Source organism: Brevibacterium sanguinis (genome assembly GCF_003315415.1).
In the GTDB taxonomy this organism is placed as follows: domain Bacteria; phylum Actinomycetota; class Actinomycetes; order Actinomycetales; family Brevibacteriaceae; genus Brevibacterium; species Brevibacterium celere_A.
The window spans coordinates 1-57,671 of sequence record NZ_QNSB01000016.1 but is presented as its reverse complement, the minus strand read 5'-3'; the positions used below and the strand labels follow the sequence as shown (position 1 = coordinate 57,671).

General features: G+C 69.5%; 47 protein-coding genes and 1 tRNA gene (1 of these 48 running past the window's edge). 35 read left to right on the top strand and 13 right to left on the bottom strand.

Features of this window, described 5'->3' with window-relative positions; translation table 11 throughout:
* From DFO65_RS16440 to DFO65_RS16335, 22 genes are all read left to right on the top strand, one after another.
* Positions 1 to 691, top strand: partial view of an NAD kinase gene (locus DFO65_RS16440; protein WP_181778762.1) — the 3' portion only. The gene continues 275 nt to the left of window position 1, outside the view; the window shows 691 of its 966 coding nt (coding positions 276-966); its start codon lies beyond the left edge, outside the window; it ends in the stop codon at positions 689 to 691.
* Positions 688 to 2,391: a DNA repair protein RecN gene (gene recN, locus DFO65_RS16435; protein WP_113905534.1), complete on the top strand. Its 1,704-nt coding sequence runs from the start codon at positions 688 to 690 to the stop codon at positions 2,389 to 2,391. The genes DFO65_RS16440 and recN overlap by 4 nt, the downstream gene beginning before the upstream one ends.
* A 15-nt stretch (positions 2,392 to 2,406) precedes the next feature.
* The gene (gene steA, locus DFO65_RS16430) at positions 2,407 to 3,645 is read left to right on the top strand and encodes a putative cytokinetic ring protein SteA (protein ID WP_113905533.1); all 1,239 of its coding nucleotides are present in this window, start codon (positions 2,407 to 2,409) and stop codon (positions 3,643 to 3,645) included.
* Positions 3,638 to 4,588 (top strand): copper transporter, encoded by a 951-nt coding sequence (locus tag DFO65_RS16425; protein WP_113905532.1) that lies wholly within the window; start codon positions 3,638 to 3,640, stop codon positions 4,586 to 4,588. The genes steA and DFO65_RS16425 overlap by 8 nt, the downstream gene beginning before the upstream one ends.
* Position 4,589: 1 nt before the next feature.
* Positions 4,590 to 5,435, top strand: a complete 846-nt coding sequence (locus DFO65_RS16420; RefSeq protein WP_113905531.1) for a hypothetical protein — start codon at positions 4,590 to 4,592, stop codon at positions 5,433 to 5,435.
* Complete coding sequence (murJ, locus tag DFO65_RS16415; protein WP_113905530.1) at positions 5,432 to 7,207, top strand: murein biosynthesis integral membrane protein MurJ; 1,776 nt, start codon at positions 5,432 to 5,434, stop codon at positions 7,205 to 7,207. The genes DFO65_RS16420 and murJ overlap by 4 nt, the downstream gene beginning before the upstream one ends.
* Complete coding sequence (locus DFO65_RS16410; RefSeq protein WP_113905529.1) at positions 7,204 to 8,418, top strand: glycosyltransferase family 4 protein; 1,215 nt, start codon at positions 7,204 to 7,206, stop codon at positions 8,416 to 8,418. Before murJ ends, DFO65_RS16410 begins: the two co-directional genes overlap by 4 nt.
* Positions 8,419 to 8,439: 21 nt before the next feature.
* Positions 8,440 to 9,588, top strand: a complete 1,149-nt coding sequence (locus DFO65_RS16405) for a glycosyltransferase family protein (protein WP_113905528.1) — start codon at positions 8,440 to 8,442, stop codon at positions 9,586 to 9,588.
* Positions 9,585 to 11,264, top strand: coding sequence for a CTP synthase (gene pyrG, locus DFO65_RS16400; RefSeq protein ID WP_113905527.1), 1,680 nt, complete (start codon positions 9,585 to 9,587; stop codon positions 11,262 to 11,264). The genes DFO65_RS16405 and pyrG overlap by 4 nt, the downstream gene beginning before the upstream one ends.
* Before the next feature lie 10 nt (positions 11,265 to 11,274).
* Positions 11,275 to 11,970: an NUDIX domain-containing protein gene (locus DFO65_RS16395; protein ID WP_113905526.1), complete on the top strand. Its 696-nt coding sequence runs from the start codon at positions 11,275 to 11,277 to the stop codon at positions 11,968 to 11,970.
* Between the two features lie 6 nt (positions 11,971 to 11,976).
* Positions 11,977 to 12,930 (top strand): site-specific tyrosine recombinase XerD, encoded by a 954-nt coding sequence (xerD, locus tag DFO65_RS16390; RefSeq protein WP_113905525.1) that lies wholly within the window; start codon positions 11,977 to 11,979, stop codon positions 12,928 to 12,930.
* A gap of 45 nt (positions 12,931 to 12,975) precedes the next feature.
* The gene (locus DFO65_RS16385) at positions 12,976 to 13,833 is read left to right on the top strand and encodes a ParA family protein (RefSeq protein ID WP_113905524.1); all 858 of its coding nucleotides are present in this window, start codon (positions 12,976 to 12,978) and stop codon (positions 13,831 to 13,833) included.
* 32 nt (positions 13,834 to 13,865) lie between these two features.
* The gene (locus tag DFO65_RS16380) at positions 13,866 to 14,855 is read left to right on the top strand and encodes a segregation and condensation protein A (protein ID WP_245940839.1); all 990 of its coding nucleotides are present in this window, start codon (positions 13,866 to 13,868) and stop codon (positions 14,853 to 14,855) included.
* Positions 14,852 to 15,463, top strand: a complete 612-nt coding sequence (gene scpB, locus DFO65_RS16375) for an SMC-Scp complex subunit ScpB (protein WP_113905523.1) — start codon at positions 14,852 to 14,854, stop codon at positions 15,461 to 15,463. Before DFO65_RS16380 ends, scpB begins: the two co-directional genes overlap by 4 nt.
* 17 nt (positions 15,464 to 15,480) lie before the next feature.
* Positions 15,481 to 16,332 carry a pseudouridine synthase gene (locus tag DFO65_RS16370; protein ID WP_113905522.1) on the top strand — a complete coding sequence of 284 codons (852 nt, stop codon included), beginning with the start codon at positions 15,481 to 15,483 and terminating at the stop codon, positions 16,330 to 16,332.
* Entirely contained in the window at positions 16,329 to 17,432 is a 1,104-nt protein-coding gene (locus tag DFO65_RS16365) for a prephenate dehydrogenase (protein ID WP_113905521.1), read from the top strand. Before DFO65_RS16370 ends, DFO65_RS16365 begins: the two co-directional genes overlap by 4 nt.
* Positions 17,429 to 18,088, top strand: coding sequence for a (d)CMP kinase (gene cmk, locus DFO65_RS16360; RefSeq protein ID WP_113905520.1), 660 nt, complete (start codon positions 17,429 to 17,431; stop codon positions 18,086 to 18,088). The genes DFO65_RS16365 and cmk overlap by 4 nt, the downstream gene beginning before the upstream one ends.
* Positions 18,085 to 19,608 (top strand): ribosome biogenesis GTPase Der, encoded by a 1,524-nt coding sequence (der, locus tag DFO65_RS16355; protein WP_113905519.1) that lies wholly within the window; start codon positions 18,085 to 18,087, stop codon positions 19,606 to 19,608. The genes cmk and der overlap by 4 nt, the downstream gene beginning before the upstream one ends.
* Complete coding sequence (locus DFO65_RS16350) at positions 19,605 to 20,837, top strand: AI-2E family transporter (protein ID WP_113905518.1); 1,233 nt, start codon at positions 19,605 to 19,607, stop codon at positions 20,835 to 20,837. The genes der and DFO65_RS16350 overlap by 4 nt, the downstream gene beginning before the upstream one ends.
* An 82-nt stretch (positions 20,838 to 20,919) precedes the next feature.
* Entirely contained in the window at positions 20,920 to 21,546 is a 627-nt protein-coding gene (locus tag DFO65_RS16345; RefSeq protein ID WP_113905517.1) for an L-threonylcarbamoyladenylate synthase, read from the top strand.
* 304 nt (positions 21,547 to 21,850) lie between these two features.
* Entirely contained in the window at positions 21,851 to 22,594 is a 744-nt protein-coding gene (locus tag DFO65_RS16340; protein WP_113905516.1) for an SDR family oxidoreductase, read from the top strand.
* Positions 22,595 to 22,771: 177 nt separating this feature from the next.
* Entirely contained in the window at positions 22,772 to 23,971 is a 1,200-nt protein-coding gene (locus DFO65_RS16335) for an acetyl-CoA C-acyltransferase (protein WP_113905515.1), read from the top strand.
* Between the two features lie 90 nt (positions 23,972 to 24,061).
* Here the strand turns inward: DFO65_RS16335 and DFO65_RS16330 are convergent, their stop codons facing one another.
* Complete coding sequence (locus DFO65_RS16330) at positions 24,062 to 26,083, bottom strand: HNH endonuclease (protein ID WP_113905514.1); 2,022 nt, start codon at positions 26,081 to 26,083, stop codon at positions 24,062 to 24,064.
* Positions 26,084 to 26,404: 321 nt separating this feature from the next.
* Between DFO65_RS16330 and DFO65_RS16325 the strand changes: the two genes are divergently transcribed.
* The 3 genes from DFO65_RS16325 to DFO65_RS16315 all read left to right on the top strand — a co-directional run bounded on the left by DFO65_RS16325 (position 26,405) and on the right by DFO65_RS16315 (position 29,185).
* Positions 26,405 to 26,644 (top strand): hypothetical protein, encoded by a 240-nt coding sequence (locus tag DFO65_RS16325; protein WP_113905513.1) that lies wholly within the window; start codon positions 26,405 to 26,407, stop codon positions 26,642 to 26,644.
* 544 nt (positions 26,645 to 27,188) lie between these two features.
* Positions 27,189 to 28,505, top strand: a complete 1,317-nt coding sequence (locus DFO65_RS16320; RefSeq protein WP_113905512.1) for an MATE family efflux transporter — start codon at positions 27,189 to 27,191, stop codon at positions 28,503 to 28,505.
* Complete coding sequence (locus DFO65_RS16315; RefSeq protein ID WP_113905511.1) at positions 28,502 to 29,185, top strand: GNAT family N-acetyltransferase; 684 nt, start codon at positions 28,502 to 28,504, stop codon at positions 29,183 to 29,185. The genes DFO65_RS16320 and DFO65_RS16315 overlap by 4 nt, the downstream gene beginning before the upstream one ends.
* Before the next feature lie 40 nt (positions 29,186 to 29,225).
* Here the strand turns inward: DFO65_RS16315 and DFO65_RS16310 are convergent, their stop codons facing one another.
* Together DFO65_RS16310 and DFO65_RS16305 are read right to left on the bottom strand one after the other, a co-directional pair.
* Entirely contained in the window at positions 29,226 to 30,662 is a 1,437-nt protein-coding gene (locus tag DFO65_RS16310; protein ID WP_245940838.1) for a M1 family metallopeptidase, read from the bottom strand.
* Complete coding sequence (locus DFO65_RS16305; RefSeq protein WP_113905510.1) at positions 30,622 to 34,551, bottom strand: Pls/PosA family non-ribosomal peptide synthetase; 3,930 nt, start codon at positions 34,549 to 34,551, stop codon at positions 30,622 to 30,624. The genes DFO65_RS16310 and DFO65_RS16305 overlap by 41 nt, the downstream gene beginning before the upstream one ends.
* A 289-nt stretch (positions 34,552 to 34,840) precedes the next feature.
* Here DFO65_RS16305 and DFO65_RS16300 point away from each other — a divergent pair, with 289 nt between their 5' ends.
* Positions 34,841 to 36,055, top strand: coding sequence for a metal-dependent hydrolase family protein (locus tag DFO65_RS16300; RefSeq protein ID WP_113905509.1), 1,215 nt, complete (start codon positions 34,841 to 34,843; stop codon positions 36,053 to 36,055).
* Positions 36,056 to 36,240: 185 nt separating this feature from the next.
* Here DFO65_RS16300 and DFO65_RS16295 read toward each other — a convergent pair whose 3' ends face one another.
* A complete protein-coding gene (locus tag DFO65_RS16295; protein ID WP_113905508.1) occupies positions 36,241 to 37,425 on the bottom strand; it encodes a M20 metallopeptidase family protein in 1,185 nt (394 codons plus the stop codon).
* Positions 37,426 to 37,693: 268 nt separating this feature from the next.
* Between DFO65_RS16295 and DFO65_RS16290 the strand changes: the two genes are divergently transcribed.
* Positions 37,694 to 38,251, top strand: a complete 558-nt coding sequence (locus DFO65_RS16290) for a DedA family protein (protein WP_113905507.1) — start codon at positions 37,694 to 37,696, stop codon at positions 38,249 to 38,251.
* Positions 38,252 to 38,310: 59 nt separating this feature from the next.
* Here DFO65_RS16290 and DFO65_RS16285 read toward each other — a convergent pair whose 3' ends face one another.
* Positions 38,311 to 39,801 carry a sugar porter family MFS transporter gene (locus tag DFO65_RS16285; protein ID WP_113905506.1) on the bottom strand — a complete coding sequence of 497 codons (1,491 nt, stop codon included), beginning with the start codon at positions 39,799 to 39,801 and terminating at the stop codon, positions 38,311 to 38,313.
* Between the two features lie 164 nt (positions 39,802 to 39,965).
* On the opposite strand from DFO65_RS16285, the gene DFO65_RS16280 reads away from it, so the two are divergent.
* A complete protein-coding gene (locus tag DFO65_RS16280) occupies positions 39,966 to 41,357 on the top strand; it encodes a sodium:proton antiporter (RefSeq protein WP_113905505.1) in 1,392 nt (463 codons plus the stop codon).
* Positions 41,358 to 41,503: 146 nt separating this feature from the next.
* Here DFO65_RS16280 and DFO65_RS16275 read toward each other — a convergent pair.
* Positions 41,504 to 41,577, bottom strand: a tRNA-Pro gene (locus tag DFO65_RS16275).
* A 232-nt stretch (positions 41,578 to 41,809) separates the two neighbouring features.
* Between DFO65_RS16275 and gcvH the strand changes: the two genes are divergently transcribed.
* The 4 genes from gcvH to DFO65_RS16255 are packed head-to-tail and all read left to right on the top strand — an operon-like array spanning position 41,810 to position 45,014.
* Positions 41,810 to 42,214, top strand: a complete 405-nt coding sequence (gene gcvH, locus DFO65_RS16270; protein ID WP_113905504.1) for a glycine cleavage system protein GcvH — start codon at positions 41,810 to 41,812, stop codon at positions 42,212 to 42,214.
* A complete protein-coding gene (locus DFO65_RS17415; protein WP_113905503.1) occupies positions 42,214 to 43,116 on the top strand; it encodes an FHA domain-containing protein in 903 nt (300 codons plus the stop codon). The genes gcvH and DFO65_RS17415 overlap by 1 nt, the downstream gene beginning before the upstream one ends.
* 10 nt (positions 43,117 to 43,126) lie before the next feature.
* Positions 43,127 to 43,609, top strand: a complete 483-nt coding sequence (locus DFO65_RS16260) for a bifunctional nuclease family protein (protein ID WP_113905502.1) — start codon at positions 43,127 to 43,129, stop codon at positions 43,607 to 43,609.
* Positions 43,610 to 43,622: 13 nt separating this feature from the next.
* Positions 43,623 to 45,014 carry a class II 3-deoxy-7-phosphoheptulonate synthase gene (locus DFO65_RS16255; protein WP_113905501.1) on the top strand — a complete coding sequence of 464 codons (1,392 nt, stop codon included), beginning with the start codon at positions 43,623 to 43,625 and terminating at the stop codon, positions 45,012 to 45,014.
* A gap of 98 nt (positions 45,015 to 45,112) precedes the next feature.
* On the opposite strand, the gene DFO65_RS16250 is transcribed toward DFO65_RS16255, so the two are convergent.
* Entirely contained in the window at positions 45,113 to 47,137 is a 2,025-nt protein-coding gene (locus tag DFO65_RS16250; protein WP_113905500.1) for a protein kinase domain-containing protein, read from the bottom strand.
* Complete coding sequence (locus tag DFO65_RS16245) at positions 47,134 to 48,330, bottom strand: lytic transglycosylase (RefSeq protein ID WP_245940837.1); 1,197 nt, start codon at positions 48,328 to 48,330, stop codon at positions 47,134 to 47,136. The genes DFO65_RS16250 and DFO65_RS16245 overlap by 4 nt, the downstream gene beginning before the upstream one ends.
* 189 nt (positions 48,331 to 48,519) lie before the next feature.
* Between DFO65_RS16245 and DFO65_RS16240 the strand changes: the two genes are divergently transcribed.
* Entirely contained in the window at positions 48,520 to 48,870 is a 351-nt protein-coding gene (locus DFO65_RS16240) for an Rv2175c family DNA-binding protein (RefSeq protein ID WP_113905498.1), read from the top strand.
* A gap of 21 nt (positions 48,871 to 48,891) precedes the next feature.
* On the opposite strand, the gene DFO65_RS16235 is transcribed toward DFO65_RS16240, so the two are convergent.
* Both DFO65_RS16235 and DFO65_RS16230 read right to left on the bottom strand, forming a co-directional pair.
* Entirely contained in the window at positions 48,892 to 50,175 is a 1,284-nt protein-coding gene (locus DFO65_RS16235) for a polyprenyl synthetase family protein (protein ID WP_113905497.1), read from the bottom strand.
* A complete protein-coding gene (locus DFO65_RS16230) occupies positions 50,172 to 50,708 on the bottom strand; it encodes a hypothetical protein (RefSeq protein ID WP_245940836.1) in 537 nt (178 codons plus the stop codon). Before DFO65_RS16230 ends, DFO65_RS16235 begins: the two co-directional genes overlap by 4 nt.
* Positions 50,709 to 50,770: 62 nt before the next feature.
* Here DFO65_RS16230 and dinB point away from each other — a divergent pair, with 62 nt between their 5' ends.
* The gene (dinB, locus tag DFO65_RS16225; protein ID WP_113905495.1) at positions 50,771 to 52,009 is read left to right on the top strand and encodes a DNA polymerase IV; all 1,239 of its coding nucleotides are present in this window, start codon (positions 50,771 to 50,773) and stop codon (positions 52,007 to 52,009) included.
* A 154-nt stretch (positions 52,010 to 52,163) separates the two neighbouring features.
* Positions 52,164 to 52,574, top strand: a complete 411-nt coding sequence (locus DFO65_RS16220) for a DUF3040 domain-containing protein (protein WP_113905494.1) — start codon at positions 52,164 to 52,166, stop codon at positions 52,572 to 52,574.
* A 348-nt stretch (positions 52,575 to 52,922) separates the two neighbouring features.
* Here the strand turns inward: DFO65_RS16220 and DFO65_RS16215 are convergent, their stop codons facing one another.
* Genes DFO65_RS16215 through DFO65_RS16205 form a run of 3 tightly spaced genes read right to left on the bottom strand, consistent with a single transcriptional unit; the run spans position 52,923 to position 57,473 of the window.
* Positions 52,923 to 55,337, bottom strand: a complete 2,415-nt coding sequence (locus DFO65_RS16215) for a transglutaminase TgpA family protein (protein WP_113905493.1) — start codon at positions 55,335 to 55,337, stop codon at positions 52,923 to 52,925.
* Positions 55,334 to 56,482 (bottom strand): DUF58 domain-containing protein, encoded by a 1,149-nt coding sequence (locus DFO65_RS16210; protein ID WP_113905492.1) that lies wholly within the window; start codon positions 56,480 to 56,482, stop codon positions 55,334 to 55,336. The genes DFO65_RS16215 and DFO65_RS16210 overlap by 4 nt, the downstream gene beginning before the upstream one ends.
* Positions 56,483 to 56,486: 4 nt before the next feature.
* Entirely contained in the window at positions 56,487 to 57,473 is a 987-nt protein-coding gene (locus DFO65_RS16205; RefSeq protein WP_113905491.1) for an AAA family ATPase, read from the bottom strand.
* Between the last annotated feature and the right edge of the window lie 198 nt (positions 57,474 to 57,671).

The following is a 57,671-nucleotide window of genomic DNA, read 5'->3' as shown; positions in this document are numbered from 1 at the left end:
CGAACGCTTCCACGGCTCCGGGGTGCCCCTCATGGGCGTCAACCTCGGCCACGTCGGCTTCCTCGCCGAGAGCGAGCGGGAGGACCTCGCCGAGGCGGTCCACCGCGCCTCGAAGCGCGACTACGTCGTCGAGGAGCGCCTCGCGCTCGATGTCACCGTGTGGCACGAGGGCGAGGCCATCTACCACGCCTGGGCGCTCAACGAGGCGACCGTCGAGAAGACCTCGAAGTCGCGGATGATCGACGTCGTCCTGGGCGTCGACTCCCGGCCGGTGTCCGCGTTCGGCTGCGACGGGGTCATCCTCGCCACCCCGACCGGCTCGACCGCGTACTCGTTCTCCGCCGGCGGGCCGATCGTCTGGCCCGAGGTCGAGGCCCTCCTCCTCGTCCCGATCTCCGCCCACGCGCTGTTCACCGAGCCCCTCGTCGTCAACCCCAGCTCCCGCCTCGGCGTCGAGATCAGCACCACGAACCCGGACTTCTCCGCGGTCATGTGGTGCGACGGCCGGCGCGCGATCGAGCTCCCGGCCGGGGCGCGCATCGAGGCGAAGCGCTCCGAATCGCCCATCACCTTCGCCCGGCTCCACTCCGGGCCCTTCACCGACCGTCTCGTCGCCAAGTTCCGGCTGCCCGTCTCCGGGTGGCGCGGACCCGTCGACGATTCCCGGACGACCCCGAGGAGGACGACGTGATCTCCGAGCTGCGGATCTCCCACCTCGGCGTCATCGCCGAGGCCGAGGTCGAACTCTCCCCGGGCCTCACCGTCGTCACCGGTGAGACCGGCGCCGGGAAGACGATGTTCGTCTCCGCCCTGACCCTGCTCATGGGCCGCAAGGTCGGCTCCGGGGTCGTCCGCCGCGGCGCGGAGAAGGCTGAGGTCGAGGGCATCTTCTCCGAGATCTCCGAGAGCGTGCGCACCCGCATCGAGGAGGCGGGCGGCAGCGCCGACGACGAGGCGATCATCACCCGCACCGTCGCCGTCAAGGGCCGCGCCCGGGCGACGGCCGGCGGACGCACCGTCCCGATCTCCGTCCTCTCCGAGATCTCCGACGACCTCATCACCCTCCACGGCCAGTCCGAGCAGCTCGGACTCAAGAGCCCCGCCCAGCAGCGTCAGCTCCTCGACTCCGCCGGAGGAGCGGAGCTCGCCGAGGCGGCCGAGGACTACCGCGCCGCGTTCGACCGCTGGCGGGAGACGGTCGAGCGGGTGACGCGGATCAAGGACTCGACCGCCGCCCGGCGCGAGCGGATCCTGTGGCTGCGCGGCTGCCTCGAGGCCATCGACGAGGTCCGCCCCGTCCCCGGTGAGGACGAGGCTCTGCAGGCGCTGGCGGCGAAGCTCGGCGCCGCCGCCGAGATCACCCGCGCGGTCGGGCTCGCCCACGACCTCCTCGTCGGCACCGACCTCGACGACACGCCCGCCGCGGTCGACGGCGTCCACCAGGCCATCAGCATGCTCTCCGACGTCGAGTCCTCGGATGCCGAGCTGACCCGGATTCGGGAGGCGCTGGGGGATGCGGTGCTGCGGCTCAGCGACTCCGCGGCCGAGCTCAGCTCCTACCTCTCCGGCTTCGACGAGCTCGGGGAGACCTCACTCGAGGAGACGGAGGCGAGGCGCGCCGAACTCGGGTCGCTGGCCTCCTACGGGCAGAACGTCGCCGAGGTCCTCGACTTCGAGACCCGCGCGGCCCACGAACTCGCCGAACTCGAGGCCGAGGACCGTGACCTCGACCAGCTCGACGCCGAGCTCTCGGCCGCCGAGGAGGCGATGCGAACGGCGGCGGGCGCGCTCACCGAGGTGCGGCTGCGCACCGCCGAGAAGTTCTCGGCCGCCGTCAGCGCCGAGCTCGCGGCCCTGTCGATGCCCAAGGCCGAGGTGCGCTTCGAACTGACCGACCGTGAGCCCGCCCCGCACGGCTGCGACGACGTGCGTCTGCTCTTCGCCCCCCACGACTCCTCGACCGGTGACGACATCGGCAAGGTCGCCAGCGGTGGCGAGCTCTCCCGCGTCATGCTCGCGATCGAGGTCGTCCGCGCCGCCGGCGACCGGATCCCCACCTACGTCTTCGACGAGGTCGACTCCGGGGTCGGCGGCAAGGCGGCCGTCGAGATCGGACGCCGCCTCGCGAAGCTCGCCGAGCACGCGCAGGTCATCGTCGTCACCCACCTGCCGCAGGTCGCGGCATGGGCCGACACGCACGTGACGATCGTCAAGGACGACGACGCCGAGACCGTCAGCTCGGGCGTGCGCGAGCTGAGCGAGGACGAGCGGGTCGTCGAGCTCTCCCGCATGCTCGCCGGCATGGAGGAATCCGCCTCGGCGAAGGCCCATGCCGCGGAACTCCTCGACTCGGCCCGGCAGGTCAAGACGGGGGCGGCCACCGGTGCATGAGAGAATGGCCGCACCATGAAATCGCGTAGAACTCGGGAGACACCCACGGTCGTGCCGCGGGTCGGACCGGCCCCCGTCCGGCTCGATCGGCGGACGAAGGACCTGACGAAACGGCTGGGCGCCGGGGACATCGCCGTCATCAAGCACGCCGACATCGACCGGGTCTCCGCCGAGGCGCTCGTGGCCTGCCGGCCCGCCGCCGTCGTCAACGCGGACAAGTCGATCTCCGGCCGCTACCCCAACCTCGGCCCCGGGATCATCGTCGACGCCGGCATCCCGCTCATCGACGACGTCGGCGCGGAGATCTTCGAGACGCTGAGCGAAGAGGACGAGATCGTCGTCGAGGGCGATACCGTCCTCAAGGACGACGCCGAGGTCGCGACCGGGCTCCTCCAGACCGCCGAATCGATCGCCCGGGACATGCACGAGGCCGAGGCCGGGATGAACTCCGTGCTCGTCGACTTCGTCGACAACACGATCGAGTACATCCGCAAGGACTCCGACCTGCTCTCGGCCGAACTCGTCGTGCCCGAGGTGAGGACGAACTTCAAGGACCGCCACGCCCTCATCGTCGTCCGCGGCTACCACTACAAGGAGGACCTGGCGATGCTGGCCTCCTACATCCGCGAGTACCGGCCGATCCTCATCGGCGTCGACGGCGGTGCAGATGCGATCCTCGAGGCCGGGCACCGACCGGACATGATCGTCGGCGACATGGACTCGGTCTCCGACTCGGCGCTGACCTCGGGGGCTGAGATCGTCGTCCACGCCTACCGCGACGGCCACGCCCCGGGCACCGAACGCGTCCACTCCCTCGGCGTCGACTGCGTGGCGTTCCCCGCCTCGGGCACGAGCGAGGACATCGCGATGCTGCTCGCCAACGACAAGGGGGCCAGCCTCATCGTCGCCGTCGGCACCCACGACACGCTCATCGAGTTCCTCGACAAGGGCCGGAAGGGAATGGCGTCGACCTTCCTCACCCGGCTGCGCGTCGGCTCGAAGCTCATCGACGCCAAGGGCGTCTCCCTGCTCTACCGGCAGCGGATCTCCAGCCTCCAGCTGTCCGTGCTCATCCTCGCCGGCCTCGTCGCCCTCGGCGTCGCGCTGTTCGCGACCGCGGCCGGGCAGACGTTCCTCGGCCTCATCGGCGCCCAGCTCGACGGGGTGTTCGGGTGGATCGGCTCGCTCTTCGGCGCCGACCCCGCCATCAGCTCAGAATCAGCAGCCGCAAGCCAAGGATTGATCAGTGATTGACTTCCGCTACCACCTCGTCTCCCTCGTCTCGGTGTTCCTGGCGCTGGCGGTGGGAATCGTCCTCGGCGCCGGACCGCTCAAGGAGCCGATCGGGGCGTCCCTGCAGAGCCAGGTCGACGCCCTGCGCACCGATCGCGACGATCTGCGCACCCAGCTCGACGCGGCGGCCGGCAACATCGAGAAGCAGAACGAGTTCATCACCGCCGCGGCCCCCGAGCTCACCGGAGGGATCCTCGACGACACGACGATCAGCGTTGTCGCCGGACCGCAGGCCGACCCGCAGCAGGTCGAGGCGGTGGTCGATCGCATCACCGAGTCCGGCGGACAGGTCTCCGTCGACGTCTCCTTCGTCGACAACACGCTGACCCTGGAGGACTCCGCCGAGTTCCTCAAGACCCTGCGCACCCTGGTGCCGTCACTGCCCGAGGACGACGCCACCGCGATCCGCACCGCCCTCGTCATCGCCCTGACCGGCAAGGCCACGACCCTGCCCGAGGGACAGGAGCGCGACGACGCCGCCAAGCAGGCCGGAGCCCTCTTCGACGCGTTCGTCGACGCCGGACGGCTGCGCACCGACTCCGACCACGCGACGACCGAGCTGTTCCTCGTCGTCGACAACGAGAACTCCCAGCTCGCCGAGCAGGACGAACCGACCGCCGCGGCCAGCGAGGGCGAACCCAAGCGCACCGTCATCACCGACTTCGTCAACGCACTGACCGCGGAGTCGAAGTCCGTCGTCGTCGCCGGCGACGCCGGATCCGCGGCCAACGGGCTCGTCTCCGTCCTGCGCACCGAACGCTCCCGGGCCACCACCGTCGACGGGCTCGCCCTCGGCGCCGGACCGATCATCGCCGTCCGCGCGCTGGCCGCCGGCAACAGCGGCACCCACGGCCACTACGGCTTCGCCTCCGACGCCGAAGAGATCCTGCCAGGGAAGGAATGAGATGATCCGATCGCTCGTCAGCGCAGGAGTCGCCGGACTCGCGTCCTATGCGGCGACCAGGGCCGTGATGTCCTCGCGCCTGCGCCGCCAGGAGAAGGTGCTGAGGACCAACCACTCCGGCCGGGAGGTCTCCCTCGTCGAAGGACCGGCGCTCGCCGCCGGACTGCTCGCCGGCAGCGTCCTCATCGAGGACCCCCGGCAGCGCGGGGCGACCCTGCTCGCCACCGCCGTGGCCGGCGGCCTCGGGGGAGTCGACGACTTCCTCGAGTCCGGCAGCTCGAAGGGACTGCGCGGTCACCTCGGCGCCCTGGCCCGGGGGGAGATCACGACGGGAGCGCTCAAGGTCATCGGCATCCCCGTCGCCTCGGTCGCGGCCGCGGCGATCCTCGGCTCCGGTCAGGACCCCCGCGACGCCCGCTTCCCCGCGCTCACCGCCGCCGTCGACACCGTCGTCGCCGGGGGAGTCATCGCCGGGACCGCGAACCTCTTCAACCTCCTCGACCTGCGCCCGGGCCGCGCCCTCAAGGCCGGCTTCCTCACCCTCGCGCTCATGGAGCACGATCACGGCACCAGCTGGGTGCCCGCGGCGGGCATCGCCGGCTCCTCGGCCGGAGCGTGGACCGAGGACCTCGCGGGGGAGACGATGCTCGGTGACACGGGCGCCAACGCGCTCGGCGCGGCACTCGGCACGATGCTCGCCGCCGGCAGCGGCCCCCGCCACCGCGCCGCCATCCTCGCCGTCCTCGTCGCCCTCACCCTGCTCAGCGAGAAGGTGTCCTTCACGAGCGTCATCGAGGCCACACCCGGACTGCGCGAGCTCGACGCATTCGGGCGTGAACACGTGTGAGCAGACTGGTTCGGGTCTTCGCCTCCGCGGCGCTGCTCGTCTCGCTCATCACCCTCCTCACCCGGCTCGTCGGGTTCCTCCGGTGGCTCGTCTTCTCACCCACCGTGGGCGCGACAACGGTCGGAAACGCCTATCAGACGGCGAATCAGGTTCCCAACATCCTCTTCGAAGTCGTCGCCGGCGGTGCGCTTGCCGGGGCGGTGGTCCCCCTGCTCGCCATTCCGCTGTCCCGCGCGGACACCGAGACCGCCTCGCGGATCGCCTCAGCCTTGCTGACCTGGGCGATCTCCGTCACCCTTCCTCTCAGCGTCGTCCTCGCCGTCTTCGCCCGTCCGATCGCCGGGACTCTGCTCGGAGCCGGTGACCCGGGTCTCGAGCAGACGGCGATCTTCCTGCTGATGTTCTCCCCTCAGCTTGTCCTCTACGGGATCGGCGCAGTACTCACCGGGGTCCTGCAGGCGCACCGGAAGTTCCTCTGGCCAGCTTTCGCGCCATTGCTCTCGAGCCTCGTCGTCATTGGCTGCTACATCGCCTATGCTGTGGTCGGCGGTTCGGATGACACCTGGCGAACGCACATCGGTTGGTTGGGCTGGGGAACGACGATCGGCGTCGCCGCCCTCGCGCTGCCCCTTGCTCTGCCGATGCGCTCGACAGGTCTGCGGATCAGACCTACCTGGTCGTTCCCTCCGGGTGTCGCCCACCGAGCTCTGCGCCTGGCCGGGGCGGGTATGGCTGCGCTGTTCGCCCAGCAGGCCGCCGTTCTGACGACGTTGAAACTCTCGAACGCCTCTGGGGGCACGGGCACCTTCGTCCTCTTCAGCTACATCAACGCCGTCTATCTTCTGCCCTATGCCGTGCTGGCGGTGCCCGTGGCGACAGTGATGTTCCCCTCCCTGTCGTCGTGGGTGGGACGGACGAGGGATGTCGAATCGACTCCCGCCGATCGTGCGGCCGCAGAAGTCCGACTTCGCCAATTGACCTCGACGACAACCGCGATCATCATCAGCATCGGCGCTCTGGGCGCAGTCATCCTCTTCAGCGCGGCTCTGCCGCTGCAATGGTTCTTCACCGCCATCGATGCCGCCGGCGCACACGGGAATGCGCCCTTCGGGTCGATGAGCCAGGCGATCATGGTCATGGCACTCGCCGTTCCCGGCTGGTCCCTCGTCGCCTGGGGAACTCGCGTGTTCTACGCGATGGAGCGCTCCCGCCATTCGGCCGTGGCGACGACGACCGGGTGGATCCTCGTCATCGTCGGCATGGTGCTCGCGATCCTGCTGACGGATGCGAACGGAGAATCGGGCCTGACACTGGTGGCGATTTGCATCGGCTATGCGCTCGGCATGAGCGTGGCCGGAGGACTGCTCGTGTTCTCCCTTCGCCGAATCCTCGGCCCGACGGGTCTGGCCCGAGTCGGTCGCCGCGGCCTGATCTCGCTGTTCGCTGCCGTCGTCGCCGGAGTCGCCGGTGTTCTCATCTCGCGCTGGATGGTCGGCGAAACGGGGACCACCGCTGCCGCCTCGGTGATCAACGGAGTCGTGTCCGCACTGATCGGCTGTGCCGTCTTCGCCTTCATCAACTTGCTCGACCGCCGATACATCACCGAGGTGCGCGGTCTGCTCGCCGGTCGCCGCGGCGACGGTGCACAGAACGGTCCGCCCGGGACGTCGAACCCTACCGAGGCACATCCGGCAGAGGCGTCCAACCCCTCGACGTTCGAGAACCCGAGTGCGAAGCACAAGCAGCCCCGACAGAATGAGGACGAGGCATGAGGATCGTCTTTGTCATCGGCACATCGACCGGGGGAGTCGGCACGCACGTGCGCGCCCTGGCCCGGGACGTCGCGGCCGCCGGGCACGAGGTCGGGGTCATCGGCCCCGGCGCCACCGACGCCCACTTCGGGTTCTCCGCCCTGCCGGGGGTCCGCTTCGCCGCCCTCGAGCTCGGCACCGGGATCGGCCCGCGGGACGGCCGCCTCGTCCTCCGTCTGCGCACCCTGCTGCGCACCTTCGCCGCCGACATCGTCCACGCGCACGGCTTCCGCGCGGGCCTCGTCGCGCTGGCGGCGGTGCGCTCGCTGCCCGCCCGTCCCCGCTTCGTCCTCAGCCTCCACAACCAGGCCGGGGGACAGGGACTGCGCGGACGGGTCGAGTCCGGGATCGAGGCCCTGCTCGCCAAGGGCGCCGACGTCACCCTCGGCGCCAGCGCCGACCTCGTCGAACGCGCCCGGTCCCTGGGCGCGGCAGACGCCCGCTTCGTCCCCGCCGCCGCCCCCGAGGTCAGGGTCGTCGACGCGGACACTGCCCGCCGGACCCGCGAGGCACTGGCCGCCGAGTACGGCTTCGACCCGGACGCGGTCATCGTCCTGTCCGTCGGCCGCGTCGCCCCGCAGAAGAACTACCCGATGCTCGTGCGCGCCCTCGGCCGCCTCGGCGCCCAGCGCGAATGCGCGCCCCGAGATCCCGGCGGGCCCCATCCCGGCAGCACCGCGGAGGCGGGGCCCTGTCCCGACCTCGTGTTCCTCGTCGCCGGCGCCGCCGACGAGGCCGTGCTCGACGAGGTCCGCACCCAGTACCGACACCTGCCCGCCGCGACGCCGCCGCCGCTGCACTTCCTCGGCCCCCGCGACGACGTCGCCGAACTCGGCGCCGCCGCCGACATCTTCGTGCTCACGAGCATCTGGGAGGCCCGCGCCCTCGTCCTCCAGGAGGCGCTCATCGCGGGCAAGGCGATCGTCGCGACCCGCGGCGGCGGCACCGAGGAGCTCATCGGCTCCGCCGGCGTCCTCATCGACTCCGACGACGACCGGGCGCTGGCCGCCGTCGTCTCCGAACTCGCCTCCGACCCCGCCGCCCGGGCCGAGCTCGGCGCCCGCGCCGCCGCGGCGGGAGCCCGTCTTCCCGATGAGGGGGACGTGGCCGAAGTTCTCCTGGCCCTGTACTCCGAACTCGGTGCCGCCCAGGTAGGCTGGTCGGAGCGTTGATCGAATGAAAAGGATGACGAAATGAGCGAAGCCGGCGAGACCCAGCCACTGACTGCAGACACGCGCATTCTGCACGTGCTCGCCGAGACCACGGGTCCTGTCGTCGAGGTGGCGAAGCTGGCCGTCCTCGGTCACCTCCGCGCCGGTCACAAGGTCGCCGTCGCGGCCCACCGGTCGCTGCTGGGCACCTTCGGGGTGCCCGCGGAGCTCGCGGAGGACTTCCGCGAGATCAGCCTGACCGCTCGCCGCCGGCTCACCCCTGCCGATCCCGGATCCGCGTTCACCCTCCACAAGCTCTACGAGCACGTCGACCTCGTCCACGCCCACGGCCTCCACGCCGCGACCCTGGCGGGACTCGCGTTCACCGGACTGCCCTCCTCCCGGCAGCCGAAGCTCATCGCGACGATCGAGTCCTTCGACGCCGACAACGTCATCGAACGCACCGGGGCGGAGATCGTCAGCCGCACCGCCACCGCCGTCCTCGGCACGACCGAACCCGTCGTCGACTACTTCGGGGAGAGGGTGCCCGTCGTCGAACGCGCCGAGCTCGTCCACCCCGACATCGACGTCGACCTCACCGTGCGGACCCCGCGCGCCGAGGTGCGCCGGCAGCTGCGCATCGCCGACGGCACCTGGATGGTCGCGAGCCCCATCGCCCTGCGCGACCACACCGCGCTCGCCACCGTCCTCGACGCGGCATCCCAGATCAACACCCGCCGTCCCGACCGCAGGGTCGTCACCGTGCTCACCGGGACCGGGCGGGACCGCCGGACGATCCAGCGGGCCTTCGCCGATCGCGACGTCATCGTCGCCCCCGCCGACGACCTCGTCGACGTCACCGCCGCCGCCGACGTCGTCATCGCCTCGGAGCAGATGACCGGCCTCGGCCACGAGGAGCTCATGCAGCTCTCCCGCCCGGCCGTGTTCATCGGCAGCTCCCGCCGGGCCGGCATCTGGGGGGACGCGGCCAACGCCGTCGAACCCGACGACACCGACGGGCTGCTCAGTGAGATCAATCATCTTCTCGACAACCCCGCCGGACGCGGATCCCGCGCCGTCGCCGCGAAGAAGCGGGTCATCGACGTGAGCAACGGCGCCGCGATCTCCTCGACGCTGCTCGATCTCTACGCCGAGGTCGCCGCGACCGAGAGAGCCGGGAGCGGACTTTGATAGAATCAAACCCCGTGGTGAATCGAACCGGCCCAGGCGGCACAAACACGGCAAAGCACATCTTCGTCACGGGAGGCGTCGCCTCCTCATTGGGCAAGGGACTGACGGCCTCGAGCCTCGGCCACCTGCTCACCGAACGCGGCCTCAAAGTGGCCATGCAGAAGCTCGACCCCTACCTCAACGTGGATCCGGGGACGATGAACCCCTTCCAGCACGGTGAGGTCTTCGTCACCGAGGACGGGGCGGAGACCGACCTCGACATCGGCCACTACGAGCGCTTCCTCGACACCGACCTCGACGGCGCGGCCAACGTGACCACCGGCCAGGTCTACTCCTCGGTCATCGCCAAGGAGCGCCGCGGCGCCTACCTCGGCGACACCGTCCAGGTCATCCCGCACATCACCGACGAGATCAAGTCGAGGATGCGCGCCCAGGCCGAACGCCCCGCGGCGGACCGGCCCGACGTCATCATCACCGAGATCGGCGGCACCGTCGGCGACATCGAGTCCCAGCCGTTCCTCGAGGCCGCCCGCCAGGTCCGCCACGACATCGGCCGCGAGAACGTGTTCTTCATCCACGTCTCCCTCGTGCCCTACCTCGGCCCCTCCGGCGAGCTGAAGACGAAGCCGACCCAGCACTCGGTCGCCGCGCTGCGCTCCATCGGCATCCAGCCCGACGCCATCGTCCTGCGCTCGGACCGCGAGCTGCCGGACTCGATCCGGTCGAAGATCGCCTCGGCGTGCGACGTCGACTCCGACGCGGTCGTGTCCTGCGTCGACGCCCGCAGCATCTACGACATCCCCAAGGTCCTCCACGACGGCGGCCTCGACGTCTACGTCATCCGCCGACTCAACCTGCCCTTCCGCGACGTCGACTGGGCGAAGTGGGACTGGGTGCTCGAACGCGTCCACAACCCCGCCCACGAGGTCACCATCGGCATCGTCGGCAAGTACATCGACCTCCCCGACGCCTATCTGTCGGTCACCGAGGCGCTGCGCCACGGCGGGTTCGCCAACGACGCCCGGGTCAAGGTGCGCTGGATCCAGTCCGACACGTGCGAGACCGCAGAGGGCGCGGCCGAGCAGCTGACCGGCCTCGACGCGATCTGCATCCCCGGCGGGTTCGGCATCCGCGGCATCGAGGGCAAGCTCGGCGCCCTCGAGTACACCCGCACCCACGGCATCCCGACCCTGGGCCTGTGCCTGGGCCTGCAGTGCATGGTCATCGAGTACGCCCGGAACGTCGCCGGCATCGACGAGGCCTCGTCGTCCGAGTTCGACCCGGACACGAAGGTCGCCGTCATCGCGACCATGGCCGAGCAGCTGTCGATCGTCGAGGGAGAGGGCGACCTCGGCGGGACCATGCGCCTGGGCACCTACGAGGCGCACCTGCTCGAGGGCAGCGTCGCGGCGCAGGCCTACGGCTCGACCGTGATCAGCGAACGGCACCGCCACCGCTACGAGGTCAACAACACGTACCGCGACAAGCTCGACGCGGCCGGCCTCGTGTTCTCCGGGACCTCGCCCAACGGTGAGCTCGTCGAGTTCGTCGAGCTGCCCGAGTCGGTCCACCCCTACTACGTCTCGACCCAGGCCCACCCCGAGCTGAAGTCGCGTCCGACCCGCCCGCACCCGCTGTTCGCGGGCCTGGTCGCGGCCGCACTCAAGCTCAAGTGAGCCCGAGCGCATGAGCGGCGAGGCGAGCGAGCGGACCCCGGCGGGCGAGCCCTCCCCGGAAGCCCCGGCACACGGCGACCTGCTCCGCGACGAGGTTCACCACCCGGAGGTCACGGCCTCCGAGGTCGTCTTCCACGGCGCCGTGTGGGACATCCGGCGCGAGACCTTCGACCTTCCCGAGGCGCACGGTCTCGTCCGCGACATGATGGACCACACCGGAGCCGTGGGCGTGGCCTGCGTCGATGAGCAGGAGCGGATCCTGCTCATCAAGCAGTACCGGCATCCCGTCCGTGCCCGGCTCTGGGAGGTCCCCGCGGGCCTCCTCGACGTCGCCGGCGAGGACCCGCTCGCGGCCGCCCAGCGGGAGCTCGCCGAGGAGGCGGACCTGCGGGCGGCTCGCTGGGAGGTCCTGAGCGACTCGTGCCTGAGCCCCGGGGGCAGCAGCGAATCCATCCGGCTCTACCTGGCCCGGGACCTCGAACCCGTCGCCGAGGAGGATCTCCACGTCCGCAGCGACGAGGAGGCCGGTCTCGAATTCCGGTGGGTGAGCATCGACGAGGCGCTGGCCGCGATCGCCGCGGGCGCGCTGACGAACGCGGCGGCCCAGCTGGCCATCCTCCAGGTCGCCACCGTGCTGCGCTGCGAGGCCGAGGGCAGGACCGCCCCCACCCGCCCGGCCGACGCGCCCCGGCTGCTGATCGACTGAGACCCCATGGCCCGGCACGGCGTCGAACTCCTCCCGCAGCTGCCCGAGGGCATCGCCCGCGGCTTCGAGACGTACCTGTCCTCCCTGCGCTTCGAACGCGGGCTCTCGCTCAACTCCATCGACGCCTACGCCCGTGACCTCGGCAGGTACGGGACGTGGCTGGCCGACCGGGGGATCGCGAGCCTCGGCGACATCGACCGCGGCGACATCGAGGCCTATGCCCTCGACCTCGCCGAGGCGGACCTCGCCGCCCGCACCCGCGCGCGGGCACTCGTCGCTGTCCGCCGCTTCCACTCCTTCGCCGCCGCCGACGGGCTCATGGACGTCGACCCCGCCTCCGAGGTCAGCCCCCCGCAGGAGGGGCTGCGGCTGCCCAAGGCGCTCGCCCTGGCCGACATCGAGGCCATGCTCGCGACGACCGCGGGACAGGAGCCGCCCCAGATCCGGGCCGCGGCCCTCCTCGAACTCCTCTACGCCACGGGGGCGCGCATCTCGGAGGCCGTGGGCGTCGACCTCGACGACCTCGACCTCGACGCCGGCCTCGTCCGGCTCTACGGCAAGGGCGGCAAGGAGCGGCTCGTGCCGCTGGGCTCCCACGCGCGGCATGCGCTGGCCGCCTGGGTGACGCAGGTGCGGCCGAGCATCGCCGCGAAGGCGAGGACCCCGGGCCGGGGGCACGCGGGAGCGCTGTTCCTCAACGTCCGGGGCACGAGGCTCTCCCGGCAGAGCGCCTGGCAGATCGTCAAGGACGCCGGCGCCCGCGCCGGACTCGACGCCGAGGTCTCCCCGCACACGTTCCGGCACTCCTTCGCCACCCACCTGCTCGAGGGCGGCGCGGACATCCGCGTCGTCCAGGAGCTGCTCGGCCACGCCTCGGTGACGACGACCCAGATCTACACGAAGGTCTCGGAGGAGACACTGCGCGAGGTGTACGCGACCTCGCACCCCCGAGCGCGGTAGTGTTGGAGCAGCGAGAAACGAAAGGTGGCCGGCCGAGTGACCAAAATGCAACAGGCGTTCGATCTTCCAGCATCCACCGAGCCCGAACGGCTCGACTTCCCGGAGCCAGAAGCTCTGGACTCCCACGGTCCTGCCCGCATCATTGCGATGGTCAACCAGAAGGGCGGGGTCGGCAAGACGACCTCGTCGATCAACCTCGGCGCGGCCCTGGCCGACTACGGCCGCAAGATGCTCCTCGTCGACTTCGACCCGCAGGGAGCCCTGTCGGTGGGCCTCGGCGTCAACCCCTATGACCTCGAGATCAGCGTCTACAACCTGCTCATGAACCCCCGGCTCGACCCGCACGAGGTCATCGTCGAGACCGACTTCGAGAACATCGACGTCCTGCCCGCCAACATCGACCTCTCCGCCGCCGAGGTCCAGCTTGTGGGCGAGGTCGCCCGCGAGCAGGTGCTGTCGCGGGCCCTGGCCAAGGTCGCCGACGAGTACGACGTCATCCTCATCGACTGCCAGCCCTCGCTCGGCCTGCTCACCGTCAACGCGCTCACCGCCGCCCACGGGGTCATCATCCCCCTGGAGACCGAGTTCTTCGCCCTGCGCGGAGTCGCTCTGCTCGTCGAGACGATCGAGAAGGTCCAGGACCGGCTCAACCCCTCGCTCGAGATCGACGGGATCCTCGCGACGATGTTCGACTCGCGCACCCTGCACTCGAAAGAGGTGATGAGCCGGGTCACCGAGGCCTTCGACGAGAAGGTCTTCGACACCGTCATCAACCGGACCGTGAAGTTCCCCGACGCCTCCGTCGCCGCCGAGCCGATCACGAGCTTCGCGCCGAAGCATGCCGGCTCCGAGGCCTACCGGCGGCTCGCGCGGGAGCTCATCGCCCGCGGAGGCGCCCCCTGAGCGAGACCGCTGCCCTGCGCAGTGAGGCCCCGATGGAGGAAGCCGGGGTCGAGGAGGCCGGGATCGACGTGGCGGGGAACGACGCGGCCGGGATCGAGGCGGCACCCGACGGTCCCGCGTCCATCGGTGCCCCCGATGCCGAGGCCCCGAGCGGGTTCCAGGTCGAGCTCGAGAACTTCTCGGGCCCCTTCGACCTCCTGCTCGGGCTGATCTCGAAGCGTCGCCTCGACGTCACCGAGATCGCCCTCGCCGAGGTGACCGACGAGTTCATCGCGTACACGACTGCGCTCAAGGACAAGGCCGACCTCGCCGAGATCTCGCAGTTCCTCCTCGTCGCCGCGACCCTGCTCGACCTCAAGACCTCCCGCCTCCTGCCGCACGAGGAAGGGGAGGAGGAGCTCGACCTCGAGCTTCTCGAAGCCCGCGACCTGCTCTTCGCCCGGCTCCTCCAGTACCGGGCGTACAAGTCCGTGAGCAGGCACTTCGCCGAGGCGATGACCGCCTCCCAGGTGCGGGTGCCGCGCAGCGCGAGCCTCGAGCCGGAGTTCGCCGACGTCCTCCCGCCGCTCGACATCCGCATCACCGCCGGGGAACTCGCCGGCCTCTACGCCACCGTGCTCCAGCGCGACCACACCCCTCCGGTCGTCGCCGTCGACCACATCCACCTTCCGCTCGTCAGCGTGTCCGAGCAGCGCGGCCACATCCTCGGACTCCTGCGCTCCGGCGACGTCGACTTCGCCGACCTCGTCGAGACCGCGGACAACCCGCTCGTCGTCGTCGCCCGGTTCCTCACCCTCCTCGAGCTGTTCAAGGTCGGGCTCTGCGACTTCACCCAGGACGAGCCGCTGGGCCGGCTCGTCATCTCCCGCACCGAGAACTCCGAGGACGGCGTCGACCTGCGCACCGAAGGCGCGTGGAGCGCCGAGGAGGAGATCGAGGCCACGGGTCAGACCGACGGACACGCGGGCGCCGACGGACACTCCGGCGACGAGCACCGGGACGCCGAGGAGGGATCACGATGATCGACGACGAGATCCTCGCCGGGATCGAGGCGGTGCTCATGGTCAGCGACGCCGCCGTCTCCGCGGCCGACCTCGCCTCGGCGCTCGGCCTCGACGAGGACACCGTCCTCGAGGCGATCGCCGAGCTCAAGGCCGACTACGACGGCGACGAGAACCGCCGGCAGCGCGGATTCGAGATCCGGAAGGTCGCCGGTGGCTTCCGCATCTTCTCCCGCGGGGACTACCACGACATCGTCACCGACTTCATCACCGCCGGGCAGAGCGCGAAGCTGTCCCAGGCCGCGCTCGAGACGCTCGCGGTCATCGCCTACCGGCAGCCGATCTCCCGCCCCCGCATCGCGGCGATCCGCGGAGTCAGCGTCGACGGGGTCATCCGCACCCTCCTGCTGCGCGGACTCATCGTCGAGGCCGGGAAGGAGGCGACCACCTCGGCGCTGCTCTACGCGACCACGCACCAGTTCCTCGACATCCTCGGCCTCGAGAGCCTCGACGACCTCCCGGAGATCGCCCCGTACCTGCCCGAGGACGCCGAGCTCGACGAGTTCGGGGCGGAGACGGTCGAGGTTCTCGAGCCCGACGACGCCGGGATGTCACGAGACGACGATTGATTTGAGAGAATGGACCCATGAGTCCATACCGTGATCCCCGTGCCCCTGGTGGGCGCCAGAACCGTCCGAACCGAAAACAGCGCGGGTCCCATGCCGCGCAGCGGCGTGCTTCCGGCCCGACAGAGGCCTCGGACGCCCATGTCAGCGGGGGAGTGCGGCTGCAGAAGGTCCTCGCCGAGGCGGGTCTGGGCTCGCGCCGGGCGTGCGAGCAGCTCATCCTCGACGGCCGGGTGGAGGTCGACGGTGCCCTCGTCACCGAACTGGGGACGAGGATCGACCCCGAAACCCAGTCCGTCTACGTCGACACACTGAGAATTTCGACACAGAAATCGAAAGTGTACCTCGCGTTCAACAAGCCGGCCGGCGTCGTGTCGACGATGAAGGACCCCGACGGCCGCAAGTGCCTCGCCGACTACGTGGGCGACCGCACCGAGCGCCTCTTCCACGTCGGCCGCCTCGACACCGAGACCGAGGGCCTCATCCTCCTGACCAACGACGGAGAGCTGAGCAACCGCCTGGCGCACCCGCGCTACGAGATCCCCAAGACCTACCTCGCGCAGGTCAAGGGCCAGCTGGCCAAGGATGCGAGCGCCCGCCTCAAGGCCGGCATCGAGCTCGACGACGGCCTCGTCAAGGTCGACGACTTCAAGCTCATCGACTCGACTCCCGGCAAGTCGGTCGTCGAGCTCACCCTGCATTCGGGCCGCAACCGCGTCGTGCGCCGCATGCTCAAGGAGATCGGCAACCCGGTCGAGCGCCTCGTGCGGATCCAGTTCGGGCCCATCGCGCTCGCCGAGCAGCGGCAGGGGAAGATGCGTCCCCTGCGCACCGACGAGGTCGGAGCACTGTTCGAGGCCGTCGGCTTGTGAGAGTCCACATCATCGGCACCGGCCTCCTCGGCGCGAGCCTGGGGCTGGCGCTGAGCCAGCAGAACTATCGCGTCAGCCTCGAGGACACATCGCCGACCGCCGAGCAGCTCGCCGCCGACCTCGGCGCCGGTGAGCCGGCCGGCGGCCAGGGCGCGGACGTCGACGAGCCGGACATCGTCGTCGTCGCGACCCCGCCGGACGTCGCCGCCGGAGTCATCGCCGAGGCGCTGCGGGCGTATCCGAGGGCCACGGTCACCGATGTCGCGAGCATCAAGACCCGCCTGCTCGAGGCGGTGCGCGGCATGGTCGGCGCGAGCGAGCTCGATCGCTACATCGGCTGCCATCCGATGGCCGGCCGCGAGCGGTCGGGGGCGATCGCCGCCCGACCGGACCTCTTCACCGCCCGGCCCTGGGTCGTGTGCTCGGACGAGGACACACCCGCGGACCGCCTCGGCGCGGTCGTCGCGATGGCCGAGGCCACCGGCGCCTCGGTGATCCACCTCGACCCCGGCATCCACGACGCCGCGGTCGCGCGGGTCTCCCACGTTCCCCAGGTCGTTGCCTCCCTCGTCGCCTCCCAGCTGCGGCACGCGCCGCTCGAGGAGGTGGCCCTGGCCGGGCAGGGGCTGCGTGACGTCACCCGCATCGCGGCCTCCGACCCCGGGCTGTGGACGCAGATCCTCACCGGCAACGCCGAGGAGGTGCGCGCGGTCCTCAGGGACCTGCGCACCGAACTCGACGCGGTCATCTCCGCGCTCGACCTCGGGCCCGGCTCGACGGGAGTGCTCGCGCGCACGATCGCGTGGGGCAACGAGGGCTACGACCGGATCCCGGGCAAGCACGGACAGGCGCCGACGAAGTACGCGGTCGTCACCGTGCTCGTGCCCGACACCCCCGGCACGCTCGCCCGGCTGTTCAAGGACATCGGGGATCTCGGCATCAACGTCGAGGACTTCCGGATGGACCACGCCCCCGGGCGCAGGCTCGGCATCGTCGACGTCTCCGTCGTGCCGGCCACCCAGCAGGAACTTGAAATCGGACTGTCGTCGAAGGGATGGCAGATCCCGGAATCCGTCATCGAGAAAGAAGGACATGCATGAGCGTCGTAGCAATTGACGGACCCAGCGGAGTCGGGAAGTCGAGCACGGCCAAGGAGGTCGCCCGCCGGCTGGGCTACCGCTACCTCGACACCGGCGCCATGTACCGGGCGATGGCCTGGCTGTGCCTCAACCGCGGGGTCACCGATCCCGTCGACGTCCTCGAGCAGGTGCGCGGGGTCGACCTGGAGATCTCCACGGACCCGGACGACTTCTTCGTCTCCGTCGACGGCATCGACGTCACCGAGGAGATCCGCGAGTCGGAGGTCTCGGCGAACGTCCAGACCGTCTCCGCCGTCGTCGACGCCCGTGCCGAGCTCATCGACATGCAGCGCGACATCATCACGGGAGCCCCCGAGGGCATCGTCGTCGAGGGCCGCGACATCACCACCGTCGTCGCCCCCGACGCCCCCGTGCGGATCCTCATGACCGCCCGCGACGAGGTCCGCGTGGCCCGCCGGGCCAAGGAGCTCCACGGCACTGACGACGCCGAGGCGCTCGCCGCCACCGCGGAGCATGTGACCGGGCGCGACGCCAAGGACGCGGTGACGACGAGCTTCCTCGAAGCCTCCGACGGCGTCCACACCCTCGATACCAGCGACATCGACTTCGACCAGGTGGTCGAGACGGTGCTGAGCCTGGTGAAGGACGCACGATGACGGAATCCGAGAACAGCGAGTTCAGCGAGACCCCGGACGAGACCCTCGTCGAGCGCCTCCAGGGCATCAGCGAGGAGGAGGCGGAGCAGAGAGCCGCCGCGCTCGAGGCCGGCCTCGAGAGCTATGACCTCGAGGAGGAGGACCGGGCGCTGCTCACCGGCCTCGGCTTCGAGGACGAGGAGTCGGAGATCCGCGGGGCGGACCCCGTGCTCGCCGTCGTCGGCCGTCCCAACGTCGGCAAGTCGACACTGGTCAACCGCATCCTCGGTCGCCGTGAAGCGGTCGTCGAGGACGTCCCCGGCGTCACCCGCGACCGGGTCAGCTACCGGGCGGAATGGAACACGAAGACGTTCACCCTCGTCGACACCGGCGGCTGGGACTCCGATTCGAAGGGCATGGCCTCACGGATCGCGATCCAGTCCGAGGTCGCCGTCGACATGGCCGACGCCGTCGTGCTCGTCGTCGACGCCACTACCGGGCCGACGGCCACCGACGAGATGATCGTGCGGATGCTCCGGCGCAAGAAGAAGCCCGTCATCCTCGCCGCGAACAAGGTCGACGACGAGCGTGGGGAGCTCATGGCCGCCGAGCTGTGGGGACTGGGCATGGGCCAGCCGTGGACGGTGTCCGCCCTGCACGGACGCGGAGTCGCCGACCTCCTCGACGAGGTGCTCACCGTCCTGCCCGAGGTCTCCGCGGTCGAATCCCGGATCGAGGAGGGCGGACCGCGCCGGGTGGCCCTCGTCGGTCGACCCAACGTCGGCAAGTCCTCGCTGCTCAATCAGCTCATCGGCTCGGAGCGCGTGCTCGTCGACAACGTCGCCGGCACGACCCGCGACCCCGTCGACGAGCTCATCGAGCTCGGCGGCAAGCAGTGGCGGTTCGTCGACACCGCAGGCATCCGCCGCCGTGCCCACCAGGCCTCCGGCGCCGACTTCTACGCGGCGCTGCGGACGCAGACCGCCCTCGAGCGCGCCGAGGTGGCCCTCGTGCTGTTCGAGGCCCAGGATCCGCTGAGCGAGCAGGACGTCCGCATCGTCACGACCGCCGTCGAGGCGGGACGGGCGGTCGTGCTCGCGTTCAACAAGTGGGACCTGCTCGACGACGAACGCCGCTACTACCTCGAGCGGGAGATCGAGAAGGACCTCGCCCACGTGGCGTGGGCCCCTCGGGTGAACATCTCGGCCAGGACCGGTCGGCATGCGGAGAAGCTGGTGCCGGCGATGGAGACCGCGCTCGCCGGCTGGGACACCCGGATTCCCACGGGTCGGCTCAACGCCTTCCTCGGCGAGCTCGTGGCCGCGAACCCGCACCCGGTGCGCGGGGGCAAGCAGCCGCGGATCCTCTTCGGCACGCAGGCGCAGTCGCGGCCGCCGAAATTCGTGCTCTTCACCTCCGGATTCCTCGAACCGGGGTATCGTCGTTTCATCGTCAGACGATTGCGCGAGACCTTCGGATTCCAGGGCACACCCATCGAGGTCTCGATGCGCATCAGGGAGAAGAGGAAGCGCACCAGATGAGCGATGCGGGTCAGGTCCGCGACGGGTCCGAGAGTCGGCCGATTCTGCCGGCGCGAGCGCTGGTCGTCGCACTCACCGTCGCGGGCCTGGCCTACGCCCTGATGTTCTTCCAGGGGCTCCAGGGCATCGTCGCCCCGGTGTTCCTCGCGCTCAACTTCTACATCGTCGTCTACCCGCTCCAACGCCACCTGGTCAGGCTCCGGGTGCCGCGGGTGATCGGCGCGTGCGTGTCCGTGCTGCTCGTCCTGTGCCTGATCTTCGGCTTCTTCGGCCTCACCGCCTGGTCGATCACCGAGCTCGTCATCACGATCCCGAACTACGGCGACGAGCTCAATGCGATGTACCAGAGCACCCTCGCCTTCCTGTCCGACCTCGGTCTGACCTCCTCGGTGCTCGAGGAGCAGTTCCGGCAGTTCAACGTCAGGTCCGTCATCGAGGCGGCCTACCCGGTGCTGACGAACGTCTCGCTCGTCGCGGGTGTGCTGACGACGGTGGTGATGGCGGTGTTCTTCATCGCGATGGACTCGCTGCGCGTCGACAGCCGGTTCCGGATGCTCTTCGACGTCAAGCCGGAGCTGACCACCTCGCTGCTCGACTTCGCCGGCGGAGTCCGGCGCTACTGGGTGGTCGCGACGATCTTCGGCCTCATCGTCGCCGTTCTCGACGTCGTCGCCCTGGCGATCATCGGGGTGCCGCTCGTCTGGGTGTGGGGCGTGCTCGCGTTCCTCACCAACTACATCCCGAACATCGGGTTCTTCATCGGCCTGGTCCCGCCCGCGCTGCTCGCGCTCGTCGACGGCGGCTGGCAGGCGGCCCTGTGGGTCGTCATCGCGTACTCGGTTCTCAACTTCGTCATCCAGGCGATCATCCAGCCGAAGTTCACGGGCGAGTCGGTGGGCGTGACCCCGCTCGTGTCGTTCCTGTCGCTGCTGTTCTGGGTGTGGGTCCTCGGCTGGCTCGGCGCGCTGCTCGCACTTCCGGCGACCCTGCTGCTCAAGGCCCTGCTCGTCGACGTCGATCCGAAGGCGAGGTGGGTGAACATCCTCCTGGCCTCCGATCCGCGGACGGCCGATCCGCGGACCTCCACGGGGGATCCGGCGCCCCCGACCGCCTCGGCGGGAGAGGACGCGGTTACTGAGGGTGCGGTCACGGGTGCGTCGGGGACGGCACCGGGTGCGTCGGGAGCGGCATCCGGTGCGTCGGGGACGGCACCGGCTTCGAGCCCCTGACCTGAGCGTCTGCCGGTCACCCGGTCGCAGAGTTCATCCGGCAACCCCTCGCCACCGCCGCCGAGAGTCGTTAGCATGAAGTATGGCGACTCTACTGAACATCCATCCCGAGAACCCACAGAACCGATTGATCGAACAGGCCGCGCAGACGTTGAGGGATGGGGGACTGATCGCCTATCCCACCGATTCGTGCTACGCACTGGGCTGCGCGCTGGGGAACAAGGCGGGGATCGAAAGGATCGCCCGGATCCGACAGCTGGACTCCAAGCACCACTACACGTTGATGTGCCACGACTTCGCTCAGCTGGGGCAGTTCGTCAACGTCGGCAACTCCGACTTCCGCACCATCAAATCGATGACGCCCGGACCGTACACATTCATCATGAAGGCGACGAAAGAGGTTCCGCGGCGGATGATGCACCCGAAGAAGCACTCCGTGGGAGCGAGGATCCCGCAGAACGCGACCGCCCTGGCCCTCGTCGAGGCGATGGGCGAACCGATCCTGTCCTCGACGCTGCTGCTGCCCGGCGATGAGGATCCGCTCAACCTCGCCGAGGATGTCATCGCCCGTCTCGGAAACGACGTCGACGTCGTCATCGATTCCGGCGTGCCGGGACTCGTTCCCACCTCGGTCATCGACTTCACCGGCAGCGAGCCCGAGGTGGCGCGCGTCGGCGCCGGCGACGTCTCGCGCTTCGGCGAGGGCTGAGCGCGGCTGATCCGGCCACAGGGCAGCCACCTCGGCGAGGGCTGAGCGCGACGGACCAGCCCACGGGGCACCCACCTCGACGAGGGCTGGACGGGAAACCTCCCGTGACCAGCGCAGCCGCTCTGGATGAGCCAGGGGGCACTCAGCCGTCGAGCAATGAACAGGGCCCGGAACGACGATCGGGAACGACCGTCGATCCGGGCCCTTCGTGTCGGCAGATTTCTGAACAATCAATCGTTCAGTGGTGAATCTGGTCTACTCTTGTGGGAGTGGAAAGAGACCGAGATCACGAAGGACGGGGAGAATGACACGTACGGCGATCATCACCGGTGGAGGACGCGGCATCGGCGCCGCCATTGCGAAGCGACTGAGCTCGGACGGCATGAAGGTGGCCGTCCTCGATATGGGGCCGACCGAGGCGACCGTCGCGGAGATCGCCTCGGCGGGTGGAGAGGCGATCGGTCTCGAGGCCGACGTCTCCGATGAGTCGTCGGTGCAGTCGGCCGTCGAAGCGGTTGCGGAGAAGCTCGGCCCTCCGACCGTTCTCATCAACAATGCGGGCATCCTGCGCGACAACCTGCTGTTCAAGATGAGCTACGAGGAGTTCCAGAAGGTTCTCTCCGTGCACGTGGGCGGTTCGTTCCTCATGGCCAGGGCGGTGCAGTCCTACATGGTCGAGGAGAAGTACGGCCGCATCGTCTCGATGTCGTCGACCTCGGCGCTGGGCAATCGCGGACAGACGAACTACGCCGCGGCCAAGGCCGGGATCCAGGGCATGACGAAGACCTGGGCGATCGAGCTCGGCAAGTTCGGCATCACGGCGAATGCGATCGCGCCCGGGCTCATCGAGACCGACATGACGAAGGCCACCGCCGACCGGGTCGGTGTCGACTACAAGGACTTCATCGACGCTGCGGTCAGACAGATCCCCGTCGCCCGGACCGGTCGCCCCGAGGACATCGCACACACCGCCTCCTTCCTCGCATCCGAGGGAGCGGGATTCGTCTCCGGCCAGGTCATCTACGTTGCCGGTGGTCCGAGAGGCTGAGAATCCAGGTCCCGAGGCTGCGAGTCCGATCGTTCGGGTCGGGCCTGGGGACCGCGAGGCATCGCCCGGCTGAGGCATCGCCCAGCCGAGCCGAAGCCCGACCGAGGCGAAGCCCAGCCGAGCCGAAGCCCGACCGAGGCGATCGCGGCCCCGTTGTTCGAACATTGAGAGGAAACCATGCGAGAAGCAGTCATCGTGTCCACCGCCAGGACACCCATCGGCAAGGCGTATCGAGGCGCCTTCAATGACACTCAGGCTCAGGAGCTGGCCGGCCACGCGATCACTCATGCGGTCTCCCGCGCCGGTGTCGACGGCGGTGAGGTCGACGACGTGATCCTCGGCGCGGCGCTGCAGCAGGGCAGCCAGTCGACGAACATCGGTCGGCAGGGCGCTCTGCGGGCGGGTCTGCCCGTGACGGTTCCCGGGATGTCGATCGATCGCCAGTGCTCCTCGGGGCTGATGGCGATCGCGACCGCAGCGAAGCAGATCGTGCTCGATGGCCAGGAGATCGTCGTCGGCGGTGGCGTCGAATCCGTCTCGCTCGTCCAGAACGACAAGATGAATACATACCGAGCCAAGGACCCGTGGCTGGTCGAGAACGTGCCCGGCATCTACTACCCGATGCTCGCGACCGCGGAGGTGGTCGCGGAGCGCTACGGTGTGAGCCGAGAGGCGCAGGACGAGTACGCGCTGTCCTCGCAGCAGCGAACCGCCGCCGCGCAGGAAGCGGGCCGCTTCGACGATGAGATCGTCCCGCTGCCGGCGACGAAGATCGTCGTCGACAAGGAGACGAAGGAGACTTCTAAGCAGGAGGTCACGCTGACCAAGGACGAAGGCAATCGGCCATCGACGACCCTGGAGAGCCTGGCCGGGCTCAATCCGGTGCTCGAGCCCGGTGTCGCATCGACGGTGCCGAGCATCACCGCGGGCAATGCCTCCCAGCTGTCGGACGGGGCCTCGGCCTCCGTGCTCATGTCGAGCGATGAGGCGAACCGCCGAGGTCTCGAACCCCTGGGCATCTACCGAGGACTGGCGGTGGCCGGTTGCGCTCCAGATGAGATGGGCATCGGTCCGGTCTTCGCGATACCCAAGCTGCTCAAGATCCATGGTCTGAGCATCGACGACATCGGTCTGTGGGAGCTCAACGAGGCTTTCGCCGTGCAGGCTCTGTACTGTCGCGACCGGCTCGGCATCGACCCGGACCGGTACAACGTCAACGGCGGCGGCATCTCCATCGGACATCCCTACGGAATGACCGGTGCCCGATTGGTGGGTCATGCCCTCATCGAAGGCCGTCGCCGAGGCGTGAGGTACGTCGTGGTCACGATGTGCATCGGAGGTGGACAGGGAGCAGCGGGACTGTTCGAAGTCTGCTGAGTGCCCCTCGGATTCGAAGGGCTGGGACTGGGGCGAGCTCGAGGTCTGTTGGCTGTCACCGAGGATTGGTGGCCCGGTCGGGCACCGCGATCAGAACGGCGGCGGCTCACCGGAGTCCCAGAACCATTCCTTGATCGATCCTTGAGAGGGATCGGAGAAGGGGTTGACGTATTCAGCCCATCCGGGTGAACCATCTTCGGCCGACGGCTGCGGGCAGGCACGGGACCGTCGTCGCTCTCCTGGACGAGGGGCGCCCTGGACACAGTCCGCCCCTGGAGTGTCGTTCTCGGGTGGTCGCAGGGCGGTCTCCTCGTCTGCGTCCGCTGTTCCGCGCGAGCATCTCGCGGTCCTATCGGTGTCGAAGCGGCTGAGGAGCATCCGGACCTGCTCGACATTGATCGGGTTGTCCGGTGGGCAGACTTCGGCGGTGATCCCGTCGGCGAACATGTACTCGAGACGACCGGGCGAGGTCATTCGGACCGAGAACCTCCTGTCGGTCTTCGCCTGGTGATGGAGCTTGCACAGGCTGTGCAGGTTGCCGAATCGGGTGTGACCGCCGGCGGCCGGACTGTCATGGTCGAAGGGCTGGATGTGGTCGATCTCTGATGTCTCGGCTCGCCGGGTGCATCCGGGAACGGTGCAGGTCATCCATTGCGCCTTCAGAGTGCGACGAACGCTTTCGGGAATGGCATAGGTGGTGGCCTTCGCATCGAGCGGAGTGCCAGTGGCGGGATCGGTGAGGATCCTCGTCCATGTTCTCGAGTTGCCTGCGAGCCTTCGTGCCATTTCCACTGGCAGCGGCGAACCGTCAGGCAGCATTCCTGCCAGGTCGCAGACGTCCGCGTCCGGAGGCACGTCACGATCCGGATCGCCGTCGAGAAGCGTGAGGCAGGGTACGGTGATGACCGTGGAAGCCTGATGTGAGAGCCAGTACTCGTCGGTCGGCAGCTCGAGCAGCACCTGATACGTGCAGGTGCGGGGGCCTTCGGCCTCTGCGAGCTCGTCGCGCTCACCGCCATCCATGGGCAGTTCGTCGACATCGGTGTCCGCAGTGCGAACTGAGCCGGCCCTGCTTTCCGGGTTCGTCGGACGGGGACGGCTCGCCGCCTCGCCTCCGGGAGCGCCGTCGATGACGGCTGCGCCTGGACCGACCTCGTCGAGGACGGCGACCGCGCTGCCCTCATCATCGGCGACATCGGCTCGGGTGCCGTCCTCGTCAGTAACGTCGGCCACTGCGCCCCCATCGGCCTCGGCTGTGGTGACCGCTGCGCCACTATCGGCGTCGACTGTGGCGGCCACTGCGCCACCATCGGCATCGACTGTGGCGGCCACTGTGCTACCATCGACCTCGGCTGTGGCGGCCGCTGCGCCATCATCGACGGAGGCGGCGTCGGCACCATCCGCTCCGAATGTGCGATGGATGTAATCGGCGAGGCGCTCGAGGTTCGGGCAGGGGGCACCGTCGGGACGGGAAACAAGGTCGTAGATCGGGAAATCGGCACTCGTGGTCTGGCCCGAGGTCGTGTCGTGACTCGTGATCCTCAGCTTGAGCTGCGGCCTGGTGCGAGTCGCGATGTCGAACATCAGCGCGCCGATCCCGCGGTCGTCGTCGAATTCATCTCCTGGTTTCAGTTGGTCGCCGAACGAGCCGGTGCTGCCGGAGTACACGGCACGAGCGAATGCCTCGATGCGACGGTAGTACGCGTGCAGCTCGGGAGCAGGTCCGGTCAGGGTGAGATAGGCGGTGCCGTCGTCGCCCGTGCTGATGTCGACTCGACGACGTGCCGACACCTTCTCGAGTGTGTCCATGGCCGGCTCGAGGGCAGCGATCTTGAGGGCGAGTGAGCGTGCGAATGTCTCGACCGTGATGTCGGCGCGGCGATCGAACAGATAGTCATCGAGAACGGGCAGATTGACGAAGGAGACGTCGCGGCATCGGCGGGTGACCACCGCGACATGCTCCATGGTGAAGTCACCGTCGCGGCACCGCTGGAGGAACTTCGGCAGCCCCTGAACCAAGGTCATCGCCGAGGTGATGTGCTTGTAAGTGGCCGGAATCGTTGCTCCGAGAAGCGCGGCGTACTCGCAGATGTCGTCGGCCTCGGCATTCATGTGGACCCAACTGCTGAACGTGCTGTCCGAGCGGAAGTCGGGAAACAGGGGGAGAGGGGTAGGAGGTCCCTGCCTCACGGCTTTCCGAGCGAGGATCCTCTGCTCACAACGGAGGAGCCGTTGATCGCGAGGGAGGATCCGCCGCTTGCGCCCGGCCTTGCTCCTCGTCCCTTTCCTGACACCGCTCCTCTTCGCATCTCGGCTGCACTTCCTCGCCGTCGCCCGAGACGCACCGTCCGATTCCGCCGGTTCATCGACCTTGCCGCCTGACTCTTCGCTGACGGCAGTCGGGTCCGAGTAGGTGCTGGACTGGTCCTGTCGGTGGCGTCGAACGGTCTCCGCCAACGACTCGAACTCATAGCGTTCGTCAGAAGCGGGGCTCACGAGGCCGCGGAAGCGGACTACATCCTGAATGAACACTTCACAGGTGCCGATGAGGGCAGCGAGCTGGGCCTGGTCGCTGACGGAGTAGAGCGAGCGCAGTTCGCGGAATGGAGAGTCCTCATCAATGGTGAGACGGCGGCCACGAGAGCGGAGCTGCTCGGCAGGAGAACCGGGTGAGAGGGGCTCGGCGGAGGAGTCTGACGACCGCGGATTCTCGTCAGGGGAGCTGGAAGGACGAAGGTCTGCGGAGGAGTCGGGGCTGTGAGCTCCGGCAGCAGATTCGGGGGTGAGAGACCCATCGAGTGCGTCGGTTGAGCGAGGCCCAGCAGGGGAGCTGGGCAAGCGACCGCAATTACTCGCCGGCGAAGCTTCATCGCCGCTGTTCGCGGAGTGCTTCACATCGATCGCCTCCTCCCACTGCTGTGTGGTGTAGTGATTCAATTATACGAGCAAAGGATCGAAAAAATAGTAACAGTTCGATTACTATAAGTACTGAAGTAGATCTCGACGTATATTTACAGTTCTGATCGGTTTTGTCGTCGAACATCGTCGATCTGGAATCTCATAGACAGATCGTCTCATTAGCCACTGACACAACTTTTTCTCCACAGTCGCAGCATTTTCGTTCCACTTGAATCCTCGATTACGGTGCCCCGGTCCCTGCCCGCCCCGGTCCCCGCCGTGCCTCCCGGCTCACCTGGGGTTCGTTAGACTCGAGAACGTGGCAGCGATCGACAAGGACATCCTCCGTTTGGCTCTTCCCGCTCTCGGGGCACTGATCGCCGAACCCATCTTCCTGCTCACGGACACGGCCATGGTCGGTCACCTCGGCGCCGATGCGCTCGGAGCGCTCGCGATCGCCTCGACGATCCTCCAGACGGTCCTGGGGCTCATGGTCTTCCTCGCCTACGCGACGACGCCGCGGGTCGCCAAGCGCATGGGCGCGGGCGACCGGCCGGGAGCGATCACGGCGGGATTCGACGGGATCTGGCTCGCGCTGTGCACGTCGGTCGTGCTGCTCGCCGTCGGCCTGCCCCTCCTCGGCACTGCGATCGCCGCCTTCGATCCCGGAGTCGGAATCACCGCGGGAGCGCATGCCTATCTGGCGATCTCGTGGTGGGGACTGCCATTCATGCTCGTCGTCATCGCCTCCACGGGGCTGCTGCGCGGGCTCCAGGACACCCGGACCCCGTTGGCCGTCGCGGCCGCCGGCTGTGTGGCCAACATCGGCCTCAACGCTCTCTTCATCTACGGACTGGACATGGGCGTGGCCGGCTCCGCCCTTGGGACCGTCATCGCCCAGGCCGGCATGTGCTCCGTCTACGTCGTCATCTCGATCAGGGCCGCGAAGAGGCACTCCGCCAGCCTCAGACCGCACTGGGCAGGGGTCTTCACCTCGGCGAGAACATCGGGGTGGCTTCTGCTCCGCAACGCCTCGCTGCGGGCCTCGCTCATCATCCTCGTCTTCATGGCCACGGCTCTGGGCACAACGGAACTTGCCGCCATTCAGGTGGCGCAGAGCATCTTCTTCTCCCTCGCGCTCGCCCTCGACTCACTCGCGATCGCGGGTCAGGCGATGATCGGCCTGCAGCTGGGGGCACGCGACACCGAGGCGGTGGCCGCCATCAACCGCCGACTGTGCCTGTGGGCCGTGATCTTCGGAGTCGTCGTCGGCCTCATCCTGCTGGCGGGAATGGGAGTCATTCCCCGGGCATTCTCCTCCGATCCGGCCGTCGTCGCGACACTCGCGAGCCTCCTGCCGGTGCTCGCGGCGAGCATGCCGATCGCGGGCTTCGTCTTCGTCCTCGACGGGGTGCTCATGGGCGCGGAGGACGCACGGTACCTGGCTCTGGCACAATTGGTAGCCGTTGCCGGTTACGCGATGCTGCTCTTCCCCATCGTCACGTACTGGCCCGGAGCACTGGGGCTGTGGGCCGCATTCTGCATCGGGTTCATCGGACTCCGAGCCCTGACACTGGGCTGGCGAGTGCGCAACCGCAACTGGATCCACCGTGCAGTCGAGAAGGGAATCTCATGAACGAAGACAAGACGATCGCTCCCGCCGAGGTGGGTGCCGCTGCCGCTGACACAGCAGTCCCGGCAGCAGCGACGACCACCGCGGAGCCGACCGCCGCCTCCGCCGAGGCGAGCGACCGGGGCGCGAACTCATGGATCCTGCCGCTGTCGCCCGCCTCGGCGAGGAAGGCGATCCCTCCGTTCCTCGACCTCTGCTTCAACTGGTCGATGGACAGGCCGCGAGTCGAACTCGACGAGCTCCTCACTCGCGACGACGCGAAGTTCTACATCGAGGACTGGGGCAGGCCCGGCGACATCGCGGTCGCCGCATGGGACGGGGCACCCACCGACACGAGCTTCGCATCGGCCATGTCCGGACCGCAGGCCGACGACGACAGCCGCGAGCGGGACATCATCGGCCTGGCATGGATGCGCCTGGGCACCGAGGAATCGACCGGCTTCGGGTGGGTCGCCGCCGACATCCCCGAACTCGCGCTGGCCGTCCTCCCGGACTACCAGTCGCAGGGCATCGGCACGAAGCTCCTCGAGGCCGCCTGCTCGCTGGCGAGGATGAGCGGGTACCAGGCCATCAGCGTCGCCGTGGAGGACGGCAACGGAGCGGCCGCGCTCTATCACAAGCGCGGGTTCGCTCCGGTCGGTCGCATCGGCGACTCGGACATCCTCGTCCGCCAGCTCGGCTGAGTCCGGCCCCGGGACCGCGAGCCGTTCGCGAGTCGTTCCCTCACGCGGTCCGCGGGGCGCCGGCCAGCCGGGGGAGCGCGGCCTCGCAGAGCCAGGGACGGATCGCCTCGGCGATGTCCTTCCCGGAGACCCGCGAGACGCACTCGACGAAGTCGGCGGTGTCGACGGACCCATGGCGGTGGCGGGCCGTCCAGTCGCGCAGGGCCGTGAAGAACGTCTCCTCACCGAGGCGCAGGCGCAGGTCGTGCAGACACAGGGCACCGCGCTTGTAGACGCGATCGTCGAACATGTCCGGCCCGCCGGGGTTGCCGATGACGAGGTCCTGTGGCAGACCCGCCAGCGTCCGCCACCACCCGCGAGCGCGCTCGTCGGCGCTCTCGCGCCCGCTCGCCTCCGACCACAGCCATTCGGCGTAGCAGGCGAATCCCTCGTTGAGCCAGATATCGGACCAGCGCCGAGGCGTCAGCGAGTTCCCGAACCACTGATGGGCCATCTCGTGGGCGATCAGGCGCTCGGCCTCCCAGTCCTCGCCGAGGTGGTTGGGCCCGAGCACCGACAACGGCTGGGACTCGAGCGGGATCTCGAGCTCCTCGTCGGTGACGACGACGTCGTAGCGATCGAACGGATAGGGTCCGAAGTGGGAGGCGAACTCGGTCATCATCGCGTGCTGCACGCGCAGCCGCGACGCGGCCCGGTCCCGGTGCTCACCGGCGTACAGTCCCAGGGGCACGAACGCGGGGGCGGCGTCCGCCTCGGCGGCGATCTCACTGCGCCGATAGCGGCCGATCTGGACCGTCGCCAGGTAGGTGGCCAGGGGGACAGTCGACTCCCAGGTCCAGGCGGTGCGGCCGGCCTTGCGGACCTTGTCGGTGAGGCGGCCGTTGGACACGACGGTGTACTCGGACTCGGTGAGGACCCGGATGCGGTAGGTCGACTTGTTCGAGGGATGGTCGTTGCACGGGAACCACGTCGAGGCGCCGACGGGCTGACCGGCCACGAGGACACCGTCCTCGAGCTCCTCCCATCCGATGTCGCCCCAAGTGCCGATCGTCGGCGCCGGGTTGCCCACGTAGGCGATGTCGATGCGCACCGGCTGGTCCGCCTCCAGCGACCCCGTCGTCAGGCGCAGCTTCTGCCCCCGGTGGGAGAAGCGCACCTTGCTCCCGTTGACCGAGGCCTTCGTCACCCGCAACCCCGTGAGGTCGAGGGCGAGGGACGCGGCCCGGCGCAGCATCCGTCCGCTCAGGCGGGCGCGGGCGGAGAGCCGGTTGGGACCGATCCGGTAGTCGAGGTCGAGGTCGTAGTGATCGATGTGCACATCCGGTGTCCCGACCCCCGGGGTGCAGGGGTCGGGCAGGCTCGGCGCGCGGGAGCCCACGGCGGCATCGCCGCCCTCCGGCGCGCTGGTGCCGCGCGGCACGGCAGGAACGCCGGGATCAGACACGGTCGGGGCTCGCGACGGGAAGTTCCGGGGCATCCACCCAGGGTATGACAGGATTGCCGCTGAAATACGCATGCGCAGGCACGAATTCTCCCCGCATGACCAGCGACGTCGCGCCGACGGTCGCGTTCGTCCCGAGCGTCGCGGCAGGCAGCACGACGCTGTTCGGGCCGAGGGTGGCGCCGGCCTCGAGGTCGACCGTGTCGAGGCTCATCACCCGGTCGTGGAACAGGTGGGTCTGGACGACGCACCCGCGGTTGATCGTCGAGTTGTCGCCGAGGGTGACGAGGTCGGCCTCGGGCAGCCAGTAGCTCTCACACCACACCCCGTGCCCGATCCGTGCGCCCATCGCCCGCAGGTACCAGACGATGGCCGGTGTGCCCACCGCATTGCGGGTGAACCACGGCGCGGCGACGAGTTCGACGAAGCAGTCGGCGACCTCGTTGCGCCAGATGAACGAGGACCACAGCGGGTGCTCGCCGGCATCGATGCGACCGACGAAGACCCACTTCGCGGCGACCGCGATCCCGGCGGCGACGGCCCCCGCGGCCATCATCACGACTCCGGAGGTGAGCAGCGCGAGACCGACGGAGGCGAGGAACGTGTCCGCGATGCCGCCCGCGCCGGTCTCACCGGGCAGCCCGAGGAGGAACTGGATCGTGAGGATGACCGCGGCGATGAGCGCCCCTCCGACCATCACCGAGGTGATGCGCAGCGTCTCCCACATGCCGCGGGCGGCCTTGAGGCGCAGACCGGGAGCGTAGGTGAGCGACTCGTCGGCCGCGACGGCCGACCGGCGCAGCTGGACCGGGGGAGAGCCGAGCCAGGACGAGCCCTTCTTCGCCTTCGCCGGGGCGGCCGAGAGCACCGCGACGAGCGCGTTCTTCGGCACTCGGCGCCCGGGGGAGGTGATGCCCGAATTGCCGAGGAACGCCCTCTTGCCGACCTTCGCCCGACCGGCGCGCATCCATCCGTGGCCGAGCTCGTAGCTGGCGACCATGGTGTCGTCGGCGAGGAAGGCCCCGGCCGCGATCGTCGTCATCGTGGGGACGAACACGAGCGTCGAGATCTCCGTGCCCGGTCCGACCTTCGCCCCGAGCAGCCGCAGCCACCACGGGGTGAGCATCGAGGCGTAGAGCGGGAAGAGCAGATCGCGGGCGAGGTCGAGGAGTCGCTCGGTGGCCCACACCCGGTAGCCGCGGGCCGAGCGGACGGGGAACTCTCCCTCGACCATCCCGATCGCCAGGATCCGCACGGAGACGAGGATGAGCAGCGCCGTGGTCACGAACCACAGGCACGCGACGACCGGGGACCAGGCGAGGACCTGCGCCGGGGACTCGAGCACCTCGACGCCGGAGACGGCGATCATCAGCGCGAGCCCGGGCACCGCGGCGAGGTACGGCAGCGCAGCGTTGACCTGGGAGCCGAGCGCGTAGAGGAGGAAGGGCAGCCGTCGCCTCGGCGGAGGAGCCGGCCAGCTCTTCTTCGCCTTCCCGACCCGCACGGCGGGCGAACCGGAGTGGATCTGGTTCCTCCGCACCTTCCCGGTCACCGCCGATCCCGCCTCGACGAGGGCGCCGGCGCCGATGCTCGCCCCCGGCATCAGGGTCGACCGGGCGCCGACGGTCGCGTGCTCGCCGACCTCGATCGTTCCGATGCGCAGCAGGTCGCCGTCGACCCACCAGCCCTTGAGGTCGACCTCGGGTTCGATCGCGGCGCCCTCTGCCAGGGTGAGGAAGCCCGTGACCGGGGGAACGGAATGGAGGTCCGCGCCGGGGCCGATCCGATTGCCCAGCAGCTTCGCGTACCAGCTCACCCAGGGTGCGCTCGCCACCGACACGGCCGCGGCGAGGTCGGCGATGTGCTCGGCGAGCCACAGCCGCTTGTGGACCCATCCCGAGCGCGGGTAGACGCCGGGGGCGACGCCGAGCATGAGGACGCGGGCGGCGACGGCGGAGATGAGCATCCGTCCCCAGGGGGTGACGAAGACGAGGAAGAGCGTGACGACGACGGGCCAGGGGGTGAGGGGAAGATCCGCGCCGAGGAGGCCGCCGAGGTTCGCGAGCACCATCGCGATGACGACCCATCGGACCCCGCCGAGGATGTGGACGGGTATGCCGAGCAGGGTCTGGAACGCCTGCATGCCCTTCGAGGTGCGTCCGATCGATCGGCGCGGCCCCGCGGCCGCCGCCGCTCCCTCCCCGCCGAGGCACAGCGTGGCCAGCGCCGCGAAGCGCGGGTGGGACCAGATGTCGCCCACCGTGACGCTGGGGTGGCGGGAGCGCAGCCGCGAGACGAGCTGGGCGGCGGCCAGTGAACCGCCGCCGGCGGTGAAGAAATCGGTGTCCCGGGACGGCCTGGCGCCGAGGACCGCCGCCCACTGCTCGGCGATCCACGCCGTGTCGGGGTCGAGGTCGTCGTCCGCGGCCTCCGCCTCTCCGGCGCCGATCGGCCAGGGCAGCGCCGCCCGGTCGACCTTGCCCGAGGTCTTCGTCGGCAGCTCGTCGACGACGGTCAGCCGCGGCACGAGGGCGGCCGGCAGCTTCTCGCGCAGCACGTCCTCCCACTCGGAGAGGCGATCCACCGCCGCAGCGTCGCGGGAGGCGACGTAGCCGATGAGGACGTCGGTGCCGGCCGGCGTCCTCTTCACGGCCGCCGCGGCCCCCTCGGCGCCGGGCAGGGCCTGGAGTGCGGCGTCGATCTCGCCGAGCTCGATGCGCCGTCCGCCGAGCTTGATCTGCTCGTCCGCGCGTCCGACGAAGATCAGCCCGGCCGAGTCGTTGACGACGAGGTCGCCGGAGCGGTACGCCCGGTCCCAGCCGAGGCTGGGCAGCGGGGCGTACTTCTCGGCGTCCTTGACCGGGTCGAGGTACCGGGCGAGCCCGACGCCCGCGATGATGAGCTCCCCGGTCTCGCCCTCGGCGACCGGTTGGCCCGCGGAGTCGACGACAGCCAGGGCCCAGCCGTCGAGGGGCAGGCCGATCCGCACCGGCTCCGAACCGTCGAGCCGGGCCGCGCACGCGACGACCGTCGCCTCGGTGGGGCCATAGGTGTTCCAGACCTCCCGGCCTTCGTCGCTGAGCCGCCGCCCGAGCTCCGGAGGGCAGGCCTCGCCGCCGAAGATGAGCAGGCGCACCGCGTCGAGGCTCTCGGCCGGCCACAGGGCGGCCAGGGTCGGCACGGTCGAGACGACGGTGATGCCGCGCGAGGACAGCCACGGCCCGAGGTCCATCCCGGACTTGACGAGGGCCCGCGGGGCGGGGACGAGGCACGCGCCGTGGCGCCAGGCGAGCCACATCTCCTCACAGCTCGCGTCGAAGGCCACGGACAGCCCGGCGAGCACTCGGTCGCCGGGACCCAACGGCTCGTCCCGGCAGAACAGCGCCGCCTCGGCGTCGACGAACGCGGCCGCCGAGCGGTGGGTGACCGCGACCCCCTTGGGGGTGCCCGTCGAGCCGGAGGTGAAGATCACCCAGCAGTCGTCGTCGGGCGTCGGGGGCCGCAGCTCGGAGCGGTCGAGGGGACCGCGTTCGGTGCGTGACTCGATGGTCCGTCCCGCGGTGATGACCCCGGTCACCGCCGCCTCGGCGAAGACCGTGTGCGCCCGCTCCGGCGGGTCGTCGACGTCGACGGGGACGTAGGCGGCGCCGAGCATGAGGACGGCGAGGATCGCGACGTAGAGGTCGACGGAGCCGGACGGGACGCGCACACCCACCTTGTCGCCGGGGCCGATCCCGGCGGCGGCCAGGTCGAGGGCGAGGTCGCGGATCTCGCCGATGAGCTCGCGGTAGCTGAGCACCGCGGACCCGTCGTCGATCGCCGGCTGGTCGGGGTGGGCGGCGGCGGTCTCGAGGAGGACGTCGATGAGCGTGCGGTCGGCGCGGGGTCGCGCGGCGGCGGGGAACTGCGGCAGGTGTGCGGTCACGGGACTTCCGGGTCGACAGGTGCACTGCCCTGCAGGACCTGCTGAGCAGAAGGGTGGTGTCGACGAGAATGATACTGGCCCGAGGTGTCGGGCACGTGAACGACGGTCCCGGCGACCGTGTGTCGTCCGCACCCGCGGCGGGGGCCGGCCGGGGCCGTCCGCGCGGTCCCGGTGAGGATCGGGCAGCCGTCGCCTCCGCGGTTAGGACCGGCCCGATCTGCTGTGGTAGTCCTGGGAGTGGGACGTCGGTCACAGGGGCCGATCCCGATCAGCGCCGAGGAGGATGCCCATGGTCACAGTGCTCACGAATGCCAAGGTCTTCGATGGGACCCGGTTCCTGCCGGGCCGTCGCGACGTCGTCGTCGACGGTGAGGTCGTCACGGCGATCGTCGAGGCGGGCCAGGGCTCGCACAATGCCGCCGACACCTTCGTCGACTGCGACGGGAAGACGGTCGTGCCCGGCTTCATCGACTGCCACGTGCACCTGACGAGCACGGGGGCTGCCGCCACCTCGGCGTTCCACGATCCCTTCTCCCTGCAGTTCTACAGCTCCGTCAAGCACATGGAGGAGACCCTGCGGGCCGGAGTGACGACGGTGCGGGACGCCGGGGGCACCGACCTCGGGGCGAAGGTCGCCGTCGACACGGGAGTCGTCCGCGGTCCGCGTCTGACGATCGCGGTCAACATCATGTCCCAGACGGGCGGGCACGGGGACTTCCATCTCGTCTCCGGCAGCGAGGCCCCGATGCTCGCCGCGCACCCCGGCCGCCCCTCGGGCGTCGCCGACGGGCTCGAGGGCGTCCAGCGCAAGGTGCGCGAGCTCCTGCGCGCCGGCGCCGATCACATCAAGATCTGCTCCACCGGGGGAGTGCTCTCGCCCCGCGACGACCCCCGCCACCCCCAGTACACCGAGGCGGAGATCGCGGTCATCGTCGCCGAGGCGGCGGCCCAGGGAGCCCACGTCATGTCCCACGCGCAGGGCGCGGCCGGGATCAAGAACGCCGTCCGTGCGGGAGTCCGCTCGATCGAGCACGGCATCTACCTCGACGAGGAGTCCATCGACCTCATGCTCGAGCACGGCACCTTCCTCGTGCCGACCCTCCAGGCCCCGCAGGCTGTGATCAAGGCCGCCGAGGCGGGTCTGCCGCTGCCCCCGGCCGTCGTCGCGAAGGCGCACGCGGTCACCGAGCACCACCTCGTGGCGGTGACGAGGGCGCACGAGGCCGGGGTGCGGATCGCCATGGGAACCGACGCCGGTGTCGGCCCGCACGGGGAGAACCTCGAGGAGATCAGCCTGCTCGCCGACACCGGGATGTCGACCGCCGAGGCGCTCGCGTCGGGGACCTCGGTCGCCGCCGACCTCCTCGGCCTCGACAACGTCGGACGGGTGGCCGAAGGCGCGCTCGCCGACCTCGTCGTCATCTCCGGGGATCTGAGCACCGAGGACGTGCGCGGCATCGAGGACCGGGTCGAGTCCGTGTATCTCGGCGGCACGCTCGTCTGAACCGGCGCCCGACCGCTGCCCCGCGACGGGGCCTTCCCGGTCCGGCGGCGACGGGACCTTCCTGGTCCGGCGGCGACGACGGGATCGCGGTCGATCCGGTCCGCTCCTGGGCGCGGACATCGGACCGGATCGACCTCGATCGGGTTGGTCCGATCAGCCGGCGAGGCGGCTGAGGATCGGTCCGCTCAGCCGGCGAGGCGGGTCAGCGCCAGGTGGGCCAGCGCCGCCGCCTCGTCGGCGAGCACCGCGTCGTCGAAGAGGACGTGCGGGGAGTGGTTCCACGCGGCGGTCGCGGGGTCGAGGCCGTCGGGGGAGCAGTGGAGGAAGAAGAAGGTCCCCGGGACCTCCTCGAGGACGAAGGAGAAGTCCTCCGAACCCATGAGCGGCTGATCGACGATCTCGATCCGCTCCTCACCGAAGAGCCCCCGCAGCTCGGCGGCGACCCAGTCGGTCTGCTCGGGGGTGTTGACGGTCACGGGGTACTGGACCTCGAAGTCCACCTCGGCGGTGCAGCCGTGGGCCGAGGCGATGCCCGCGGCCAGTCTGGTCGTCTCCGTGCGCATCGTCTCGACCGACTCGGGTGAGAGCGTGCGCACGGTGGCGCCGAGGGACGCCTGCGCCGGGATGACGTTGATCGCCTCGCCGGCCTGCAGCTGCGTCACCGACAGCACGACCGGATCGAAGACGGAGAACCGGCGCGTCACCATCGTCTGCAGCTCGGAGGCGATCGCCAGCAGGGCCGGAACCGGGTCGACGGCGGTCTGCGGCTGCGAACCGTGCCCGCCCTTGCCGGTGACGGTGATCTCGAGGGTGTTCGACCCCGCGAGCGCCGGGCCGGACTTGATGCTGAACGTTCCGCGCGGTCCGGGGGCGACGTGGATGCCGTAGGCGGCGATCGGGCGCTGCCCGGCGACGTCGAGGAGGCCTTCGTCGAGCATCACCTTCGCACCCTTGTACCCCTCCTCTCCCGGCTGGAACATGAAGACCACGGAGCCGTGGATCTCGTCGGCCCGGGCGGCGAGGAGCTTGGCCGCGCCGACGAGACCCGCGGTGTGGAGGTCGTGGCCGCAGGCGTGCATGTTCCCGTTGGTCCCGGCGTAGTCGAGTCCGGTCTCCTCGGCGACGGGCAGACCGTCCATGTCCCCGCGCAGCAGCACGACCGGCCCCGGGTGGCCTCCTCTGAGGACGGCGGTCACCGAGGTGGTCGCCTGCCCCAGGGTGATCTCCAGGGGAAGACCGTCGAGGGCGTCGAGGACCTTCCTCTGCGTCAGGGGCAGGTCGAGGCCGATCTCGGGCTCGCGGTGGAGGTCGCGGCGCAGCGCGGTGAGCTCCGGGAGGAGGGCGGCGGCTTCGGTGCGCAGTCGGGTCATGGTCTGCTCCTTCACTGGCAGGGTCGCTGACGGGATCGTCAAGCGGGTCTCTCGGGTGTGGTCGTTCCGCGCGTCGACCGCAGGCGATCACGGTCGAGGCGCAGATCACAACCGAGTCTATCGACGGGGAGACCAGTGGGACCCGAGCCGACAGGATGCGAGAAGCCGTCGCATCAGGGCCGCCAATAGGAAAGCATCGTGTTGCCGAAATGGCCTAGAATCGAGGCGTGGAACAGCGAGAGGGCGCAGTCATGAGGGACGAGCGGCGATGAATCCGGCGAACTGGTCCCTGCCGATCGCCGTCACCTGGCTGATCCTCTTCGGCATCATCCTCGCCCGCGCCGGCGGCACGTACCTGCTCGGGCGACTGGCCCGGAGGGGCATGCGGCGCATCGAACGGGTGGAGAGGATCATGTCGGGTCCCAAGTACCAGAGGGCCGAGGCGATGATCGAGAGGTTCGGCGCCCCCGTCATCGCGCTGAGCTTCCTCATGGTCGGGGTCCAGACGGTGCTCAACCTCGCCGCCGGCACCTCAGGGATGAGCTACCGGCGCTACATCCCCGCTCTCGTCGTGGGCGGCTCGCTCTGGGCCCTCATCTACTCGACCGTCGGCCTCATCGGCTTCACGGCGCTCGCCACCGCCTACGAGAAGTCACCCGGGCTGACGGTGGGACTCGGCGCGTGCTTCGTCCTCGCGATCGGCGGTCTGCTCATCGGCCTGAGGAAGGACGAGAGGAAGGACGAGAGGAAGGGCGAGACGAATGACGCGGCCAGCGGAGACACGGCCGGCGGAGGGGCGGCCAGGGACGGCTCGGCCGCGAACTGAGGCCTCGACGGGCAGCGAGCCCGCCGATCGCTGAGCCCGCCGATCGCTGCGTCCGCCGATCAGTCCCGGGCAGCTCCCGACGTCGGTTCGCCACGGCCATGGGAGGAGAAGTCCTCGACCATGTCCTCGAGCTCGACGCCCTTCGTCTCCGGCACCTTCCACCACACGAAGACGAAGGAGAGCAGCGCGAAGAACGCGTAGAAGCCGTAGGCGAACGTCAGGCTGATCTCGGAGAAGACGGGGAACGTCGTCGAGATGAAGAAGTTCGCGATCCACTGGGCAGCGGCGGCGACGGCGAGAGCGCCGGCGCGGATCCGGTTGGGGAACATCTCGCCGAGCAGCACCCACACCAGCGGACCCCACGTCGCCCCGAACCCGACGACGAAGGTGTTCGCCGCGATGAGGGCGATGATCGACCATGGGGCGCCGAGCTCGGCGCTCGTCGTGCCGTCGGGGGCGGTGACGAGTTCGGCGAAAGAGAATGCCAGCGCCATCGTCGCCAGCGAGACGCCCATGAGCAGCGATCCCGCGAGCAGCATCTTCCGGCGCCCGACCTTGTCGACGAGGAGGATGGCGACGATCGTCACGGCGATGTTCGTCACCGAGGTGATCACCGAGGTGAGCAGCGCACTGGATTCGTCGAAGCCGACGGACTTCCACAGCGTCGTCGAGTAGTAGAAGATGACGTTGATGCCGACGAACTGCTGGAACACGGACAGGAGGATGCCGATCCACACGATCGGCTTGAGCCCCAGCCGGTTCCCGATGAGGTCCTTGAAGGACTCCCGGTCCTCCCGCTGGATCGACACCCGGATCCGCTCGATGAGCCGGTCCGTGTTCGTCTCCCCGGTGAAGTGCCGCAGCACCCGGGCAGCCTCCTCCTCCTTGCCGCGGCCGACGAGGAAGCGCGGGGACTCGGGCAGGCCGAGGGCCATGAGCCCGTAGACGACGGCGGGGAGAGCCTCGACCATGAACATCCACCGCCACGTCTCGAGGCCGAACCAGAAGGACTCGGCGGCGCCGCCGGAGATCGACGCGAGCAGGGCGTTGGAGAGCAGGGCGGCGAAGATGCCGGTGACGATCGCGAGCTGCTGGAGCGACCCCAGCCGCCCGCGCACCCGGGCGGGGGACACCTCGGCGATGTAGGCGGGGGCGATGACCGAGGCGGCACCGACGCCGAGACCGCCGACCATGCGCCAGATGATGAGGTCGACGACGCCGAACGCGAGTCCCGAGCCGACAGCGGAGACGAAGAACAGCACCGCCGCGACGACCATGACGGGAAGGCGGCCGAACCTGTTGGCGAGGCTGCCGGCGAACCAGGCGCCCAGCGCGCATGCGAGCAGGGCCGAGGAGACCGCGAAGCCCTTGAGCGCCGCGCTCAGGGCGAACTGGTCGGCCATCGCGTCGACGGCTCCGTTGATGACAGCGGTGTCGAAGCCGAAGAGGAATCCGCCGAGCGCGGCGGCGATCGAGATCCCGATCATCCGTCCGCTCACGCGCTGCATGCCGTGCAGCCTCGTGTCCTCCGGCTGCGTGTTCTCTGCCATGAGATCCTCCTTCGTCGCTCCGCCGCGTCCGCACGCGGCGCCCGAACGCGGCGTTCGGATGAGTTGGGATCGAGTCTAAGCGGATTCGAGCCGTTCGGAGGGGCGGACACGTCCCACTCTTCCGGTCCGGACACAGGTCTAGAGTGGTCGCAGGAGGTGGGCCTATGACTGTCGACTGGTGGGCGGTGCTGCCGTTCGCGCTGCTGCTCGCCGGCATCGCCGTCCTGCCCCTGATCCCCGCGACCGCCAGGCTGTGGGAGCGCAATTCCGTCAAACTCGTCCTCTCCCTGCTCCTCGGCGTCCCGATCGCGATGTGGTTCGCCCTCGCGGGGGAGGGCGCGGCGGTGATCCACGCACTCATCGAGTACGGCCAGTTCATCGTCCTCATCGGCAGCCTGTTCGTGGCCGCGGGCGGGATCTTCCTCGTCGGCGACATCAGGGCGACTCCGCTGAACAACACGCTGTTCCTCGCCGTCGGCGGCGTCGTCGCCTCGTTCATCGGCACCACGGGGGCGGCGATGCTGCTCATCAGACCGATCCTCAACACGAACCAGGACCGTCGGCACCGGGCGCACACCGTGGTGTACACGATCTTCATCGTCGCCAACTGCGGGGGACTGCTCACCCCGCTGGGGGATCCGCCGCTGTTCCTCGGCATGCTGCGCGGGGTCCCGTTCGAGTGGACCTTCGGCCTGTGGCCGCAGTGGCTGTTCGTCAACGGGCTGCTGCTCGTCAGCTACTTCGCCCTCGATGCGAGGATGTACGCCCAGGAGCCGCGTGAGGCGCTCATCAAGGACGCGGAGTACGTGACGAGGCTCGGCCTGCGCGGGGCGAGCGGGCTGGTCTGGCTCGCGGTCATCGTCCTGGCGGTGGCGTTCGTGCCGTCGCTCGACCTCCATGCGATCGAGGAGGGGCATGCGAGCGCGGCCGCGTTCGTGCCGTGGCGGGAGATCGTCATGCTCCTCGCCGCCGCCGCGGCGTTCCTGTTCGGGGACCGGGGCGCCCGCTTCACCCTCAACAGGTTCACGTGGACCCCGATCCTCGAGGTGGCGGCACTCTTCATCGGCATCTTCCTCACGATGATCCCGGCGCTCGAGTACCTGCGTCAGGTTGCGCATCGGTTCCCGCTCGACGAGGTCTCCCTCTTCGTGTTCACGGGCAGCCTCTCGGCCGTCCTCGACAACGCACCGACCTACGTGACGTTCTTCGAGATGGCCGCGCAGGTGCCGGGGGAGCCGAGGGTCGCCGGGGTCGCCGAAGCGCTCCTCGTCTCCGTGTCCCTGGGCGCGGTGATGGGCGGTGCCGTGACGTACATCGGCAACGGACCGAACTTCATGGTCAAATCCGTGGCCGAGTCAGCGGACGTCGACATGCCGAGCTTCCTCGGCTATGTCCGGTGGTCGCTGCTTCACCTGGTCCCCGTGCTCGCCGCGCTGGTGCTGCTCTTCATCGCCGACGGGCCGCTGCCGACGATCGGCGGCGTCGCGGTCGTCGCCGGGATCGTGGTCCGCGCGGCCTGGGATCTCCGGTCCTCTCGCCGAGGTGGGCGGACCTGAGGCGGAATCCACCCCGTCACGGGGCGGGTGGGATCCCACCGATGATCCGTGAGTGGACGAGACTGCATCCGTGAACGGACGAGTCAGCATCGGTGAATGGACGAGAGCCGTGACATCGCATGGACGTCACGGCTCTCGTCAGACGGTCGGGCTAGCGGGATTTGAACCCACGACCTCTTCACCCCCAGTGAAGCGCGCTACCAAGCTGCGCCATAGCCCGTTACCGAACCCCCTCGTGAGGCAACGAGACCTAGCCTATAACGATCGACGGCGAAGTGCCAAAATTGCGTGTCACGAGCGCCCGATCACTAGTATCATCCCAGGTAGCCACGGAAGAACGGGCTCACAGATCGGTGCAGAATCGAAGCTGTCTGTCGTTTCTGTTTCGTGATTGTTATGAACGTCCCCCAGGCGGCTATGCTTGGGGGAACAACAAGCCAAGAGGAGTCGACATGACGGATCTGGATCATCCAGTGTCTTTGCGATACTCGCGCGACCACGAATGGGTCGGAACCACGGAGGACAATGCCGTTGTCCGTGTGGGTATCACCGATTTCGCCCAGGATCAGCTGGGTGACGTCGTCTATGTCGATCTTCCCGCCGTCGGCGATACGATCACCGCAGGCGAGTCCTGCGGTGAGGTGGAGAGCACGAAGAGCGTCTCGGACCTCATCGCTCCGGTCTCCGGCACCGTGACCGAGGTCAACGATGAACTCGACGGGACGCCCGAACTCGTGAACTCGTCTCCGTTCGAAGCCGGCTGGATGTTCCTCGTCGAGCTCGACGAGCCCGGGCAGGTCGACGGGCTGCTCGACAGTGAGCAGTACACAGAATTCATCCGAAGCGAGGAGGCGTGATGTCGCAGAACAACGAACAGGGTCGTCCGGGCCCCTCGCAGACCTGGTACGACAACGGACAGGCACCGCAGTCGAAGAAGTTCCCGTTTGGCGCCGGTGACTGGGACGCGGAGACGCGCAATCACTGGCAGGTCGAGGCCGAGCAGTACGGCCCGGGCGGCGCCGCCGGCGGCCCGCAGGGTGGGGCACCGGGGCAGGGCGGCACTCCGCCGTACGGTCAGCAGGCCGTGGGCAATGCTCCGCAGGCTCCGCAGTACGGTTCCCAGCCGGGAGGCCAACAGTACGGCGGTTCCGGGCGGGGTCGGCACTCCGACCACCCGACGGGCGAGACGGCTCCGCACGGGCGGAACGATCAGGGCTCCTACCAGCCGTACCAGACCGATGGGCCGCAGTCCGCGGACCAGGGTGGGGCGCATCCCCATCAGGGGCAGCCGAACCAGGGTCAGCCGTATCCCGATCAGCAGTCCTACGGAGGGCAGCAGGACCAGGGACAGCAGGGCCCCGGTCAGCAGAACCAGCCGAACCAGCAGCCGTTCCAGGGGATCCTCGATCCCCACACCGGTGAGATCCACCCGGTGCCGGATCTCGACGGCCTGCAGGAGACCGACGCGCTGCTCGTCGTCGTCTCCGGGCCGGACTCCGGCTCGCAGATCCTTCTCGACACCGACGTGGTGACGGTGGGACGCAGTCCCAATGCCGACATCTTCCTCGACGATGTCACCGTCTCCCGCAAGCACGCCGAGTTCATCCGCACCCCGAGCGGGTTCACCCTGCGTGACACCGGTTCGCTCAACGGCACCTACGTGGGTCGTCAGCTGATCGATTCCATCGAACTGCACAATGGCGCGGACGTTCAGATCGGGAAGTTCCGGATGATCTTCCAGCAGCGTCCGCGCTCCTGACCGGGGGAAAATGTCTAACGTCGAAGTCGAAGTCGTCGGTGTGCGCATCGAGATGCCCGCCAACCAGCCGATCCTTCTGCTCAAGGCCTCCGAACCCGCCTACTACCTGCCCATCTGGGTCGGTGCCATCGAGGCGAATGCGCTGTCCATCGCCCAGCGGGGGCTGACCCCGCCACGGCCGATGGCGCACGCTCTCCTCCTCGACGTGCTCGGCGCCTATGACGCGGAGCTCGCGGACGTGGTGATCACCGGCAAGGACGGTCAGATCTTCCTCGCGGAGATCCACACCAGTGACGGCAAATCGGTCTCCGCCAGACCCTCCGACGCCGTGACCCTGGCACTGACCGCTCAGTGTCCGGTGTACGTCGATTCGGACCTACTCAAAGACGCCGGGATCGAAGCGCCCGAAGCCGACGAGGACGAGGTCGCCCAGTTCAGGGACTTCCTCGACAACGTCTCCGCCGAGGACTTCGAGACCGGCAGCGAATCATGAAGAAAGAGCAACCGTGAGCCTCCACACCGATCCCGTCTTCGACAGCAGGGACATCGCCACCACCGCCGACCACCTCGGCGGACTCGACGACTGGCGCGACATGGAGCCGCTGCAGCAGCCGACGTATCTCGATCCGGAGGCCCTCGAGGACGCGGTGGGCCGGCTGCGCAGCTCGCCGCCGCTGATCTTCGCCGGTGAGGCCGATGTGCTCAAGCAGCGGATCGCCGCCGCCTCCCGAGGTGAGGCGTTCGTCCTCGCCGGCGGCGACTGCGCGGAGTCCTTCGCCGGTGCGCAGGCCGACAGGATCCGCGCCCGGATCCAGACCGTGCTGCAGATGGCCGCGGTCCTCACCTACGGCGGCTCGATGCCCGTGGTGAAGATCGGACGGATGGCCGGGCAGTTCGCCAAACCGCGCTCGGCCGACACCGAGACCCGCGACGGCGTCACCCTGCCCGCGTTCCGCGGTGACATCGTCAACGGCTTCGAGTTCACCGAGGACTCCCGGCGTCACGACCCCGCGCGCCTGGTCCAGGCGTACCAGGTCTCGGCGTCGACGCTCAACCTCATCCGCGCCTTCACTCAGGGCGGCTTCGCCGACCTGCGCCTCGTCCACGAATGGAACCGCGGTTTCCTCACCTCGAACCCCGGCTACCAGCGCTATGAGCAGATGGCCCGTGAGATCGATCGCGCGATCCGGTTCATGGACGCGTGCGGCGCCGACTTCGACGCGCTGAAGACCACCGAGTTCTACGCCGCCCACGAGGCGCTGCTGCTCGAGTACGAACGTGCCCTCACGCGCATCGACTCGCGCACCGGTCAGGCCTATGACGTCTCCGGGCACTTCCTCTGGATCGGGGAGCGCACGCGCCAGATCGACGGCGCGCACGTCGACTTCCTGTCGAAGGTGCGCAACCCGATCGGTGTCAAGCTCGGACCGACCGCCACCGCCGAGGAGGCCCTGGCGCTGGCGGAGAAGCTCGATCCCGAGGGCGAGCCCGGTCGTCTGACGTTCGTCACCCGCATGGGCGCCTCGATGATCGCCGAGGCGCTGCCGAAGCTGCTCAAGGGCATCGGCGATCGTCTCCCGCAGGTCACATGGGTGTGCGACCCGATGCACGGGAACACGATCACCTCGAACACGGGCTACAAGACCCGCCGCTTCGAGGACGTCATGGCCGAGGTCGAGCGGTTCTTCACCGCTCACCAGGAGGCCGGCACCGTTCCCGGCGGTCTGCACGTCGAGCTCACGGGTGACGACGTCACCGAGATCATGGGCGGCGCGACCGAGATCGACGACGAGGGGCTGCGCCGTCGCTACGAGACGCTGGTCGACCCGAGGCTCAACCACGACCAGTCGCTCGAGATGGCGTTCCAGGTCGCGGAGTACCTCACGCGGCGCAGCTGAGCGCTGCCCATCGGCCGCCGGATCGGTGACCGAGGGTCAGTGCGCCTCGCACGACGAAGGCCTGCACGTTCGCGTGCAGGCCTTCGTCGTGCTCGGACTCAGTTCTTCTCGTCGTCCTTCTTCTTCTCGTCCTTCTTCTCGTCGTCCTTGGGCTCGTCCTTCTTCTCCTTGCCCTTGGAGACGCGGACGATGACGAGGGAGTCGTAGGGCTTGGCCTCGGTGCTCTTCGGCCACTGGAAGACGACGTCGCCCTTGGGCACGGTGTCGGAGAACACCTCTTCCCTGCCCACCCGGAATCCGCGCTTGGTCAGGGTGGCGAAGGCCGCGTCGTAGCTGAGCCCCTCGACGTCGGGGACGGGGATCGGCGCGGGTCCCTTGGAGACGACGAGGTCGATCGTCGTGCCGCCGGTGAGCTCCGCATCGGGCTTCTCCGAGGCCGAGATGACGACATTCTTCTTCACCTCGTCGCTGTGCTCGGTCGTCACCTCACCGACGGCGAGCCCGGCCTTCTCGATCGCGGCCTTCGCGTCGTCGGCGCCGAGCCCCGCGAGCTCCGGCACGCGGAAGAGCTGCTCGCCCTTCGACACGACGACGGTGACGTTCGATTCCGGCGCCAGCTCGGAACCGGCCACCGGGTCGGTGCCGATGACGACTCCGGCCGGAACCGAGTCGTCGAAGACCTCCTTGGTCTGCGGTGTCAGGCCCGTGTCCTCGAGCTGCGAGGTCACCACCGAGGCCTGCTTGCCCGCCAGCTCGCCCGGGACGATCGCCGCGGGGGCGGGCAGGTTGGCGACGATCATCCACGCGAGGAGGGCGAGGACGACGACCCCTGCGGCGACGGTGGTCGCCAACCGGCGGCGCCGGGTCCCCGCGCCCTTCGCCGAGGCCACGGATGTCGGGACCGCCGAGGCGGAGGACACCGAGGCGGCAGCAGCGGAGCCTGCGGCCTCCTCGGAATCGTCCTCCCTCGTCCCGCGCGAATCGGTCTGCTTCGCGGCGGCTGAGAGACCGCCGGCGGAACGCGCCGACGAGCCGACTGCTCCATCCGCGGCGGCCGATGACTTCGCGTCCGACTCGGAATCGCTCGCCCCGCGGTCGTCCGCCTCGGGCACTGCGTCGCCGCTCGCCTCGGCGGGGCCCTCCTCATCGTCCTCGAGGTAGGGGATCTCGTCGGTCCGGGACCGCTTCTCCTTGGGCGCGTCGGTGCCGAGGTCGATGCTCGCGGTCAGGGCGGGAGCGTGCTCACCGGCCTCGACCTCAGGAGCGCCGAGATCGAGGTCGGCGTCGGACATCTCGGCGCGCGCCTCGGCGAGGGCGTGACGGAACTGCGCGGCATCGTCGGGACGGTCCGCCGGATCCTTCGACGTCGCCCACAGGACCAGGGCGTCGAGTCGCGGGCTCAGGCCGGGGACCTGCTCGGACGGCGGGGGGACGGTGTCGTGGACGTGGCGGTAGGCGACCTGGATCGGCACGTCGTCGGTGTAGGGCTGCATGCCCGTGAGCATCTCGTAGAACATGATGCCGACGGTGTAGAGGTCCGTGCGGGCATCGGCGCCGGTGCGGGTGACCAGTTCGGGCGCGACGTAGCCCACCGTGCCGATGAGGGTCTTCGTCGTCGTGGCCGTCGTCACCGCGCGGGCCAGCCCGAAGTCCGCGAGCTTGACCTGACCGTCGATGCCGAGGAGGACGTTGTCGGGCTTGAGGTCGCGGTGGATGATCCCCGTCGAGTGCACGGCCTCGAGGGCGGCGAGGATCGCGTCGAGGACGACGATCGCCTGGCGCGGGGTGAACGTGCCGCGGTGCTTGAGTTCGCGGCGCAGGGTCACCGAGGGCAGGTACTCCATGACGAGGTAGACGATGTCGCCGTCGCGGGCCTGGTCGTGGATGGCGACGAGGTTCGGGTGGGTGAGCCGGCCGGCGTTGATGGCCTCGCGCCGGAAGCGCTCGACGAAGGTCTCGTCGTTGATCAGGTGCTCGTGCATGACCTTGATCGCGATCTCGCGGTCGAGGCGCAGGTCGGTGCCGCGGTAGACCATGGCCATGCCGCCGCGGGCGATCTTGGCGTCGATGCGGTAGCGCTCGTTGAGCACGACGCCGATGAGTGGGTCCGTGCGAGTGCTCACAGCGCCTCCTTGAGTCTCTGCCTCTGCAGTTGGACGGCACGGACGAACGCCTTGGTCTCGGGCAGGACCCCATCGGCCCGGACCGAGCGCAGGTCCTGGTAGTACCCGGCCAGGGCCTCGGTCTCGGACTCCGCGGTCTCGATGAGCCAGCCGAGGATGACCGTGCCGGCGACGATGTTGTCGGCGATGTCGAGCAGGTCGAGGGGGCGTCCGGCGATGTCGCTGGCCCACCGGCCGGAGCGGGGGGTCACCTGCATGATCCCGATCGCGTTCCCCGGGGAGACGGTGGTGTGCTGGAAGCCCGACTCCTGTGCGGCGACCGCCTGCATGAGCTCCGGTTCGGCACCGAGGTCCTCGGCGATGCGGGCCACGAGCAGGCGGGCCTGCGCGGGAGCCGGATGCCGGCGCCCCAGCAGCGTGCGCTTGTTGAGCCGGGCCGCGTGGAGAACCTCGGGGGCCACGTCGTGGGTCTGCGCGCTCGTCGCGAGGCGCGGGAGGTCGGCGGGAGCCGAGACCTGCGGACGGTGCCGGCGTGCGGTCGAATCGCGGAGCAGCAGCAGCTCGCCGACGGTGATGAATGAGGACTCGCCCATCGAGTTGGCGCGACGCAGCGCGCCGGGGGAGACCCCGTGCCGGGCGGCGATGCCGGCGAGCGTCTCGCCGCGGGCCACGACGTGCGAGGGGTCCGTGTCGGGCAGCTCGTTCTTCTCCGGCAGGGACAGGACCTGACCCTGTTGCAGGTTCTGCCGCGGGGAGATCCGGTTGAGCTCGGCGAGCGCCGGCACCGAGACCCCGTGCCTGCTCGCCACCGCGTAGAGCGTGTCGCCCTGCTTGACCTTGTAGGTCCGGCCCCCGTGGGTGACGGGCACGGGCTCCGAGGCGGTGCCGGAGATCCAGCTCGGGCCCGCGGACTGCCCCGCGGCCCGGCGGTGTCCTGTGCCGGTGCGCGCATGGGCCGGCGAGGCCTCGGCGGCCCCGGAAGCGACAGGGTCGGCGGTGCCGAGGTCGGTGGTGTGAGGGTCGGAGTCGGAGGCGGCGTCCGGTCCCACGGCGTGCGGGCCGGCGGTGCCTGTGTCGGCGGTGCCGGTGTCGGAATCGTCGCGGTGGACGGGCCCGTCATCGAGGCCGGGGATCGGTCCCGTCGAGTTCACCCTCGAGGCAGCACGGATGTCAGGGGCCGCGGTGATGGGCATCTGAGGGTTCCGTCGCGTGCTAGTCATCTGTCACCTGTTGAACTCAATCGGATGGGGAAGCGTCACACTCCAGGTTATCGAGAGCCGCACGAGTCACTCGGCATTCGACTCCGCATGGCGGCGTGTTTTTTCGTGTCCGCGACCACCGAGCGCGTGTGAGGCGCGGTGCGCGATTGCTAGGCTGGGACTGTGAATACCGAAGAACTGGTCCAGGACTGGGCCACACTGCCAGAGATCGCCGAATCGACCGGAATGGGCTTCACCCAGGTGCGCCGGCTTCTCGAGGACGGCGCCATCTGCGGCTACAAGCACGGCGACCCGAAGGTGATGAGGGTCCCGACCGCCTTCTTCGTCGACGGGGCGGTGCTCACTCCCCTCAAGGGCACCCTGAGCACTCTGCGCGACGCCGGGTTCAGCGACAAGGAGGCCATCGACTGGCTCTTCACTCCCGACGACTCGCTGCCCGGCCGCCCCATCGACCTCCTCCGGGCGGGCAATCGCAAGGAGGTCAGGCGCAGGGCCCAGGCGCTGGCGTTCTGAGGCGGGGCCGCGGCGTCCGCTTCAGCTCTGCCGGAAGCTCAGCGCATGGGCGAAATCGGTCAGCTGCGCGAGCGCCCGCGGACCGATCCGCCCGCCGGTCTGCGCCCACTCGTCGAGCACCGCGACCGACTGCGCGTACTTGTCCCCGATCGCGGACTCGACCGCCTGCAGACCCGAGGTGAGCATCTCCATCGTCTCCCTCACCTCGGCGTCGGTGAGACCGGGATCGCCGAGGCGGGCGGAGAGGACGTCGATGTCGGCGGAGCTCAGGCTCTTCATGCTCTCCGCGATGAGGACCGTGCGCTTGCCCTCGCGGATGTCGTCTCCCGCGGGCTTGCCCGTCGCGCTCGGGTCGCCGAAGACGCCGAGCACGTCGTCGCGCAGCTGGAACGCCTGACCCAGGGGGAGGCCGAACCGGGAGATCTCCTCAAGGAGCGCGCCGTCGGCCCCGGCCAGGGCCGCGCCGAGGAGGAGCGGCTGTTCGACCGAGTACTTCGCCGACTTGAAGCTGAGCACCTCCCACGCACGCTCGGCGAGGCGATCGTCGTCGAGCGGCATCACCTCGGCGCGGACGTCAAGGAACTGCCCGACCATGACATCGCGACGCAGCTGCGCCCGCAGGGCGCGAGCCGACTCCGGGGTTCCCAGGGACACCTGCGCGGACTCGAAGAGCTCCTCGCTCAGGGCCAGGCAGATGTCGCCGATGACGATCGCGACCGAGATCCCGAAGGAGTCGGCGTCGCCGCGCAGACCCAGATCGGCGTGGCGTCCGGCGAACTGCCGGTGCAGGGCGGGACGGCCACGCCGGGTGTCGGAGTGGTCGATGACGTCATCGTGGATGAGCGCCGCGGCATGGAGCAGCTCGAGCGAGCCCGCCGCCCGGGCGAGGGCGTCAGCCACGTCCTCGCGGTCGAAGCCGGCACCGGCGGCCAACTGGTACCCCCACCACAGCAGCACTGGACGGATCCTCTTGCCTCCGGCCGTGAAGTCGACGAGCGCACTCGAGATGTCCTCGGCATCGGGGGAGATCGCCCGGAACTCCGCGTCCTTGGACTCGAGGAACGCGCGGATGGCCGCGCTCACCTCGGCGGCGATCGACTCCGGGGAGTCGAGCGCGTCGACGCCGGGAGCGGGAGTCCGTTCGCTGCCGGGAGACGCAGGATCGCCGGGTGCGGGCGACTGAGGGGCGCCGGGGGCAGGCGACTGCGGGTCGCTGGGACCCGCCTGGTCCTCGGACGCGGTCTCGGACGCCGGTGAGCCGTCGAGCGTCGGGATGCCCTCGGGCGCCGGACGCGGGGAGGTCATGGAACGACGGTCCCGCCGACCGTCACGATCGAGTTCGCGTCATCCGCGGGATCCTTGCTGATGGTGACGACGAGCAGTCCGTCGTTGTCCTTGTGACGGAAGTTGACGACCCGGGCGTCGTCGGTCTTCACCTCGTCGCCGTAGGTCTCGAATCCGGCCTTCTCGAGCGCCTCGGCGTAGAACCTGAAGATGTCGTCCGCTTCGGCCGTCGCCGACATCACGAGGCTCACCTGGTCGAGCGCCTCGGCGTCCGCGGACGCCTCGGCCTTCTCGCGGGTGCTGGAGAGCACCGTCGCATCGGGGTAGGTCTTGAGGTAGTCCGGAAGATCCTCGACCGCGGTCGAGGTGTCGGCGGGGTCCTCCTCGGAGCCCGCCTCGCCCTGGGAGGGCTGCGCGGTCGGCTCTGCGGTCGCCTCGGCGGTGGGGGCGACGGACGGGGACTCGCTCGCCTGGTCCTCGGCAGGGGCCGAGCAGCCGGCGAGGAGCAGGCCGAGGGCGAGCGGCAATGTCATGACAGTGGTGCGCGATACCATGACACCCAGACTACCCGGCCCCGGAGACAGGGCCGAAAGAGGGCGATGGGGGTGCGCACGGAATGAGTCGGAAGCAGCTCGCCCGCTCCGGCGGCGACCTCACGCGGCTGGGCACGGACGATGCCGGTGCCACGATGCTCCACCTCGACATGGACTCGTTCTTCGTGTCCGTCGAGCTCCTCACCCGGCCCGAGCTCACCGGACGGCCCGTCATCGTCGGCGGACGATCGGGGCGCGGGGTCGTCGTCTCCGCCAGCTACGAGGCCCGTGAGTTCGGGGTCCACGCCGCGATGCCGATGGCCCGTGCGATCGGACTGTGCCCGATCGCCGAGGTGATCCCTCCCTCCCACGGTCTCTACTCGTCCTACTCGCGCCGGGTGTTCGATCTCGTCGCCGAGGTGACTCCCGACGTCCACCAGGTCAGCGTCGACGAAGCGTACATCGACGTCTCCGGTGCGGTGCGGCGGCTCGGGTCGCCCGTCCGGATCACCTCCATGCTGCGGGAGAGGATCGCCGAGACGACCGGGCTCAGCGCCTCCGTCGGCATCGCCGGCAGCAGGGTCGTCGCGAAGCTCGCCTCCGCCCGCGCGAAGCCCGCCGGCCAGCTCCTCGTGCCCCTGTCCTCGACGCGGGCCTTCCTCGACCCGATGCCGATCGAGGCGCTGCCCGGGGTGGGGGAGAAGACTCAGGAGGGATTCGCGAAGTACGGGATCCGCACGATCGGCGACCTCGCCGCCCTCGACGAGCACTGGGTGGGGCGGGTGTTCGGTGCGCACGGGCACCACCTGTGGCTGAGCGCGCACGGCAGGGACGTGCACGGGTGGGACCGGCAGACGAAGGAACGGTCGATCAGCGCCGAGCACACCTTCGGCTCCGACGTCTGGGATGTCGAGGAGCTCGAGCACGAGCTGCTGCGCCTCGCCGACAAGGTCGCCCACCGGGTCCGGGCCGAGGGCAAGGTCGCGACGAGCCTCGGACTCAAGTACCGGCTCTCGGACTTCACGACGCTGTCGCGGTCGGTGACCCTGAGCGCACCCACCGACCTCGCGATCGAGATCTACGAGGCGCTGCGTCCGGCTCTGCGGTCGCTGCGGGAGTCGAGGGCCAAGGGCGTGCGCCTGCTCGGAGTGAGAGCGGCGGGACTCATGGACTTCTCCGTCAGCGGCAGGCAGGCGCGCCTCGACGAGCCCGAGCGGTCGAACCGCGAGGCGGAGATGGCGCTCGACGACGTGCGGAGGAAGTTCGGAACGGCTGCGATCTCACAAGCCTCTCTGCTGAGAAGACCCGCCTCCGACGATTAGCCTCCAAGCCGTTTCCAAGACTTCGTCCCGTCCGTCCGTTCCGCCTGGGGACGGCGTGGGAATCAGGTTGATCCCGCCGTCCTCAAGATGTTTTTTCAGTGTTCAGAGACTATGATTGAGGGACCAGTCAACACGTACGAAACGGGGGTTCGAGATGCCACTCTCCGATCACGAACAGCAGCTGCTCGATCAGTTGGAGAAGCAGCTGCGCAGTGAGGACCCACGTTTCGCACGCAACATCTCGGAGACTCAGGCCGCCGTGAGCAGCCCGGGATTCTCCGCGAGGCGATTCGTGGTGGGAATTCTGCTCGCCCTGGTCGGCCTCGCCGCAGCCATCTTCGCGATCACGATGGTCACGCATCACGGCCTCTGGATCGCGCTCGGCGTCGTCGGGTTCGGCCTCATGGTCGCCGGAATGTACTGGGCGCTCAGCCGCCCGCACACCGGCGGAGCAGCGGTGAGGAACGAGCGGCCGGCCGCCGGACCGACTCCGCAGCCCAAGGGGCCGTCCGGGTTCATGAACCGGATCGAGGATCGATGGGAGAAGCGCCAGCGCGGCGAATGACTCCCAGCACCACCAGGGCATCTCAGCAAGCGTCCTCCTCACGGAGGGCGCTTTCCTGTATCCGCTCCGGCGCGGCCGCGATGAGTCGGGATGCCAGAGTCGGGGTGAGGTGGGGTGCCCGGTCGGGGTGAGGCGTCTTGTTCACGTTCGATGCAGTCGTTCAGATTCAAATCTGAACGACTGCATCGAATGTGAACGAAACGGCCCTCGTGCGCCGCGTCCCCGAGACTCGGTTCCCGGCGCGCTCAGGTCCGGACGGTGCCGCAGTGGTTCCCGGCGCGCTCAGGTCCCGGCGGTGCCGCAGCGCGGTTCAGGCGCCGCGTCCGGGACGTGCCGCGAACTGTCCGGTCATCTGGGGGCGTTGAATATGCTCGCGGGCCACACGACCGCGGAGATCCGGCTCCCCGGGGTCGCATTCTCGGACAGCGAGGTGCGGACCTCGTCGGCGACGGCGTGGGCCTCGGCCGAACCGAACTCCTCGTCACGGGAACCGTAGCGCTTCGCCTCGAGGGCGTCGATGAATGACGCCAGGGCAGTGTCCCCGTGGGGCCTGACCAGGGTCGGGACGGGGCTGCGCAGGGCGGCGAACTCGTCGGACGCAGGCGCACCCGAACCGGCACCCGCCGGGGAAGCTCCCACGCCGGCAGCGCTGACCTCGCCCGCAGGACCGGAGGCACTCGGTCCGTTCGCGGGACCCGCGCCGACCGCGGTCGCACCACCCGGATCGGAACCGGCACCACCGGCACCCATCGCTGCATCACTCGCACCGGCCGCGGCCGCCTTCCCGGCGAGCACGAGCTCGTTGTGGCGCAGGGTCCGGCTCGGGTCGAGGCTCTGCCCGTAGTCGGTCGCCAGCGCTCGGATCTCCCTCCACACCTCCTCGAGGTCGACCGGTTCGCGAAGCCGCCTGCGCCGCAGGAGCAGCCGCCAGAGGGCGGGCACCGCGAGCAGCAGGATCACGGCCACGGCGATGAGCCCCGACCACAGGTAGGGGCGGTAGCCGGCGCCCGTCGCCTCGACGGCGGCGGTCGTCGGCTCCTCGGACGGTGCCGCGGATTCCGGGGCCGGGGACTCGGTGCCCGATTCGCTCGGCTCCTCTGTCGGGGCGGCGGTCTCCTCGCTCTCCTCCGACTCCTCACCCTCACCGCTGGCGACCGACCACTGCGGGGGAGCGCCGGCCGGTCCTCCCGGGGTGGGCTCGAACCGCACCCAGCCGACCCCTTCGAAGTAGAGCTCGGGCCAGGCATGCGAATCCTGCATGCTCACCTGGTACTCGTCGCCGGACCTGTCGCCGCTGGCGAAGCCGACGCCGATCCGGGCCGGGATGCCCATCGTCCGGGCCATGATCGTCATCGCCGACGAGAACTGGACGCAGTAGCCTTTCTTGTCGACGAGGAAGTCGGAGATCGCATCCCCGCTGGCCTTCTCGGGCGCATCGAGGGAGTACTCGAACTCGCCGCTGCGAAAGTACGCCTGGAGGAGGACGGCCGCCTCCCACTGGTTGCTCGCGCCCGCGGTGACCTCGTCCGCCGTGTCCCGCACGCTCTGCGGGAGGCTGGCGGGAACCTCGAGCTCGGTCTCGAACTCGCCTGCGTCAACGGGAGAGGCCGACCGCAGCGCCTCGGCGGTCGGCTCGACGGACAGGTAGTCCATCGAGTACTCGAGCCCTGCGGTGCGCTCGCCGTTGCCGACGATCGTCAGCGACTCCTCGTCGTAGATCCAGCGCCGGTCGAGGCCGGCCGGCTGCTGCGGGGCGTACGGGGTCGGCAGATACTGCTGGTCGTACTCGCCGATGGAGACGTCGATGCGCTCCTCGCTGTGGTTCGCGTCCCGCGGCAGCCCCTGCGGCCAGGGCAGGCCCTCGGCGGCGATCGCGAAGGGATCGAGAGCGAACGGGGTGGGCGCCCAGGTCTGCCCGTCGAACGAGTCGATCGACGTCAGCCGGATAGGGGACGGGTTCTCGGCCGTCGTCGTGTAGTCGAAGAGCACGGTGTCGTCGCGGTTGCCGAGGTCGGCCCGGAGATCGAGGAACGGATTCGTCACGGTGAGGTCCGCCTGGTTGCCCGACGCGCGGTTCTCGATGGTCGGCACCTGCGGCAGGAGCGTCGGGACCCCGAGGCCGATGACGACCGCGATGGTCCCGGCCACGAGCGCCGTCAGACCGCCGCGCCACCTCGTCGAGGGGAAGTAGGGGCTGAGCATGAGGAGCAGGAACGCGGCGAGCACCGCGGCGACGTGCCACCACATGACCTGCGCGGGGGCGAAGAACACCGGGATCATCCACAGCACGAGCAGGAGCACTCCGCTGACCTTGGGGGCGCGCAGATCCGCGACCAGGCCGTCGATGAGGATCGTGATGAGGGTGAAGGCGATGACGAGCATCCCGGTGAAGCCGGGGGTGCTCGGCGCCGGGGGAGTCGTGGCGTAGAGGTCGCTGACGCCCGTCGAGAGCAGGTCGATGACGCCGATGAAGGAGCGGCCGGTCGGGACGACGCCGAGAGCCAGGGTCGACGGCACGCACAGGACGAGCACCGCGAGCAGCCCGACGACGCATTGGGCGATGACGGCGGTGCCGCTGGCCCGCAGCGCCGGAACGCCGCGGAAGACCGCGCCGACGGCGACGACGAGGAACACGGCCAGCAGCACCGGAGGCAGCCAGTCGTAGTCGGCGAACACCGCCGACAGCCCGACGGCGGTCAAGGACATGGCCGCGAACACCGCGACCGCTTCGAGCCACGCGGGGGCTCTGGTGTCGGGATTCATCGTCTCCCTCGCTTCGCGTCGAAGGCCGTCCACGACTCGGGCAGGTCCTCGCTCAGTCCCAGCATCGTCATGTCGTCGATCTCGCCGAGGCTGCGGATCGTCACCGTCACCCGCTTGGAGAAGTGTGCCGCCATCGCCTCGGCGCGGGCCTCATCGGCGGCGCAGATGACGACATGGTTGGGGTTGTCATGGGCGGGAAGCTCCACCGGGCCCGGGTCGACGAGCGCGGTGAGCAGTCGGAGGCGGTCGATGTCGCGGGTTCCCCGGAATCTCACCTGGTGCCCCGGAGCGACGGCGAACACCTCGTAGTCGGCCCGGAGGAAGGCGATCGACGCGGCCGCGGCGGCGGCGAGCAGGAACTCGGTCTCCTTCTCATCGGGATGGTCGTCGGGGCCCTCGAGGTCGACGACGACGAGCGCGTGGAGGGTCTCCTCCTCGGCCTCGTGGCGGACCATGAGCTCGCCGGACTTCGCCGTCGTCGGCCAGTGCACGTGGCGCAGATCGTCGCCGGGCACGTACTCGCGGGTGTGGAAGTCCCGGGTGGTGTGCCCGGAGCGGATCCGGCCCTCGTCGAGGCGGGCCGGCCTGATCGTCGAGTCGGCGGGGATCCGCGCGCCCAGGGTCGGCACCGCCACGGCCACCGGCCAGCCGTCGAGGACCTTCTTCTTCGTCGTCACGAGCCCGAACGGACCGGCGACCGTGATGAGCACCGACTCGAGGCCGCTGAGCCCGCGCCGGTTCGGGGTGAACGAGGTGAGCACCCGCTGTCCCTGGCCGTGCGCGAGCGCGGGAACCTCGCCGAGGGTGGATTCGCCGAACCCGTCGGCGGCGACGAAGTCGATCGTCGAGGCGGGAAGTGCCAGCCGGCCCGTGTTGACGATGAGCGCCTCGAGCTCGACCTCCTTGCCCTCCGGGGCCAGCGGGTACCGCGTGGTCGACTGCGGCAGGGCGACCTCGGGCAGAGTCGTCTCCACCGTCACGGACACCCGTCTCGTGCCCCAGGCGATGAGGAGCGCCGACAGCGCCACGAGCGCCAGCAGCAGCACTCCCGCCGGCAGCAGCCCGGGCAGGGCGAACCGGTAGGCCGCGACGATGAGCGCGGCCCCCGTGAGGACGAAGATGATTCCCGAGGTGCTCAGTCGCATGCGGTCACTGGGCCGACACGGGAACGCGACCGATGACGCGTCCGATGAGGTCCGCCGCGAGCTCGGCGTCATCGCCGTCACGGGGGATGATCCGGTGCGCGAGGACGTACGGCGCCAGTGACTGGATGTCGTCCGGGGTGACGTATGTCCGACCGGAGAGGGCCGCCCGGGCCTTCGCCGCCCGGAGGAGGTGCACGCCCCCGCGCGGGGAGCAGCCGAGGACGATCGCCTGATCGTTGCGCGTGGCGTCGAGGACCGCGACGATGTACTCGCGCAGCTGCCGGCTCGCGCTGACGTGGCGGACGATGTCGCGGGCCTGGGAGATCTGCTCGAGGTTCGACACCGGCTGCGCGCTGCCGAGGGGATCGTGGGCGATCTGGTTGTCGAGCAGGTCGACCTCGTCACCCGTGCGGGGGTAGCCGAGCGAGACCCGGATCATGAACCGGTCCCGCTGCGCCTCGGGCAGGGCGTACGTGCCCTCCATGTCGATCGGGTTCTGCGTCGCGACGACGATGAAAGGAGAGGGCATCGGATAGGTCGTGCCGTCGATGGTCGCCTGGCTCTCGGCCATGCACTCGAGCATCGCCGACTGGGTCTTCGGCGAGGCGCGGTTGATCTCGTCGGCGATGACGATGTTCGCGAAGACCGGTCCCTGCCGGAACTCGAAGTGGCGGGTCTCCTGATTGAACAGGTTGACCCCGACGACGTCGGTGGGCAGGAGGTCGGGCGTGAACTGGATGCGCCGGACCGTGCCGTCGACGACCTTCCCCATCGCCTTGGCGAGCAGGGTCTTGCCGACCCCGGGAACGTCCTCGAGGAGGATGTGCCCCCCGGCGAGGAGCGCGATGAGGGACAGGCCGACGGCCTCGTCCTTGCCCTCGAGGACGGCATTCATCGCCGTCCGGGCCCGTGAGGTCAGCTGCTGCACCCACTCGATGTGCTCGGCACCGATCGCGGAGTTGGTCCGTGTTCCATCTTGGCTGGTCGACATGGCCCCCATTCTTCCCTAAACGCCACCCACCCTCCACACGGTTCGCTCTCAGACGCCGCGATGGGCCTGCCGGCAGATCCGCCCCGGCGCCGAGGCGGGACCTCCACCAGCCTCCCCACTGCGCTCCACCGGGTCGCCCCACCGTCCTCCCCATCCTGCTCCACCGGCACCTCCACCGGCCTCCCCACTTCTCCCCAC

Bases quoted from the DNA above. Each gene is read 5' to 3' on its own strand.
- DFO65_RS16330 (WP_113905514.1), bottom strand. From the start codon at position 26,083: ATGAATGCCGAGGCCGACGACATCTGCGAGTACGCCGCGCTTCTCGGA.
- DFO65_RS16205 (WP_113905491.1), bottom strand. From the start codon at position 57,473: ATGTCGACCAGCCAAGATGGAACACGGACCAACTCCGCGATCGGTGCC.
- DFO65_RS16310 (WP_245940838.1), bottom strand. From the start codon at position 30,662: ATGCCCCGGAACTTCCCGTCGCGAGCCCCGACCGTGTCTGATCCCGGC.
- DFO65_RS16290 (WP_113905507.1), top strand. From the start codon at position 37,694: ATGAATCCGGCGAACTGGTCCCTGCCGATCGCCGTCACCTGGCTGATC.
- DFO65_RS16385 (WP_113905524.1), top strand. From the start codon at position 12,976: ATGCAACAGGCGTTCGATCTTCCAGCATCCACCGAGCCCGAACGGCTC.
- dinB (WP_113905495.1), top strand. From the start codon at position 50,771: ATGAGTCGGAAGCAGCTCGCCCGCTCCGGCGGCGACCTCACGCGGCTG.
- DFO65_RS17415 (WP_113905503.1), top strand. From the start codon at position 42,214: ATGTCGCAGAACAACGAACAGGGTCGTCCGGGCCCCTCGCAGACCTGG.
- DFO65_RS16260 (WP_113905502.1), top strand. From the start codon at position 43,127: ATGTCTAACGTCGAAGTCGAAGTCGTCGGTGTGCGCATCGAGATGCCC.
- DFO65_RS16350 (WP_113905518.1), top strand. From the start codon at position 19,605: ATGAGCGATGCGGGTCAGGTCCGCGACGGGTCCGAGAGTCGGCCGATT.
- DFO65_RS16395 (WP_113905526.1), top strand. From the start codon at position 11,275: ATGAGCGGCGAGGCGAGCGAGCGGACCCCGGCGGGCGAGCCCTCCCCG.
- DFO65_RS16335 (WP_113905515.1), top strand. From the start codon at position 22,772: ATGCGAGAAGCAGTCATCGTGTCCACCGCCAGGACACCCATCGGCAAG.
- DFO65_RS16285 (WP_113905506.1), bottom strand. From the start codon at position 39,801: ATGGCAGAGAACACGCAGCCGGAGGACACGAGGCTGCACGGCATGCAG.
- DFO65_RS16345 (WP_113905517.1), top strand. From the start codon at position 20,920: ATGGCGACTCTACTGAACATCCATCCCGAGAACCCACAGAACCGATTG.
- DFO65_RS16235 (WP_113905497.1), bottom strand. From the start codon at position 50,175: ATGACCTCCCCGCGTCCGGCGCCCGAGGGCATCCCGACGCTCGACGGC.
- DFO65_RS16280 (WP_113905505.1), top strand. From the start codon at position 39,966: ATGACTGTCGACTGGTGGGCGGTGCTGCCGTTCGCGCTGCTGCTCGCC.
- xerD (WP_113905525.1), top strand. From the start codon at position 11,977: ATGGCCCGGCACGGCGTCGAACTCCTCCCGCAGCTGCCCGAGGGCATC.
- gcvH (WP_113905504.1), top strand. From the start codon at position 41,810: ATGACGGATCTGGATCATCCAGTGTCTTTGCGATACTCGCGCGACCAC.
- der (WP_113905519.1), top strand. From the start codon at position 18,085: ATGACGGAATCCGAGAACAGCGAGTTCAGCGAGACCCCGGACGAGACC.
- DFO65_RS16380 (WP_245940839.1), top strand. From the start codon at position 13,866: ATGGAGGAAGCCGGGGTCGAGGAGGCCGGGATCGACGTGGCGGGGAAC.
- DFO65_RS16420 (WP_113905531.1), top strand. From the start codon at position 4,590: ATGATCCGATCGCTCGTCAGCGCAGGAGTCGCCGGACTCGCGTCCTAT.
- scpB (WP_113905523.1), top strand. From the start codon at position 14,852: ATGATCGACGACGAGATCCTCGCCGGGATCGAGGCGGTGCTCATGGTC.
- DFO65_RS16245 (WP_245940837.1), bottom strand. From the start codon at position 48,330: ATGCCCATCACCGCGGCCCCTGACATCCGTGCTGCCTCGAGGGTGAAC.
- DFO65_RS16300 (WP_113905509.1), top strand. From the start codon at position 34,841: ATGGTCACAGTGCTCACGAATGCCAAGGTCTTCGATGGGACCCGGTTC.
- DFO65_RS16315 (WP_113905511.1), top strand. From the start codon at position 28,502: ATGAACGAAGACAAGACGATCGCTCCCGCCGAGGTGGGTGCCGCTGCC.
- DFO65_RS16340 (WP_113905516.1), top strand. From the start codon at position 21,851: ATGACACGTACGGCGATCATCACCGGTGGAGGACGCGGCATCGGCGCC.
- DFO65_RS16230 (WP_245940836.1), bottom strand. From the start codon at position 50,708: ATGGTATCGCGCACCACTGTCATGACATTGCCGCTCGCCCTCGGCCTG.
- DFO65_RS16410 (WP_113905529.1), top strand. From the start codon at position 7,204: ATGAGGATCGTCTTTGTCATCGGCACATCGACCGGGGGAGTCGGCACG.
- DFO65_RS16295 (WP_113905508.1), bottom strand. From the start codon at position 37,425: ATGACCCGACTGCGCACCGAAGCCGCCGCCCTCCTCCCGGAGCTCACC.
- DFO65_RS16370 (WP_113905522.1), top strand. From the start codon at position 15,481: ATGAGTCCATACCGTGATCCCCGTGCCCCTGGTGGGCGCCAGAACCGT.
- cmk (WP_113905520.1), top strand. From the start codon at position 17,429: ATGAGCGTCGTAGCAATTGACGGACCCAGCGGAGTCGGGAAGTCGAGC.
- DFO65_RS16210 (WP_113905492.1), bottom strand. From the start codon at position 56,482: ATGCGACTGAGCACCTCGGGAATCATCTTCGTCCTCACGGGGGCCGCG.
- DFO65_RS16405 (WP_113905528.1), top strand. From the start codon at position 8,440: ATGAGCGAAGCCGGCGAGACCCAGCCACTGACTGCAGACACGCGCATT.
- DFO65_RS16220 (WP_113905494.1), top strand. From the start codon at position 52,164: ATGCCACTCTCCGATCACGAACAGCAGCTGCTCGATCAGTTGGAGAAG.
- DFO65_RS16215 (WP_113905493.1), bottom strand. From the start codon at position 55,337: ATGAATCCCGACACCAGAGCCCCCGCGTGGCTCGAAGCGGTCGCGGTG.
- steA (WP_113905533.1), top strand. From the start codon at position 2,407: ATGAAATCGCGTAGAACTCGGGAGACACCCACGGTCGTGCCGCGGGTC.